At 43.1% G+C, this 57,671-nt stretch carries 58 protein-coding genes, 1 other RNA gene and 1 other annotated feature (2 of these 60 running past the window's edge); of the genes, 14 read left to right on the forward strand and 45 right to left on the reverse strand.

What is annotated here, in order from left to right; translation table 11 throughout:
* The 6 genes from HC660_RS16945 to secG all read right to left on the reverse strand — a co-directional run.
* Nucleotides 1-542, reverse strand: the 5' portion of a protein-coding gene (locus tag HC660_RS16945; RefSeq protein ID WP_168748754.1) for an SDR family NAD(P)-dependent oxidoreductase. Its footprint begins 253 nt before the window's first position; 542 of the gene's 795 nt are visible here — the first part of the coding sequence; it begins with the start codon at nucleotides 540-542; its stop codon lies off the left edge, out of view.
* Nucleotides 543-720: 178 nt separating this feature from the next.
* Nucleotides 721-1,083: a transfer-messenger RNA gene (gene ssrA, locus HC660_RS16950) on the reverse strand.
* A 174-nt stretch (nucleotides 1,084-1,257) separates the two neighbouring features.
* A complete protein-coding gene (gene smpB, locus HC660_RS16955; protein ID WP_010331890.1) occupies nucleotides 1,258-1,728 on the reverse strand; it encodes an SsrA-binding protein in 471 nt (156 codons plus the stop codon).
* A gap of 142 nt (nucleotides 1,729-1,870) precedes the next feature.
* On the reverse strand, nucleotides 1,871-4,207 hold the full coding sequence (gene rnr / locus HC660_RS16960) for a ribonuclease R (protein ID WP_168748755.1): 2,337 nt from the start codon (nucleotides 4,205-4,207) through the stop codon (nucleotides 1,871-1,873).
* Nucleotides 4,208-4,225: 18 nt separating this feature from the next.
* Nucleotides 4,226-4,966 carry an alpha/beta hydrolase gene (locus HC660_RS16965; RefSeq protein WP_010331892.1) on the reverse strand — a complete coding sequence of 247 codons (741 nt, stop codon included), beginning with the start codon at nucleotides 4,964-4,966 and terminating at the stop codon, nucleotides 4,226-4,228.
* A 130-nt stretch (nucleotides 4,967-5,096) separates the two neighbouring features.
* The gene (secG, locus tag HC660_RS16970) at nucleotides 5,097-5,327 is read right to left on the reverse strand and encodes a preprotein translocase subunit SecG (protein WP_003220028.1); all 231 of its coding nucleotides are present in this window, start codon (nucleotides 5,325-5,327) and stop codon (nucleotides 5,097-5,099) included.
* A gap of 152 nt (nucleotides 5,328-5,479) precedes the next feature.
* Here secG and HC660_RS16975 point away from each other — a divergent pair, with 152 nt between their 5' ends.
* Entirely contained in the window at nucleotides 5,480-6,244 is a 765-nt protein-coding gene (locus tag HC660_RS16975; protein ID WP_168748756.1) for an alpha/beta fold hydrolase, read from the forward strand.
* 42 nt (nucleotides 6,245-6,286) lie between these two features.
* Here HC660_RS16975 and HC660_RS16980 read toward each other — a convergent pair whose 3' ends face one another.
* Nucleotides 6,287-6,520 (reverse strand): helix-turn-helix domain-containing protein, encoded by a 234-nt coding sequence (locus HC660_RS16980; protein WP_010331894.1) that lies wholly within the window; start codon nucleotides 6,518-6,520, stop codon nucleotides 6,287-6,289.
* 119 nt (nucleotides 6,521-6,639) lie between these two features.
* Between HC660_RS16980 and rghR the strand changes: the two genes are divergently transcribed.
* The 3 genes from rghR (at nucleotide 6,640) to catR (ending at nucleotide 7,915) form a co-directional block, all read left to right on the forward strand.
* Complete coding sequence (gene rghR, locus HC660_RS16985) at nucleotides 6,640-7,047, forward strand: transcriptional repressor RghR (protein ID WP_010331895.1); 408 nt, start codon at nucleotides 6,640-6,642, stop codon at nucleotides 7,045-7,047.
* A gap of 28 nt (nucleotides 7,048-7,075) precedes the next feature.
* Complete coding sequence (locus HC660_RS16990) at nucleotides 7,076-7,495, forward strand: helix-turn-helix domain-containing protein (RefSeq protein ID WP_168748757.1); 420 nt, start codon at nucleotides 7,076-7,078, stop codon at nucleotides 7,493-7,495.
* Between the two features lie 93 nt (nucleotides 7,496-7,588).
* Nucleotides 7,589-7,915: a catDE operon transcriptional regulator CatR gene (catR, locus tag HC660_RS16995; RefSeq protein ID WP_168748758.1), complete on the forward strand. Its 327-nt coding sequence runs from the start codon at nucleotides 7,589-7,591 to the stop codon at nucleotides 7,913-7,915.
* 213 nt (nucleotides 7,916-8,128) lie between these two features.
* Here the strand turns inward: catR and HC660_RS17000 are convergent, their stop codons facing one another.
* The 14 genes from HC660_RS17000 to opuBA all read right to left on the reverse strand — a co-directional run bounded on the left by HC660_RS17000 (nucleotide 8,129) and on the right by opuBA (nucleotide 23,636).
* Nucleotides 8,129-9,508, reverse strand: a complete 1,380-nt coding sequence (locus HC660_RS17000; protein ID WP_168748759.1) for a HAMP domain-containing histidine kinase — start codon at nucleotides 9,506-9,508, stop codon at nucleotides 8,129-8,131.
* Nucleotides 9,499-10,161, reverse strand: coding sequence for a response regulator transcription factor (locus tag HC660_RS17005; RefSeq protein WP_168748760.1), 663 nt, complete (start codon nucleotides 10,159-10,161; stop codon nucleotides 9,499-9,501). Before HC660_RS17005 ends, HC660_RS17000 begins: the two co-directional genes overlap by 10 nt.
* Nucleotides 10,162-10,178: 17 nt before the next feature.
* Nucleotides 10,179-10,949 (reverse strand): lantibiotic immunity ABC transporter MutG family permease subunit, encoded by a 771-nt coding sequence (locus tag HC660_RS17010; RefSeq protein WP_168748761.1) that lies wholly within the window; start codon nucleotides 10,947-10,949, stop codon nucleotides 10,179-10,181.
* A 1-nt stretch (nucleotide 10,950) separates the two neighbouring features.
* Entirely contained in the window at nucleotides 10,951-11,706 is a 756-nt protein-coding gene (locus tag HC660_RS17015; protein ID WP_168748762.1) for a lantibiotic immunity ABC transporter MutE/EpiE family permease subunit, read from the reverse strand.
* Nucleotides 11,703-12,419: a lantibiotic protection ABC transporter ATP-binding protein gene (locus tag HC660_RS17020; protein ID WP_168748763.1), complete on the reverse strand. Its 717-nt coding sequence runs from the start codon at nucleotides 12,417-12,419 to the stop codon at nucleotides 11,703-11,705. Before HC660_RS17020 ends, HC660_RS17015 begins: the two co-directional genes overlap by 4 nt.
* A 13-nt stretch (nucleotides 12,420-12,432) precedes the next feature.
* Nucleotides 12,433-12,930 (reverse strand): NisI/SpaI family lantibiotic immunity lipoprotein, encoded by a 498-nt coding sequence (locus HC660_RS17025; protein WP_244956471.1) that lies wholly within the window; start codon nucleotides 12,928-12,930, stop codon nucleotides 12,433-12,435.
* A 586-nt stretch (nucleotides 12,931-13,516) separates the two neighbouring features.
* Nucleotides 13,517-13,687, reverse strand: coding sequence for a gallidermin/nisin family lantibiotic (locus HC660_RS17030; RefSeq protein WP_003220055.1), 171 nt, complete (start codon nucleotides 13,685-13,687; stop codon nucleotides 13,517-13,519).
* A gap of 73 nt (nucleotides 13,688-13,760) precedes the next feature.
* Nucleotides 13,761-15,086: a lanthionine synthetase C family protein gene (locus HC660_RS17035; RefSeq protein ID WP_168748764.1), complete on the reverse strand. Its 1,326-nt coding sequence runs from the start codon at nucleotides 15,084-15,086 to the stop codon at nucleotides 13,761-13,763.
* Entirely contained in the window at nucleotides 15,059-16,903 is a 1,845-nt protein-coding gene (locus HC660_RS17040; RefSeq protein ID WP_168748765.1) for an ABC transporter ATP-binding protein, read from the reverse strand. The genes HC660_RS17035 and HC660_RS17040 overlap by 28 nt, the downstream gene beginning before the upstream one ends.
* Nucleotides 16,894-19,986, reverse strand: a complete 3,093-nt coding sequence (locus HC660_RS17045; protein WP_168748766.1) for a lantibiotic dehydratase — start codon at nucleotides 19,984-19,986, stop codon at nucleotides 16,894-16,896. Before HC660_RS17045 ends, HC660_RS17040 begins: the two co-directional genes overlap by 10 nt.
* 217 nt (nucleotides 19,987-20,203) lie before the next feature.
* Entirely contained in the window at nucleotides 20,204-20,875 is a 672-nt protein-coding gene (locus HC660_RS17050) for an ABC transporter permease (RefSeq protein WP_168748767.1), read from the reverse strand.
* A gap of 15 nt (nucleotides 20,876-20,890) precedes the next feature.
* Nucleotides 20,891-21,811, reverse strand: a complete 921-nt coding sequence (opuBC, locus tag HC660_RS17055; RefSeq protein ID WP_168748768.1) for a choline ABC transporter substrate-binding lipoprotein OpuBC — start codon at nucleotides 21,809-21,811, stop codon at nucleotides 20,891-20,893.
* Nucleotides 21,812-21,822: 11 nt separating this feature from the next.
* Nucleotides 21,823-22,476, reverse strand: coding sequence for a choline ABC transporter permease OpuBB (gene opuBB / locus HC660_RS17060; protein ID WP_168748769.1), 654 nt, complete (start codon nucleotides 22,474-22,476; stop codon nucleotides 21,823-21,825).
* A 14-nt stretch (nucleotides 22,477-22,490) separates the two neighbouring features.
* The gene (gene opuBA, locus HC660_RS17065) at nucleotides 22,491-23,636 is read right to left on the reverse strand and encodes a choline ABC transporter ATP-binding protein OpuBA (protein ID WP_168748770.1); all 1,146 of its coding nucleotides are present in this window, start codon (nucleotides 23,634-23,636) and stop codon (nucleotides 22,491-22,493) included.
* A 284-nt stretch (nucleotides 23,637-23,920) separates the two neighbouring features.
* Between opuBA and HC660_RS17070 the strand changes: the two genes are divergently transcribed.
* Nucleotides 23,921-24,454: a GbsR/MarR family transcriptional regulator gene (locus HC660_RS17070; RefSeq protein ID WP_168748771.1), complete on the forward strand. Its 534-nt coding sequence runs from the start codon at nucleotides 23,921-23,923 to the stop codon at nucleotides 24,452-24,454.
* Nucleotides 24,455-24,486: 32 nt separating this feature from the next.
* On the opposite strand, the gene opuCD is transcribed toward HC660_RS17070, so the two are convergent.
* From opuCD to opuCA, 4 genes are all read right to left on the reverse strand, one after another.
* Nucleotides 24,487-25,155: a glycine betaine/carnitine/choline/choline sulfate ABC transporter permease OpuCD gene (opuCD, locus tag HC660_RS17075; protein ID WP_010331904.1), complete on the reverse strand. Its 669-nt coding sequence runs from the start codon at nucleotides 25,153-25,155 to the stop codon at nucleotides 24,487-24,489.
* 17 nt (nucleotides 25,156-25,172) lie between these two features.
* A complete protein-coding gene (gene opuCC / locus HC660_RS17080) occupies nucleotides 25,173-26,039 on the reverse strand; it encodes an osmoprotectant ABC transporter substrate-binding lipoprotein OpuCC (RefSeq protein WP_168749508.1) in 867 nt (288 codons plus the stop codon).
* Nucleotides 26,040-26,103: 64 nt separating this feature from the next.
* Complete coding sequence (gene opuCB, locus HC660_RS17085; protein WP_168748772.1) at nucleotides 26,104-26,757, reverse strand: glycine betaine/carnitine/choline/choline sulfate ABC transporter permease OpuCB; 654 nt, start codon at nucleotides 26,755-26,757, stop codon at nucleotides 26,104-26,106.
* Nucleotides 26,758-26,778: 21 nt separating this feature from the next.
* The gene (opuCA, locus tag HC660_RS17090) at nucleotides 26,779-27,918 is read right to left on the reverse strand and encodes an osmoprotectant ABC transporter ATP-binding protein OpuCA (RefSeq protein WP_168748773.1); all 1,140 of its coding nucleotides are present in this window, start codon (nucleotides 27,916-27,918) and stop codon (nucleotides 26,779-26,781) included.
* Between the two features lie 262 nt (nucleotides 27,919-28,180).
* Here opuCA and opcR point away from each other — a divergent pair, with 262 nt between their 5' ends.
* From opcR to HC660_RS17105, 3 genes are all read left to right on the forward strand, one after another.
* Entirely contained in the window at nucleotides 28,181-28,738 is a 558-nt protein-coding gene (gene opcR / locus HC660_RS17095; RefSeq protein ID WP_168748774.1) for an opuC operon transcriptional regulator OpcR, read from the forward strand.
* Nucleotides 28,739-28,907: 169 nt separating this feature from the next.
* On the forward strand, nucleotides 28,908-29,522 hold the full coding sequence (locus HC660_RS17100) for a PH domain-containing protein (RefSeq protein WP_024122878.1): 615 nt from the start codon (nucleotides 28,908-28,910) through the stop codon (nucleotides 29,520-29,522).
* 159 nt (nucleotides 29,523-29,681) lie between these two features.
* Entirely contained in the window at nucleotides 29,682-30,383 is a 702-nt protein-coding gene (locus HC660_RS17105) for a zinc ribbon domain-containing protein (RefSeq protein WP_168748775.1), read from the forward strand.
* 39 nt (nucleotides 30,384-30,422) lie between these two features.
* Here the strand turns inward: HC660_RS17105 and HC660_RS17110 are convergent, their stop codons facing one another.
* Nucleotides 30,423-32,240, reverse strand: a complete 1,818-nt coding sequence (locus HC660_RS17110; RefSeq protein WP_168748776.1) for a zinc ribbon domain-containing protein YvbJ — start codon at nucleotides 32,238-32,240, stop codon at nucleotides 30,423-30,425.
* Nucleotides 32,241-32,372: 132 nt separating this feature from the next.
* Here HC660_RS17110 and HC660_RS17115 point away from each other — a divergent pair, with 132 nt between their 5' ends.
* Nucleotides 32,373-32,834, forward strand: a complete 462-nt coding sequence (locus HC660_RS17115; protein ID WP_168748777.1) for a GNAT family N-acetyltransferase — start codon at nucleotides 32,373-32,375, stop codon at nucleotides 32,832-32,834.
* Between the two features lie 45 nt (nucleotides 32,835-32,879).
* Here HC660_RS17115 and eno read toward each other — a convergent pair whose 3' ends face one another.
* Genes eno through HC660_RS17135 form a run of 4 tightly spaced genes read right to left on the reverse strand, consistent with a single transcriptional unit; the run spans nucleotide 32,880 to nucleotide 37,704 of the window.
* Nucleotides 32,880-34,172, reverse strand: coding sequence for a phosphopyruvate hydratase (eno, locus tag HC660_RS17120; protein ID WP_003151625.1), 1,293 nt, complete (start codon nucleotides 34,170-34,172; stop codon nucleotides 32,880-32,882).
* Nucleotides 34,173-34,199: 27 nt separating this feature from the next.
* Nucleotides 34,200-35,735, reverse strand: coding sequence for a 2,3-bisphosphoglycerate-independent phosphoglycerate mutase (gpmI, locus tag HC660_RS17125; RefSeq protein ID WP_168748778.1), 1,536 nt, complete (start codon nucleotides 35,733-35,735; stop codon nucleotides 34,200-34,202).
* The gene (tpiA, locus tag HC660_RS17130; RefSeq protein WP_010331914.1) at nucleotides 35,728-36,489 is read right to left on the reverse strand and encodes a triose-phosphate isomerase; all 762 of its coding nucleotides are present in this window, start codon (nucleotides 36,487-36,489) and stop codon (nucleotides 35,728-35,730) included. The genes gpmI and tpiA overlap by 8 nt, the downstream gene beginning before the upstream one ends.
* A 30-nt stretch (nucleotides 36,490-36,519) precedes the next feature.
* Complete coding sequence (locus HC660_RS17135; protein ID WP_010331915.1) at nucleotides 36,520-37,704, reverse strand: phosphoglycerate kinase; 1,185 nt, start codon at nucleotides 37,702-37,704, stop codon at nucleotides 36,520-36,522.
* Between the two features lie 48 nt (nucleotides 37,705-37,752).
* On the opposite strand from HC660_RS17135, the gene HC660_RS17140 reads away from it, so the two are divergent.
* Complete coding sequence (locus HC660_RS17140) at nucleotides 37,753-37,905, forward strand: hypothetical protein (RefSeq protein WP_154648864.1); 153 nt, start codon at nucleotides 37,753-37,755, stop codon at nucleotides 37,903-37,905.
* A gap of 112 nt (nucleotides 37,906-38,017) precedes the next feature.
* On the opposite strand, the gene gap is transcribed toward HC660_RS17140, so the two are convergent.
* From gap to araE, 3 genes are all read right to left on the reverse strand, one after another.
* Entirely contained in the window at nucleotides 38,018-39,025 is a 1,008-nt protein-coding gene (gene gap, locus HC660_RS17145) for a type I glyceraldehyde-3-phosphate dehydrogenase (RefSeq protein ID WP_010331916.1), read from the reverse strand.
* Between the two features lie 46 nt (nucleotides 39,026-39,071).
* Nucleotides 39,072-40,094: a gapA transcriptional regulator CggR gene (cggR, locus tag HC660_RS17150; protein ID WP_010331917.1), complete on the reverse strand. Its 1,023-nt coding sequence runs from the start codon at nucleotides 40,092-40,094 to the stop codon at nucleotides 39,072-39,074.
* A 297-nt stretch (nucleotides 40,095-40,391) separates the two neighbouring features.
* Entirely contained in the window at nucleotides 40,392-41,786 is a 1,395-nt protein-coding gene (gene araE, locus HC660_RS17155; RefSeq protein ID WP_168748779.1) for an arabinose-proton symporter AraE, read from the reverse strand.
* A gap of 203 nt (nucleotides 41,787-41,989) precedes the next feature.
* Between araE and araR the strand changes: the two genes are divergently transcribed.
* Entirely contained in the window at nucleotides 41,990-43,078 is a 1,089-nt protein-coding gene (araR, locus tag HC660_RS17160; protein WP_010331919.1) for an arabinose utilization transcriptional regulator AraR, read from the forward strand.
* 46 nt (nucleotides 43,079-43,124) lie between these two features.
* On the opposite strand, the gene HC660_RS17165 is transcribed toward araR, so the two are convergent.
* Both HC660_RS17165 and HC660_RS17170 read right to left on the reverse strand, forming a co-directional pair.
* Complete coding sequence (locus tag HC660_RS17165; RefSeq protein ID WP_010331920.1) at nucleotides 43,125-44,135, reverse strand: LLM class flavin-dependent oxidoreductase; 1,011 nt, start codon at nucleotides 44,133-44,135, stop codon at nucleotides 43,125-43,127.
* A gap of 159 nt (nucleotides 44,136-44,294) precedes the next feature.
* On the reverse strand, nucleotides 44,295-45,167 hold the full coding sequence (locus HC660_RS17170) for a LysR family transcriptional regulator (protein ID WP_168748780.1): 873 nt from the start codon (nucleotides 45,165-45,167) through the stop codon (nucleotides 44,295-44,297).
* Between the two features lie 98 nt (nucleotides 45,168-45,265).
* Between HC660_RS17170 and HC660_RS17175 the strand changes: the two genes are divergently transcribed.
* Nucleotides 45,266-46,183: a DMT family transporter gene (locus tag HC660_RS17175; RefSeq protein WP_168748781.1), complete on the forward strand. Its 918-nt coding sequence runs from the start codon at nucleotides 45,266-45,268 to the stop codon at nucleotides 46,181-46,183.
* 39 nt (nucleotides 46,184-46,222) lie between these two features.
* Here the strand turns inward: HC660_RS17175 and HC660_RS17180 are convergent, their stop codons facing one another.
* The 10 genes from HC660_RS17180 to HC660_RS17225 form a co-directional block, all read right to left on the reverse strand.
* Nucleotides 46,223-47,566, reverse strand: coding sequence for an amino acid permease (locus tag HC660_RS17180; RefSeq protein ID WP_010331923.1), 1,344 nt, complete (start codon nucleotides 47,564-47,566; stop codon nucleotides 46,223-46,225).
* Between the two features lie 68 nt (nucleotides 47,567-47,634).
* Nucleotides 47,635-47,873: a binding site (T-box leader), on the reverse strand.
* Between the two features lie 97 nt (nucleotides 47,874-47,970).
* On the reverse strand, nucleotides 47,971-49,005 hold the full coding sequence (locus tag HC660_RS17185) for a glycosyl hydrolase family 18 protein (RefSeq protein WP_168748782.1): 1,035 nt from the start codon (nucleotides 49,003-49,005) through the stop codon (nucleotides 47,971-47,973).
* 105 nt (nucleotides 49,006-49,110) lie between these two features.
* Nucleotides 49,111-49,833 carry a lactate utilization protein LutC gene (lutC, locus tag HC660_RS17190; protein WP_168748783.1) on the reverse strand — a complete coding sequence of 241 codons (723 nt, stop codon included), beginning with the start codon at nucleotides 49,831-49,833 and terminating at the stop codon, nucleotides 49,111-49,113.
* Nucleotides 49,833-51,272: a lactate utilization iron-sulfur protein LutB gene (lutB, locus tag HC660_RS17195; protein WP_010331926.1), complete on the reverse strand. Its 1,440-nt coding sequence runs from the start codon at nucleotides 51,270-51,272 to the stop codon at nucleotides 49,833-49,835. The genes lutC and lutB overlap by 1 nt, the downstream gene beginning before the upstream one ends.
* 27 nt (nucleotides 51,273-51,299) lie before the next feature.
* On the reverse strand, nucleotides 51,300-52,016 hold the full coding sequence (locus HC660_RS17200) for a (Fe-S)-binding protein (RefSeq protein WP_010331927.1): 717 nt from the start codon (nucleotides 52,014-52,016) through the stop codon (nucleotides 51,300-51,302).
* A gap of 245 nt (nucleotides 52,017-52,261) precedes the next feature.
* A complete protein-coding gene (locus tag HC660_RS17205; protein WP_154648865.1) occupies nucleotides 52,262-52,420 on the reverse strand; it encodes a hypothetical protein in 159 nt (52 codons plus the stop codon).
* Between the two features lie 11 nt (nucleotides 52,421-52,431).
* Nucleotides 52,432-53,034 (reverse strand): two-component system response regulator YvfU, encoded by a 603-nt coding sequence (yvfU, locus tag HC660_RS17210; RefSeq protein ID WP_010331928.1) that lies wholly within the window; start codon nucleotides 53,032-53,034, stop codon nucleotides 52,432-52,434.
* A gap of 19 nt (nucleotides 53,035-53,053) precedes the next feature.
* Nucleotides 53,054-54,169, reverse strand: coding sequence for a sensor histidine kinase (locus tag HC660_RS17215; RefSeq protein ID WP_168748784.1), 1,116 nt, complete (start codon nucleotides 54,167-54,169; stop codon nucleotides 53,054-53,056).
* A 3-nt stretch (nucleotides 54,170-54,172) separates the two neighbouring features.
* Entirely contained in the window at nucleotides 54,173-54,910 is a 738-nt protein-coding gene (locus HC660_RS17220; protein ID WP_010331930.1) for an ABC transporter permease, read from the reverse strand.
* Between the two features lies 1 nt (nucleotide 54,911).
* Entirely contained in the window at nucleotides 54,912-55,817 is a 906-nt protein-coding gene (locus HC660_RS17225; protein WP_168748785.1) for an ABC transporter ATP-binding protein, read from the reverse strand.
* Between the two features lie 306 nt (nucleotides 55,818-56,123).
* Here HC660_RS17225 and HC660_RS17230 point away from each other — a divergent pair, with 306 nt between their 5' ends.
* A complete protein-coding gene (locus tag HC660_RS17230) occupies nucleotides 56,124-56,936 on the forward strand; it encodes a sigma factor SigB/phosphatase RsbP regulator RsbQ (RefSeq protein WP_168748786.1) in 813 nt (270 codons plus the stop codon).
* A 29-nt stretch (nucleotides 56,937-56,965) separates the two neighbouring features.
* Nucleotides 56,966-57,671 carry the 5' portion of a phosphoserine phosphatase RsbP gene (gene rsbP / locus HC660_RS17235; protein WP_168748787.1) on the forward strand. It continues 494 nt past the right edge of the window, so only the first 706 of its 1,200 coding nucleotides appear in the window; it begins with the start codon at nucleotides 56,966-56,968; its stop codon lies beyond the right edge, outside the window.

The following is a 57,671-nucleotide window of genomic DNA, read 5'->3' on the forward strand; positions in this document are numbered from 1 at the left end:
GTATTTACCGTTACATTTGTGCCGGTTGCCAGCTCCGCCAAGCTGCGGGAAATGGAAAGCTGCATCGTTTTCGTCGCGCTGTAATGGGCCATTTCCTGAGAAGGCATGATTGCCGCTTCACTGGCAATAAAAATCACCCGGCCTTCTTTTTTCTCTATCATTTTGTGTAAATACTTGCGTGTGAGCCTCACACCGCTCATAATATTCACTTCAAAAAATCGGAACCACTCCTCATCAGGAATATCAAAATACTCCGCCGGTTCAAAAATCCCTAAATTATTGACCAAAATATCAACCTGCGGATATGCCTGAAACAGGTCATTGCAGCCTTCATCGGTTCCAAGGTCAAATGCGGCCGGATGAAACACAGCCTCTGCATGCTGTGTTTTCAAATCGTCTATCGTCTGATTCACTTTTTCTTCCCGGCGTCCGTTAATGATAACTGCCGCGCCTTCTTCCGCTAACGAAGCGGCAATCGCTTTGCCGATCCCCGACGTTGAGCCAGTCACCAGTGCGGTTTTTCCATGTAAATTCAGCTTCATTCGTTTATCCCTCCGTTTTTGTTTCCTCTTATTTATTAACAGAAATGTAATTGGTGAAACATCTGCTGTAAAACCAGTATGAAACAGCTGGGATTGAAATGGAAGTACGCACTTTTTGGTGCCTGTTATACGAAAAAAAAGCAGAACCTGTAAAAGGTTCTGCTTTTTTTTGCATTATGTATGGAGACGGTGGGAGTCGAACCCACGTCCAGAAACATCGATTACTTAAGCGTCTACGAGCGTAGCCTGCATACTTATGTTTTCACTCATCTTCTTGCCTGCGGGCGGGCCTTCCGAGAGCTAGTCTGTTTGTCTCTTCTTACGTTCTCAGACAGGAACGCAAGCGTAGCCTACTTGGATGTGCTCTTCACAGACACATAGGCAATGTCAGGAAGAGCTCGCTGCGCTTATTAGGCAGCTAATGCTACGTTTTGGTTAAAACTGTTAGTTTTGCCAGTTATATTTATGTGCGTGTTTACGAGATCGCCTCTCGGCTCGCAGCTCAAGCTCGATCCATCCCTGTCGAATCCGTAACGTCCCCTTGTTATAAGGGAAATACGGGAGAAATATCAAGCTCTCACTCAAACTGGCTACATTCCTATTATAACATGATCACGGCTCATTTCAATTGACAAATCCTTCAAGAAAAGACCGTGTCATCTCATCGTGAAATCAGTATAGCACAGGCTGGATTTCAGTATCAAGCGTTATGCTTTTAGAACCCTTTTTGACTGTCTCTGAACGCTCTTTCAATTTCACGCTTCGCATCCTTGCGCTTCAGATCTTCACGTTTGTCATAGTTTTTCTTCCCTTTACCCAGACCGAGAAGAACTTTGGCAAAGCCGTTCTTCAAATATAGCTTGAGCGGAACGAGTGAATAACCTTTTTCCTTTGTTAAGCCGATCAGCTTATTAATTTCTTTACGGTGCATTAACAGCTTTCTCGTCCGGAGCGGATCGTGGTTATAGCGGTTTCCCTGCTCATACGGGCTGACGTGCATATTGTGGAGAAATACTTCTCCCCGTTCAATTTTGGCGAAGGAATCCTTAAGGTTCACGCGGCCGGCGCGAATTGCTTTGATTTCTGTTCCTTGCAATACAATGCCTGTTTCATATGTTTCTTCTATAAAATAATCGTGATTGGCTTTTTTGTTTTGAGATAATACTTTTCCTGACCCTTTCGGCATGCCAGAACCTCCTCTCACTAAGGAAAACTGTCCACCTTTGCGATACGCTCTATTTTACCAAATGTCACGCATGGCGACAATGAAAAGCTGTTTCCGAAAGAAAGCAAATAGAGCACTGCGGCCCTATTTGCTGGTTGAGCTGCTATTTCTTCTTTTTCCGTTTCTGCTTCGGTGCGTTTTGAAAGCCTCGTTTTTTCTTTTTCTTCTTCGGCTTTGTGAACCACTCTCCTTTTTCCTCGGAAGGAGCAGGAGATACAGGCGTATTTGTGCTTAACACGCGTTTTCTGGCAGGTTTTCCGCGTTTTCGGCTGCGGCTGTCCATTTCTCTCGGACGACGCGGGGTGCCTTTCATACCGACGATCTCGAAGTCAATATTGCGCTCGTCTTTATTGACGTCAACGACTTTGACTGTAATTTCATCCCCGATACGGAACACATTCCCCGTCCGTTCGCCGATCATCGCAAAATGCTGCTCATCAAAGCGATAATAGTCATCCGTCATAAAGCTGACGTGGACGAGTCCTTCAATTGTATTCGGCAGCTCGACAAACATCCCGAAGTTTGTCACAGAGCTGATCATGCCGTCAAATTCTTCACCAATTTTATCAAGCATATATTCCGCTTTTTTCAAATCATCTGTTTCACGCTCTGCGTCAACTGCACGGCGTTCCATTGATGAAGTATGTTCAGCGATATCCGGAAGTCGTTCAGCCCACTTCTCCTGTGTCGCTTCATCGACTTTGCCGTTGATTAAGTACGTTCTGATCAACCGGTGAACGATCAAATCCGGATAACGGCGGATCGGCGATGTGAAATGAGTATAGAATTCCGTTGACAGGCCAAAGTGCCCCAAGCTTTGCGGATCATATTTCGCCTGTTTCATGGAACGAAGCATGACAGTAGATATCACTGTTTCCTCCGGTCTGTCACGAACAGCGTCAAGAATGCTTTGCAGCGCGCGCGGATGAATATTTCCCGCCGTACCTTTTACAACATAGCCAAATGTCGTCACAAACTCTAAAAACTTTTGCAGTTTTTCAGCATTGGGCTCTTCATGTATCCGGTAAATAAACGGAACGTTCATCCAATGGAAATGCTCTGCAACAGTTTCGTTCGCAACAAGCATAAATTCTTCAATCAGTTTTTCGGCGACAGAGCGTTCTCTGATCACAACGTCCTTGACCGCGCCTTCTTCATCAACAAGCACCTTTGCTTCTTTGAAGTCAAAATCAACGGCGCCGCGGTTCATCCGCTTTTCGCGAAGAATTTCTGCCAGTCGCTCCATGTCTTTGAACATCGGCACAAGCGGTTCGTATTTTTGTTTTAATTCTTCATCATCATCAACAAGAATTTGATTCACATCGGAATATGTCATTCTTTCCGTTGTTTTGATGACGCTTTGGAAGATTTCGTGCTCTGTGACTTCACCCTGGCTGTTGATGGTCATTTCACAAGAAAGTGTCAGGCGGTCAACCTTCGGATTTAATGAACAAATACCATTTGACAGTCTGTGCGGAATCATCGGAATCACACGGTCAACCAAATACACACTCGTTCCTCTTTCCATGGCTTCTTTGTCAATCGGCGAATTTTCAGTCACGTAATGGCTGACGTCGGCAATGTGAACGCCAAGCTTATAGCTGCCGTCTTCCAGCTTTGTCACTGTAACCGCGTCATCCAGGTCCTTCGCGTCTGCTCCATCAATGGTAACAATGACCTGATCACGGAGATCACGGCGGTCTTTCAGATCTTTTTCATCAATCGTATCAGGCGTGCTTGTCGCTTGTTCCATTGCGTCGGCAGGGAATTCTCCCGGCAGGCCGTGCTTATGGATGACCGATAAAATATCAATGCCCGGATCATTTTTATGGCCGAGAATGGATTCAATCTCACCCTCTGCGTTCATGCGGCCTTCAGGGTAGCTGGTCAGCTTAACAACAACCTTATGTCCTTCAGCCGCTCCGTTTTTCCCGCTATTAGGAATAAATATATCGCTTGTGATTTTTTTGTCATCCGGAATCACAAAACCGAAGTTTTTTGTTTCTGTATACGTTCCGACAACACGCTGAATCGCCCTTTCTAAAATGCGTATGACGGTGCCCTCTTGTCTGGAGCCGCTTGACTGCGAATTCAGGCGTACCATTACGATATCGCCGTTCATAGCTGTATTTAGCTCATTAGGCGGAATAAACACATCGCTTAACGATGTATCCTCAGGCAGCAAAAAGGCAAATCCCTTCGGATGCGCTGAAAGCTTTCCTTTAATTAAATTCATTTTTTCCGGAATGCCATAACGGTCGCTTCTCGTCCGCACGATAAGCCCTTTTTCTTCCAGCGCAACCAGCGCTTTGACGAGCTCTTTAAATTCCTCGGCTTCCGTAATCTGTAACATCTCCTCAAGTTCCTGAACAGTCAGAGGCTTATATGCCTCTTCCTTCATAAACGAGAGAAGCTTATCCATAAATGCTTCTTTTTCCATCATCCGACCTCCTGTTAGTTACCAATCCAGCTTCTCTAAAAATTCATACACATCCTGATGTACGATGTCCCGTTCCTTGTCCAGCGTGATAACATGGCCTGATTCCTCATACCATTTCAGCTGTTTATCGTCAGTTTCCACTTCATTATAAATAATATTGGCACTTTCGGTATTAATCATGTGATCATGACGGGCTTGCACAACAAATGTCGGAGAATAAATCATATCGACATTCTTTCGCACATCGGCAATCAAGTCTTGCAGCGCCTTAAGGGTTTTCATCGGCGTTTTTTCAAATTCCTTCATTTCCTCTTCTATTTGTTCCGGGCTTTTCCCCTCGAATTTTTTGTAATTGCGCGCATAGGAAAGGACGCCCTGATACATGACCTCTTCGCTTTTAATATGCATTGGCGCGCACATTGGAACAATTCCCTTTATGGGTACAGTGTAACCCAATTTCAGCGAAAAAACCCCGCCAAGCGACAGTCCGCAGGCAGCAATGTTCTCATAGCCTTCAGATTTTAAATAATCATAGCCATCCATGACGTTTTTCCACCAGTCTTCCGGCCCCGTATGTACCAATTCTTCAGGAGGAACGCCGTGTCCTTCATATTGTGGCGCGTGGCACGTATAGCCTCGTTCATTCAAATAACGTCCCAGCATTCTCACATCCGCTGTATTCCCTGTAAAGCCGTGCAGCAGAAGCACCGCTTTGTCTCCGCCTTTAAATGTAAATGGTTTTGGTGTCACAACTTTCATGCTCATTTCTCCCTTTCTTTCTGCACGATCATTTTAGTTTTCCACAGTTTGATCAGAAAAAAACGCTCTGATATCAGCCAGAAACGTGAAAAAGGCCTGACTTTACATCAGACCTTATACAAACATTGCCCTATAGGATATAAGCAAGCGCAATCGTCAACACGAAAAACAAGACTGCCAGCACAACCGTAATGCGGTGCAGAATCAAATCAAGACCTCTTGCTTTTTGTTTCCCGAAGAGCTGCTCCGCTCCGCCTGAAATCGCACCAGATAATCCGGCGCTTTTACTGGATTGAAGCAAAACGACAATAATAAGTGCAATACTGACGATAACCAATAAGGTAATCAAAACCGCGTGCATCCCTTACACCTCCAGACTCACTGGCCTACATTACTTCTATTTTACATGAAAAGGTTTGGCATGTCACGCCGTATCAGACGCCAAAAGGCCGGATAAGACATTTTGTTTTGGTTAGCCTATTCATATGAATTGAGCGAAAAAGGAGAACAGCAATGCCGATCGTCAGCACAGTCAATAAGAAACAACTATATTATGAGGAATATGGACAGGGAATCCCTGTCATTTTTATTCACCCGCCAGGCATGGGACGCAAGGTTTTTTATTATCAGCGCCTTCTGGCGGATCATTTCAGGGTGATATTTCCCGATTTAAGCGGTCATGGCGACAGCGATCATGCAGACCAGCAAATCTCGATTTCCTATTACGCAAACGAGATCGTGCAATTTATGGATCGTTTGCACATTGATCAGGCTGCAGTATTCGGGTATTCCGCCGGCAGCTTAATTGCACAGCACATTGGCTTCACCCGGCCGGACAAAGTGTCTCATTTGGTGTTGGCCGGCGCTTACCCCGCTGTTCATACCATGGTCGGTCAGCAGCTTCACAAAATGGGAATGTATCTTCTTGAAAAAAATCCCGGCATGCTGATGAAAATCATCGCCAGCAGCCATACGAAAAACAGACAGCTCCGAAATCTATTAACGAGTCATATGAAGAAAGCTGATCTTGGCCATTGGTATCAATATTATCAGGATTCGCTCCGCTACAGCTGCCTTGGACAATTGCGCCGTTTTAACATGCCGATGCTGTTTATGTATGGCGGCCTGCGCGACTGGACCTTTACACATGCAGGCTATTACCGGAAAGCATGCAGCCACGCTGAATTTTTCAGGCTGGAATATCAGGGCCATCAGCTGCCGACAAAGCAATGGAAAACTTGTAATGAACTTGTGACGGGTTTTGTATTGACACATTAATCAAAGGCTTAGAAAACACTTGGTTCCCCAGGCGTTTTTGCATCATTGACTTTTGTCAATAAAATCATAGTAAAAAAGATCCTCAAATTTCAAGTCAAAATAGTGAAGCATTTTTCCGATCACAAGCTGTCCCGGCCGTCTTTCTCCATTCAGCACACGGCTCAGTGTGGCGGGTGAGACTCCGATTTCCAGCGCAAGCTGATTGAGGGAATAATCGTTATTGACCATATACTGCAATACATAATCACGTCTAATCTGTATCTTTTCTACTGGCACTTTCCTCACCTTCCGTTCATGAAAAAACTTTTTTCTATACATTTACATTACGGCGTTTGTTAACTTTTGTCAATAAACATACTAAAATATGAGTAACAGTGAGGGACGGGGTGAGACCTATGGAAAGCTTTGGCGAACAATTACGGGCATTGCGTGAGGAGAGAAAGTTAACCGTCAACCAACTGGCGACTTATTCCGGTGTAAGTGCGGCCGGCATCTCCAGAATTGAAAACGGCAAACGCGGCGTTCCTAAACCTGCCACCATCAAAAAACTGGCGGAAGCCTTAAAAATTCCTTATGAAGGGCTTATGTATAAAGCGGGATATATCGAAGAGGTTCATGAAGCCAGAGCGCCTTATGAAACGAAGTGCCAGCTGCTTGAAAAGGCGGAGGCTTATGACCTGAAAAATCTTGCCCTTCTTGAGAGTGAAAAATGGCAGTATCTCAATAAAGAGGATTTGCTCATGCTGGATCATTATTTCTCCTTTATTTCAGACGAAGCCAAAAAACGATCTGCTGATCAATAACTCTTAGTAGAAATGCGAGGCGATTATCATGTCAACATTCGGACAGGAATTAAGGGCGCTGCGCCGCGCCCGCAAACTAACAGTGAACCAGCTTGCAGTGTATTCGGGCATCAGCTCAGCGACCATCTCAAAAATAGAAAACGGCAAGCGCGGCACACCGAAGCCCGCGACCATAAAAAAGCTCGCAGCTGTGCTGAAAATACCGCACGAAAACCTGATGGCAGCTGCAGGGCACATCACCGCTTTTCCTGAAGAAATTCGAGAGGCTTCGGAAGGCTATCAGTCTATTTATGCGATTTATCAGACAGCAGTCACTCGCGGAGCGGGGAACCTGTCTCTTTTTAACAGCAAGGAATGGAAACACCTCTCAAAAAAGGATATTGAAAATCTCAGCAAATACTTCGATTTTTTAGCTTCCGAAGCGAAAAAACGCTCTTCTTCCACGTGATCCTCTGCATCTCTTTCCGCATTTTATCAATCACGCATGCATACGTTCCCTCGTTATTTGCGTTATAATAATGAACAGACGAGGTGAAAAAGTATGAACCAATCAGAAATGTGTCCTAGATTTGAAAAAGCAGTCGACATCTTGAGCAAACGCTGGGTTGCTTTAATCGTTTTTCAACTGTTGAACGGTCAGCAGCGATTTAGCGAAATAGAAGCAGCACTTCCAAATCTAAGCGGCAGAGTTCTGTCAGAAAGGCTGAAAGAACTTGAGCAAGAAGGAGTGGTTAAACGGGACGTCATCCCCGAAACTCCGGTTCGCATCGAATATTCATTAACCGACAAAGGAATGGCGTTAGCGCCCATTCTGGGTGAAATCTCCAAATGGGCGACTGAATGGATTGACCCTTCCTTTCATATGTAATTGCTAAAACGGTTCTGATCTCAAAGGAGAGAACAGAGCCGTTTTTTTATTTTTCATTTACCAGGTAAAAAAACGATTTCTCAGCCGATATATAGTAGAACCATACATTGCGTTTTTAGCCGAAAAGCTTGAGCAGCTAGCGAAAGAGCTTCATGAGAAGAAGGATCAGTTCACCATTCTAAAAATAACCCACGTCCAGATAGGACGTGGGCTTTATTCGTTTCTTAAAGGTATTTTTACTCGAACCTCTGCTCCACCGGCTATAGTGTTCCCAAGAGTAAGTTCTCCATTATGAAGATTCACTGCATTTTTTGCAAAAGTCAACCCCATTCCATAATGACCTTTAGAATGACGGCTCTTGTCATCCATATAAAAAAGTTCTGTGGCTTTTTTTAACCCCATTTCTGAAAATCCATTTCCCGTGTCTTTTACAAAAAAATAAAATATCTCAGAATCGCATTCTGCATGTACCGAGACGGTACCGCCTTCCGGTGTATAATCAACTGCATTTGTTAAAATATTCAATAATGCCCTATGTAACAATTGCCAGTCTATTTTCGCTTCTTTCATTAGATTTTCTTTTTTGAACGAAATGTTTATATTTTTATTTCCTTTATAGGCGGATATATCTTTCACTAGAGCTTCTGTCAACTCATCTACAGATGCTTTCTCCAAATGAATCGTTAAGGCATCCTCCGTTTTCGAAAGATGAATCAGCTGATAAATATATTGTTCAATTTGATTTCCTGCTCCAAGAATATACTTTGTATACTCAGCTTGTTCTTCGTTTTGCATTGACAAGCTGAGTAATTCAGCATTCCCCTTAATAATGGTGATCGGAATCTTGATATCATGTGCCAAAGCACCTATTTGTTCTTTCTTGTTTTTTTCTAAACGCCACTGTGCCTCAAGTGAGGACTGGAGAGCATCTCTCATTTCAATCAACGAGTCAATCACATCATCGAATTCCTTAATATGTGTAGGTTCGGGAGTGAAGTGCAAATTTTGCTCTTTTATATATCGAGTGATTACGTTCAATGTCTCAAAATGTTTTCTTAATCTATTCGCAAAGTAAGTTGTTATGAGAGAGATAACTATAATGAGCAAGATAATCAAAATACAAATACTCGTTAATTCATAATTAGGAAGGTATTTTCTTAGTAAAGGCGAACTGAAATCGGCACGCAATGAATATTGCAAAACACAATATTCATTGTTTCTTTCTATAACCAAATATCCTTTTTGCTTATAATTGACATACGGTTTTTTTTCAATCTTCTTTTTTACCAGCTGCAGATCTTTTTCTTTAATAGTTCCAGCTGTTTTTTGTTTTGTTTCTTTGTTAAGAATGGCATATGACATTGTATCAGGAATCATATCGGCAGTTACTTTGTCGATGGTTTCCAACTTCGGCGCAAGTTTTTCCGCTTCTCGTTCATTATAATTCGCTGGGTGTGAGAAACCTGTATTCATTGCTATCGTATTCATAAATATATATAGCAGGGCAAGTACGACCAAGCTAATACATAGGGTCACCATATACTTTACCAGTTCTCTAAGAAGCGTTTTCCGGCCCTTAAAACCTATTCCCATTTGTATCCAACGCCCCATACCGTTTTAATGGGATCTGCATTATGCTCTTTACATTTTTTTCGAATCGTTCGAATAAATTCAGTAATTGTTGAATACAAGGCATTCCCCTCTAATCCATATATCTCCTCGTAAATTTGTTCTCTCGAAAAAGTTCTCCCTTTATGTTGAGCTAAAAATTCACAGATTTTATATTCATTTTTTGTTAGGTTGAGTTTGTTGTTATTGATAAATACTTCTTTACTATCAAAATGAAATAAAAAACCGGAGATCACTCTCTTCGATTGATGTTTATCTCTCCGTTCTCTTCTTAAGTGAGCATTAACTCTGGCACTAAGCTCTCTAACGCCGAACGGCTTTGTAATATAATCATCTCCGCCGGTAATGAGGCCTTTTACTATCGCTTCCTCTTCCGTTTTAGCTGTGAGGAATAAAATCGGACAATCAACCAAAGGCCGTATCTGTACACATAACTCAAAACCGTCAATATCCGGCATCATCACATCTAACAAAATTAAATCATATCCTTGAAATACATCAGGCGGCTGTCCATGAACATGATCTAAAATGTCTACTTGATGCTGGTCACGGCGCAAAATATTTTGTATCAGTACAAGAATATCTTTTTCATCATCGACAGCAAGGATTTTTGCCATTTCCCGGCCCCCTCATACTATTCAAACGTTTTTCTGCCTTCCCATTTACTAAACCATATAAGACTGGCAATGATTGTACATATTATACCAAAAACCAGCATCAATACCCCTGAATTTATTTCATGCATTAATAAAGGATTATCCCCTTGATTTACTTCTTTAAAGTGAAGTACTCCATTTAAACTTGACAATCTAATACCCCAGGCCCATGGGTTAAATTTCCATATGGCATCCCCTAATCCAGTGTTCATTAGAGCTGTCATGAGCAGGCCTGCTCCTCCTATCAGGACAGAAGCCCCCATTCCAAACATACAACTGATAAAAAAGTAAATACAATACAGAACTACACTGCCTGCAACTAGCCAGGCACCACCCATTATAAAAATATCGTAAGACAAATCCGGCACTTTTAAAATAAATTTTAATCCAATGAAATAGATGAATAGTGCTAAACCAATAGAGCAAATCTCTAAGAAAAGCAGCATGAACACTTTACTCACATAAGCAACGATTTTCGGAGATGTGCTCCCTAGTAACACATGAAATTTCCCTGCCTGTTCTTCTAAGGATGCAGTCATTCCACATAGCACCCCGATGAGCAGCGGTAATGCAACTGCGGTAGCTTCCATAAAAGACTTATAAAGGTGAAATTCACCTTGATCTCTTCCGTAAAAATACAAAATCAATATAACTGAACAAACAATAGGAATGATAAGATGCAGCCACAAAAAAGAGGTGTGCTTGCTCTTCTGGAAATCAGCTTGTAAACACCTCAAAAGCAATTTCACCTTACATCGCCTCCCGCTTATTCATTTTGTAATCAGTTGAAGGGGCAAACGAACGGCTGGTCAGAAATGCCAGTATCAAAAAAAATAAAATTGAAATCACTATAGCAGGAGGCACAACCATCCAACTAAGCAAAGGATCATTGTTTTCGAGCAGCAAACCGTTAGGATGTATACCAATGGTTGGACACATCATTCGAATTGGCCAGCTCCAAGGAATGAACCACCAAAAGGAACGAGATGCCGGCATAACACCGAGAACTAACGTCCCTATGAAATTTAACATTACCGCCATTGTAAATCCCCACTTTTTTGCCACAAATAAACAGAGCGGAATTTGCCAAAGACTTGTCAACCAAAGCAATAAGCTCGCGGCAACTATAGAAAGCGAAATGATGGAAAAATCAGCTATAACGAATCCCATGAGTAACATAAAAACTAAAAATACAACCTGAGATAATAGTGAATATATTGCAATAATAATAATTTTAGCGTACCATAATTTCCCTAGATCTATAGGCAATGAATACGTACCGTTATAATGAGAGGCCTTTTTTTCTTTTTGATGAGATAAAGAACAAAATAAAGCAATCATCACTGGCATAAATATAATAGACCACCAGTTATAAGTTCCTGGTACAAAAAATTGAGTGTTCATTAAAAAAGAAAAACCTATATTAAGAAGAGGTACAAAGATAATCATTTTTCTGGAAAACGTCCTCTTAAACTTTAGGTTTTCGGCTTTTATATAATTTATCATCTTTTTACACCTTCTTTTTCACGAGTTGACTTTACAACTTCCATAAACAAGTGCTCCAAATCATCAGCCTTGTTTATTTCACCCTGGTACCCAAGATGACCGTCGATGATAATCCCAATATGATCTGCTATTTGCTCGACTTCTGAAAGTATGTGACTAGATAAAATCACCGTTATACCTTCCTGAGGAAATGAGCGAATGAGGTCCCTGAGCTCTTGTATACCTATTGGATCTAACCCGTTTGTAGGTTCATCAAGAATTAATAGTTTAGGATGATTTAATAAGGCGATTGCAATTCCAAGCCGCTGCCTCATCCCCATCGAAAATTGGCCTGCTCTTTTCTTTCCAGCATGCTGCATATCCACAGTCTTTAGCACACTGTGTATGCGATCTTCGGAAAGACCGAGCAGCGTGGCATGTACTTTCACATTTTCAAATGCAGTTAAATTATCGTAAAGAGGCGGAGCTTCTATTAACGATCCTATAGTTTGCAGATCAGATCGTTTCCATTTATGTCCATCGAAGAAAACTTCACCTGAAGTTTTCCGTAAAATTCCTGTTAAAATTTTAAGCGTTGTCGATTTTCCAGCTCCATTTGGTCCCAGCAGACCATAAATGCTGTTTTTTTGAACAGTTAATGAAACATCTGCCACAGCTGTCTCTTTGCCAAACTTTTTTGTAAGACTTTTGGTTTCTAATAAGACTGTACTCATGTCACACTCTCCCTTATTCCTTTTCATTCTTTATTAAAACCGCTCGATAATACTCACGATTAAACTCAACAATGATTTCATCTTTGGCATCAGAATCTTCGTTTGTACTATAAACCTTCCCATAGCGTAATGGTTTTTTCTCTCTAATTTCATCCGGGTTATTAGAGATATACGGTTCTTTCAATTCTTCTTCCGACCATCTCTTTCCACCACCATCTACAAAGAAAGTTTGGCCTATTGCCCCTATTACTTTTCCTTTTTTGTCTTCATCAACTTTATCTTTCAACTGATAAAGTTTATCGTCATAGACCACTTGATCAAGTTTTCCCTTATCAATCAGGCTCTCCATTGTTTCCGATGTATCGTTTTCGTTATCATCAGTAAAATGCATTGTTTTTTTTGTTTCTTCAACAACTTTATCTTTAAACTTTGTTAATGATTGACAAGCAGATAACATAAATAAAACAATAAAACAGCCTAAAATGTTAACACTTCTTTGCAAAAACAACATACATCACCTCAATCTTATGAATTTTCCTCAATAGATGTTAAGCAATAATGGATTCTTCACCGCCATGAATCCATGTATATGAATCCTTTTTTTTCGGATGCAGACCATTCTAGAATACTTTTATCAAAATTTAATCAAAAAAACATTTCCAACTGGAAACTTTAAGCATTTGGGCGGCCATTGCCATGATCAATGCCAAATAAAAAAAGTGCGATCAGGTCACACTCCTACTCTAGGTGAGTCAATCTCATTTATTAATTTCCTAATAAAAATATGATGTTCTTAGAAATATTCTTAACCATAAAACCTGGTAAGTACCCTTAAGTCCTTCATCCCTTGTCTGCATTTGAGGAAGAGACTGGAATTTTTATTGGAATGTTATTCAAAACGTATGATCGAAAATAACCGTTTTTCCGTTCTACAATTGTGTTCCTCCTTAAAGCCGAATATAAAAACGGGTGTGAATATAAACTCTTTCACACCCGTCGTTTTTTACTTCATTTTCTTGTCCCGACTCTATGAAAATAAGTATGTATAACACTCAGAAGTGCAAGGAGCCAGAGCAAGGTAATGCTAATGGTTTTACTTATTTAGAGATTTTGCAGTTACAAGTTAGTGTTTGAAGGAAGCAAGTTTGCAATGCACCAGTTACACATCCTGGTGTACAAAGTGATTCACTTTTCCATTGCGGAGTGATTTTTGAGTCTTGTTTAGAGACTTTCACAACATCCAAATCGAAATCATCGAACTTTGACATATTGGTCACCTCCTTTCAATACCTAAATAGTAACAGACAAATATCAAGATTTTATCATTTTTTCCTTTTTTTATTAAATCAATAATGCTTTTGTCCAATCTGTTTTTGAGCCTAATTCCATATTTAATACCCCTAAGCCTACACCTACAGCTCCATCCAACAAACCAACGTACTGCAAAGGTACTGCTTCGTTCCCTTCCATTGATTCATAGTTATGGAATCTAAAGATATAATCCTTGTCATAGTAGCTCATGATCTTTTGTTTAATCTCTTGAAGCTCTTCCTTAAAATACTCCTGTCCGGTGAGTTGATTTACAGCAAGCAGAATCTGACCGATACCGCTGTAACCATGACATATGGTAGGTGAAAAAATTCCCCGTATATCAGATATTGTGTATCTTAAATTCTGTACTCCGATATTTACAAGTTCAGTATTTTGAAGTGCTTTTCCGGCTTTAACAAGCGCTAGACATACACCAGGTCTTCCATAACACCAAGCATCTCTGCTAAAATTTACTGCGTTTGGCGGAGATCCGTATTGATACTCCTCAAAGCTTATGATTCCTTTCCAAAACAAGCTGTCTTGCTCTTTTTCAGAAAATTCCAGTAGGAAATTCGCCATTTTTTCAATCGCACGTTCTTGTCCCTTTACTTTAATTCCCTGCATGAGTGCTGAAGAGAGAACACAAATAGGACCAGGTATCCCATGTGCTAATCCCATATTAAAATTGCCGTAAGGATAAGCTTTTTTTTCAATATCAGTAAACTGATGTTGAGATGGAATATGCCATCCAGGAACTTTTTCTCCATCCACGATAATGTCTTCAGTTAACCTAACGAGATATTTCAGAATATCAATTAACAAATCTCCCATAGCTTTATCTTCTTGAAATAACAGCAGATAGTTTGCAATTCCGCTAACTCCTTCTATGACATCGTAGTCACTCATACACACTTGCCGCTGATCAAATTCAGTTAACAATTGAGGTACGGTTTCAGCCAAATATTCGTTAATACTAGAAATCAAACCATTGTAATAGGTGAAACGTTGCGATAAACAGACTGCTGCCAGTCCAATGCCAGCTGCTCCAGAAAACATTGAAGGAGTATGCAGCCCTTTTTCTTTTATTTCATTTACTAAAATCGATAAATATTGATGTCCTATGTCGTCCCATCCTTCCTCAGGAAAATGAGCGTGCAATTCGCCATACAGCATACAAATGCCTGGTATACCATGACTCAAAGCAGTTGATTTCCAAGGTATAAGCGGAACTTCGCCAATGCTGCGAAAGTTATCTTTTTGATTCACTATTTCAAGCACTTTATCGTAATTAGAAATTTGACGAGCCATTTCTTTCACAATTTCAACTTCTATCCTTGATACAGTGCCTCTTTCCATTTACTGCCTTCCTCCTCCAGTGGATTCATATAGTTCTCGGATTCATCCATTTTTTTATAAAGCGGACATGTTTTTAATAGCTCTTCATGTGTGCCTATTCCTACAATCTCTCCTTTATCCATAACAATGATCCGATCTGCAAGTTTAGCAGCAACCAATCGATGAGAAATAAATATTCCTATTTTATCTTTTGACAAACTGAAAAAAGTATCGAAGGTTTCTTTTTCTGCAATTGGATCCAGCGCAGAACTTGGCTCGTCCAAAATATACAAAGAAGCTTCCCTAAAATAAGCCCTTGCCAAAGCAATCTTTTGCCATTGTCCACCAGATAGCTGTCTTCCTTCATCAAACCATAGTCCGAGCTGTGTATCGAATTGATAGGAAGAGTGGCTTTTTAAGAAATCGGCCTTCACAGTATCGAGAACTTCATGCATTTTGTTTGTTTGATGTAGTTTGTCAATTTGGCCGAATCCTACATTTTCTTTTAATGTCATTTCGTATTTCATAAAGTCTTGAAATAGCGCTGCAATTTGATTCATATAACTGTCCATATCCAGTTCTTTAATATTTATTCCATTAATCAAAATGTCGCCATGCTGAACTTCATATAAGCCGGTAAGGAGCTTAATGAATGTACTTTTCCCTGATCCGTTTGGTCCAACAATGGCTACACGTTCTCCTTTATGCAATGAAACGTTAATATGTTTCAGTGTCTGTTCTCCTTGATTGGGATAGATAAAGCTGACATTTTGAAAAACAACAGAATGAATAGGCTCAACAATCGGCTTCTTGTGACCTTGACTTTTCTCTTCTTTTAATTCCAGAAATTCATACAATTGATTCATATAGAGATTGCTGTTATAGATCGAATAAATGCTTGTCATGATAGATTGTGAGTGATTTTGCACTAGCGAAACCGATCTGATATAACTCATTACATTACCGACCATTATTTTTCCCGCAAAAGCAGACATGATGGCAATAAATATAATGACAGCTCCAACTAATTGCACTGCAATCTCATATATTAGGTTCAATAAAGTTTTCTTTCTTAATATCTTTGTATCTTGTTCTATAAATGATTTTTTGATATCCCAGTACTTGTTTAATAAGTAATCCTTAAGGTTATACAATTTTAATTCTTTAAAAGAAAAATCATGTGTGAGTATATAGCTGATATACCAAGATTTTCTTTCTTTCCCTGCCCGTTTCCAGTGTATGAAGAATTCTTCTTGTCCAATTTTCAAGAAATAGAATAGAGAAATTACCGGAATAACTAACAACAGGAGTGAGACTTTAGGGTTCCATGACATTAAAAACGCAATTGATGAGAGTAGCGTCACAAATGATGTGGTCATTGTAATGATGGCTTGAATAATCTGATAGGGCTTATAACTGATCTCTTTCGTTACCCTCTCTAACTTGTCATATATTTCTGGATTTTCAAAATCCTTGAGAGCTAAATTACTGCTCTTTTTCATGACTTTATAGTTGAGTTTATAACCAATATTTAATTGAAATTTACCATTATAAAATTCGGAAATCTGAGAAATGAGCTCCGAAAAAAAAGATACCCCAAGATATGTCAAGAAAATTGTGATAACAATTGAAACATCTTTCCGGATAGTCACAAGGGAATTAATCAGTTCTTGTGAAATATATAGTGAAACAATTGGCAGAATACCGGTAATAATACTGAATGCAATCAACTTTAAAAACAGTGATCTTTCTAATGTGAAAATCAACTTGAACGTCTTAGGCATTTGTTTCATGATAAACAGCAGCTCTTTTAGCTTCAGTTGTTCCTTTACTTCCATGCTAAACTACCATTCATCTTTTGATATCGTTGCGCATATAAAGAATGTCTGCATAGGGTTAGAATTTTATTTTCTAGTTCTCTGTCGGTTCCGAATAAACGATTGCAATGCAGATGGATGACACTTCCTATGCGTGAATAAACCTCATCTTTGTTATAAAATGCCTTTTTGATTAAACATGCATAATGAGCTGCAGCCATTTTTCTTGCTTTCAAAGTTTCATATAACATACCGCCATCACTTGTTTTCTTGAGATTACCCCAATCTCTGTCAGAATTGCATATCTCAATATACATTTCTCTATCCTTTTTAAATTCAGTACGATACTCATTCTGTAAGGAATTTCTTTCTAAAAAAGTTAACTGTTCTTCAAACGTTAGCTCGAACTGTTCTAAAAACTGTATAACCGAAACCATGCCTGCAATTTCCTTGCTTATCGTAATATCTTTCATCCGGTGCATTCTAATCATCATTTCAACAACTTTGCTGTCTTCACAGAAAAGCTGTTCTGCAGCCTCCATAAGGCTTAGCCCGCCATATCGTTCTATCTCCCGCTCGTATTGAGTGATAACAGACTCTGAAACCAGTCCTTTTTCTCTTAAGCTTTTCAGCCAATTCAATAATTGGGGAAACAAGCTGTACAGCACTTCGGCTTTTCCATTAAATCTAAGTCTTATATGAGGCTTTGGATCCCGATACCTCATAAAGAAATGTCTGACTGGATATTGATCAGAAATCTGGTTATAAAAATCCGCTATTTCAAAAGCAATAAGCTCTTCTTCCCTTGTTTGTTTACAATAAAGCTTGATAAACAGCCAGTCTTCAAATGGCATTTTTATTCTGTCGGAACCACTTTCCTCTATTGCGTTAAGAACCGGTAAATACAATGGTTTTTCTGGTTGTTTTCTGAGCAGCGGAACGACGATTTCTCCTGAATAGACATTTTGGTTTCTATCCATTAACGCATCTGCATCATGCTCAGCAGCCACAAGTTGTAATGGCTGGTTATGGTTCGTTTTTTTCAGTTCCCAGAAAAAAACATCCAAAGTACGATCATTCTCTATATCAATCATTAATCGATTGTCTGCGTTAACGATATAAAATGTTTGCGGCAGTTCATAAGTACGATGAAATTCAAAAAAAGCAGATTTCATCTCTTCTAGTGATGAATTCGAGTGCATGCTTAAATCATTTTTGTATATCAGCCATTGTTCACAAGATAAGGTTATCTCTTTATATTTGATTTCAGGAATATACTTGAAATCACTATAGATGCCAAACCACGGGAAATCATTCCATTTTCTTTTACCATCTCTTGAAATCTCTAATAAAAATCGTACAGCGTTGGTCATTAATAAAGGATTAAACATATGATTTGACTCAAAAGATAGAATTTCGCCAGTTGTTTTATGTCTAGCATAAAAGATATGGTCTTTATTGATTCCAATTAGAACATCTTCAGCTTTGACGGAATCATTGAGATGCAGAGCACTGTTCGTAAAAAGAGACATCTCTTTTTCTCGATAGCTTACATTTCTTGTTACATTTCCAGACCTAGTTTGATTAGGCACAATACTCAGTTCGCAAACTTTCGTATTACTCTCTGTTAACTCTTTCTCCTTGTTATGTAAGGTCTTTATGATTTCACTGATTGAATCAGACATATGAGAAAATCTCCCAAATGTTTTCCCTGCGCGGGTAGATCCGACGTTGGGGCCTAAATAAAGCTTAACTCTCCCATTTCGTAATTTAACAAAGAAATTTAGTTCCAATGATAATGGAATTTCTTCATCAGCAATTTCAGAGTTGCAAATTCTATGGAATGTTTCGTCGTCTAATTGAATAGGAGCTTTCTTTCTAACTGATTCAAAATACTTTCTCATGAAAAATTGTTTCATTTCCGGTGAAAATTGCTCCCCAAATGATGTTTCTTCAAAGAATTCATTAGCAGGATTCGTGTACGTAGCAGGAGCACCAATGCCAGTGCTGGAACATAGCATTTCTAAGAGAGGAACTTCTCTTTCATATCCATAGCGTTCCAAAAATACATTTTTGTATTTTTCCAAGTGGTCTAATTTATTGGCAGAGGGAGAAGCCATATAAGTAAACATGCTTGCTAATTCACTTATGGCGAGAGATGTTTCATTATCTAATTGAATGGAAGAGTCTGCCAGACCAGCGTCTACTTGCAGAGGAGTTGATGCCTTTACGAGTTTATTCATAGTTTCAATCAGATTTAAATATTGATGCTCTCCCTCTCCGATAGTGATCCGATTATATGCATCTATCTGATATTGAATGTTCTTACAAGCCTGAATGAGTTCATTTGGAATATGGCTGCTTTCCGCTTGATCAATTAAATACTGAAATTGATCTGAAACAGTCATCGGCGGCCGTAAGTTTGATATAAGGAACTCTTTGTCAATAAGGTCTGCTACGTACTGATTAATTTTATTTATTGGAGTATTTGGATAGTTATCTATCAAACAACGGATTATATCTTGATATGAAGTAGATTCACCACACAGTTCATTTATCAAATAAAAAACAGATGTCGCTCGAACACTAACTTCTTCAGATTTTCCATCTGTGCTGTACAACAAGTAAGCCCGGTCACCCTTCATATAACAAGCGGAATTTAATGTAAAAGAAAGTCGGGCGGTGTATTCGTTTTCCAATTTTCTAATTAACTGGTAGAGCCACTCAAAATCAACACGAGCCTTTTTGTAAAATGAATGTTCATTAAAAGATAAGTGATTTTTATCAGAAAACGACCCTATACCTACTGAAGAAAAAAGGCCAAAAGGTGTGGTTCTTGTTGCTCTTCTTGTTGCATACTTCAAAATGGCCTGTTGAAAGTTGCGCTTTTTTTTCCCTTTTAATTTATCCGGCGCTTGCAGGAAAGTATGTATTGTTTCATATAGTGTCCTGCTAGATACCAGTATTTGTTCCCGAAATAATGAATCGTTGCAAAGGTCATGTAATAACTGATCGATATCCTGAGAATTCTCATTTTTTAAGTCTTGATGTACTAAAGGAACCCGAATCATATAATAATCTGTAGGTGTATATAAGGATTTCATATTAGTCTATAGCCCCCCATATTTATCCGCTTCATAATAAAAACAATTCTACATCCCTCTGCTCAGTCCTCCACATTATTCTATTTGAACCAAAATTTTTACAATACTCTATTTTTACTATACATTCTAAAAATCAAAAAATATCAAGATCCACCCAGTAAATACCATAAAAAAAGGACTCTTTTCCCTCTCAGAAAAGAATCCTTTTTGCTTAACTCTATACACTTATTACCTTTCTTCTGCTTTTTTGTTTCACCGGATTCAACAACCTTTCAATCCAGGCCATTATCAAATCTGCTCCTATGGCTATTACCGCAGTCGGAATCGCGCCTGCTAGAATAATCGCCGTTCCGTTTGTGGCGTTTGACCCTCGGACAATCATATCCCCAAGGCCGCCAGCGCCGACAAATGTGCCGATGGCTGTAATGCCGATGGCGATGACGAGAGCCGTTCGAAGGCCTGCCATAATGACAGAAAGCGCGAGCGGGAGCTCAACCATCCGAAGAATCTGGAATTTCGTCATCCCCATCGCTTTTCCTGATTCTAAGGTTGCGTGTTCAATGCTGACAATGCCTGTGTACGTGTTTCGGATAATCGGAAGCAGGGAATACAAAAATAATGATAAAATCACGGTGTTTGCACCGATCCCCATAACAAGCATCAAGACTGCCAGCATGGCGAGCGCCGGAATCGTCTGAATGACATTTGTAACGGCGAATACCCAACCTGACAAGCGGCGGAAATGCGCAATGAGGATCCCCACCGGAACACCGACGACAGCGGCAAACAAGACGCCGTAAGCCGACATGAGAAAATGGCGGCCGAATTCTTCTATGACGTAGCTGCCGTTCTGTGCATAATACGACATTAACTGTTCAAGCACATTCATTGGTCAATCCCCCTTTCACGATTCGAAGTAGTGATGCTTTTGCAAATATTCCTTGGCAACGACAGACGGTTCTTTTAGGTTACCGTCGACTTCATAGTTGAGCTCCTGCATCGTGGCTGTATCGATTTTTCCGATCATTTTTTGAATGATGCTTTCCAGTTCAGGATGTTCTTTCAGCACCTGTTCCGGAACAACCGGAGAGCAGTCGTACGGCGGGAAAAATTGTTTATCATCCTTTAGCATTTTGAGATCATAGGACTTAATTCTCCCGTCCGTGGAGTAAGCGAGGATAATGTCCATTTTTCCGCTTTTTACCGCGTCATACACAAGCCCGATCTGCATTGGATACGTGCCGCCGAATGTCATGCCGTAGGTTTTCGTAAAATCCTGATAGCCATTCCCCTTCAGCTTCATCCAATAGTTGTCGACGCCCAGCTTTAATTGCGGCGCCCATTTTTTGACGTCTGATACGTTTTCTAAATGATATTGGTCCGCAAGCTTCTTGCTGACGGTAAAGGCATACGTATTATCAAACCCGTAGGAGTCATACCATTTTAAATCATATCTTTTTTTAAACTCCCGCTGTGTCAGCGCCAGCGCTTTGTCCGGATCTTTTTCAGGTTTCATCCTCAGCGTGCCTGTCAGCGCGTCACCTGTATATCTTGTGGCCGCTATATCGATTTCTCCGTTCAATAAGGCCTGCTGCTGTACCGCGTTGGAGCCTAGATTTTTAATGGTCGTTGTTTTTAGATCCGTATGGTGTTCGATCAGCTGGCCAAGCATGCTGGCGATGATTTCTGATTCACTCATGCTTTGCGCGCCGATTTTAATGGTCTGGTCTGAAGCGGCGCTGAGACCTGGAAGCGAACAGCCGCTTAGCATCAGCATTACTGCGAGCGGTAAACCGATCATCCACTTGAGATATTTTCTTTTCATGAGCCGCCTCCTTATGAAACTTCCTTTAATCTCTGCATGCCGGCAGGTGTCAGTTTTCGTTCAGTTACTGACAGCACATAATCAATGACAATCGCCAATATCGTGACAGGAACCGCTCCTCCGATGATATATTCCGGCTGATATAAATTCAGGCCGATGAAAATATAATCACCCAATCCGCCGCCGCCGATAAAGGATGCAAGCGTCGCCCATCCAATTAAATAAATCGTAGATGTTCTGATCCCCGCCATGATGACGGGCGCGGCAAGCGGCAGTTCCACGAGGCGAATCTGTTCAGCAGCCGTCATCCCGATGCCTTTTCCTGATTCAAGCAGATTTTTGTTAACGCCGCGAATCCCGGTATACGTGTTGCGCAGGATCGGCAAAACGGAATAGAAAAACAAGGCCGCAATAGCCGGGACTTTTCCGACTCCCAAGAGCGGGATAAAGAAAGCGAGGATTGCCAGACTAGGCAGCGTCTGAATGATATTTACAATACCGATAATGGTGCCGGCTCCTTTTTTCATTCTGGTCAGCACAACCCCAAGGGGCACAGCGGCAGCAACGCCTAAAATGACGGCGATGAGAGAAATGGTGATATGCTCATATGTTTTGTAAAGCAGCTCGCCCCCGTTGGTTTGCAAAAATTCAATGATATGATTCACGTCTTACAACCTCCCTATGACAATATTGCGAGCTGTTTTTCTTCTCCCCAGATAGACTCATATACAATGTCAACCAGGCTCGCTCTCGTCACAATTCCTATTAAACGGCGGTCTTCATCTACAACCGGCACATACTTTACACCCCGTTTTAAAATTTTATGTACTGTATCCCGCAGCAGTGTGCCCCCCAATACGGTGTAGATGTCTTGATGCAGGACCTCGCCTACCAGATTGGCTTTCTTCCGGCATTGATCAATGATTTCCACATCCACATAGCCTAGAAGAACATGGCTGTCATCAACAACCAGCAGCGAGTCGACACGCTCCTGCCTCATCAGCTGGATCGCTTCAGAGAGCGTTTTATCTGGCGTAATGGTCACCGGGTGTGTACTCATCATTTGATCAACCCGCTCAACATCAGGACTTGATGACTGAATCAGGCGCTCCTTGCCGATAAATTCCTCAACAAATTCGTTTGCCGGATTTCTCAGAATATCATCAGGCGTTCCGATCTGCACAATCTCTCCGCCTTTTAAAATGACAATCCGGTCTGCAAGCTTAATCGCTTCATCCATATCATGGGTAACAAATACGATGGTTTTATGTAAGGTTTTTTGCAGTTTTTTAAATTCTTCCTGAAGGGAATCCCGCGTAATCGGGTCAAGCGCCCCAAACGGTTCATCCATTAAGATAAGCGGCGGTTCCGCGGCAAGTGCCCGTAATACACCTATTCGCTGCTGCTGTCCCCCGCTTAATTCATGAGGATAACGGTCTAAATAGTCAGGTCCCATATCGACCAATTTTAAAAGCTCACGCGCACGTTCTTTCCGCTGCTGCTCCGGCCATTTCAGCAGCTTAGGCACAAGTGAAATGTTCTGCTGAATGGTCATATGGGGGAACAGACCGATCTGCTGAATGACATAGCCGATCTTACGTCTGAGTTCTACCGGGTCTTGTTCCATAATGTTCTCGCCGTCAATAAAAATCTGGCCGGCTGACGGCTCAATTAATCGATTAATCATTTTCATCGTTGTCGTTTTTCCGCAGCCGCTTGGACCGATAAAACAGATAAATTCACCTTTTTCAATCTCCAGATTCACGCTGTTCACAGCTTTTTTGCCGCCCTTATATGTTTTCGAGACATTTTGTAATGTCAGCAAACATCGCACCTCCAAAATTAAATTCATTCAATTCGTTCAATTCATATTTAATTTTTCAGACAATTGAATGCTTCTCATTATAGAATAAAGTTTATAAAATAAAAAGTTTACAATTTGTTCATATTATTTATAAAGTATGTGTAAGCCCTGATTTACCCGTATTGACCGGTAATGATCTCCTTATTGCTCCAATTTCCTGCCAAATTCTATGGTTACAGCATTTCCGCCGCATCAAAAATGTGGTATATTGACATCGGAATTGTTAGCTGAAAGGATTGAAACTGTTGGAGAAAGATCCGTTAACGATAATTGAACAGACTGAAGACCACCTCATAGAAAGAATCGCGGAAAACATGCAAGCATTTGGAATGCCCTCTACCGTTGGCCGTGTGCTGGGCATTATTTATATGAATCGCAAGCCGATGACGCTGACGGAATTATCAGATGCGACTGGCATGAGCAAAACGCGAATGAGCCAGGTCGTGCGGGACATGCTCGATGCCAACATCGCCGAGAAGGTGTTCGAAAAGGGCGTGCGAAAAGACTTATACGATGTTGAAGAGGATTACTACCAAACCTTTATCACACTGTTTACAGCCACTTGGAGCAAAGTCGTCAGCAAAAATAAAATGATGCATAAAAAACTCAACCGGGAGCTGCTCAGTATCTTGGATGAAGAGCTTTCTCCTGAAGCGGAAGAAAAGGTGAATGAGCTGTTGAAGGAATTAAAGGAATGGCTCGACTATTACAATTGGCTCGGCCGTCTGATTGAATTTTTTGAGAGTGAAGAGATTTTTAAATATGTGCCGAAACCGTAAAAACGCCCTGTCATGAACAAGGCGTTTTTTTACTAAGCTGCACTGAGCAGTTTTTTCTTCTTTTTAATCGGGCTTAACACGCGTTCAAGCCAGCCCATGACCAAATCAGCTATCACCGCCATAAGGGCTGTCGGGATCGCACCAGCTAATATAATCGCGGTCCCGTTTGTTGCGTTAGATCCCCTGACGATGATGTCTCCGAGGCCTCCGGCGCCGACAAATGTCCCGATGGCTGTAATGCCGATGGCAATGACGAGCGCGGTGCGAAGGCCGGCCATAATGACAGAAAGCGCCAGCGGAAGCTCGACCATTCGCAGCACTTGAAACTTTGTCATGCCCATCGCTTTTCCGGATTCAAGATAGGCATGTTCAATGCTGACAATGCCTGTATACGTATTTCTAATGATCGGCAGCAGTGAATAAAGAAATAACGATAAAATGACCGTATTGGCGCCAAGCCCCATCACTAGCATCAGCACGGCCAACATGGCGAGCGCCGGCACCGTCTGAATCACGTTCGTGACGGCGAAAACCCAGCCGCTTAATGTTCGATACCTGGCAATCAGGATGCCAAGCGGAATACCGACGATGGCCGCAAACAAAACGCCGTACACCGACATCAGAAAATGGCGGTAAAACTCTTGCAGCACATAACCGCCGTTTTGCGAATAGTAAGTGCCAAGCTGCTGTAATACTTCCATTTAATCTGCCTCTTTTCTTAGTCAAAATAATGATGTTTCTCTAAAAATTCCTTTGCCACAACAGACGGCTCCTTCAGCTTGCCGTCTACTTCGTAGTTGAGCTCCTGCATGGTTTCCGTATCAATCTTCCCGATCAGTTTCTGAATAATGCCTTCAAGCTCAGGATGGTCTTTAAGCACCTTTTCCGGAATCACAGGTGAACAGTCATACGGCGGGAAAAACTGTTTGTCGTCTTTTAGGATTTTCAGATCATACGCCTTAATCCGGCCGTCTGTGGAATAAGCAAGAACGGCGTCCATTTTCCCGTTTTTGACTGCGTCATAGACAAGTCCGATCTGCATCGGATAGGTTGTTCCAAACTCAAATCCATACATGCTGACAAAGCCTTTATACCCGTCGCCCTTCCGTTTCAGCCAGGCATTGTCGACGCCCAGTTTATATTCAGTAGCGTTTTTCTTCAGGTCAGACACAGTGTTTACATGCTCCTTTTCCGCAAACTTTTTTGTTACGGTAAAGGCGTATGTGTTGTCAAACCCGTAAGAATCAAACCATTTATATTTAAAACGTTTGTCAAATTCTTTCTGCACGATATTTAACGCTTTTTCTGGATCCTTTTCAGCCTCCATTCCGAGGGTGCTCGTTAAATCGGTCCCTGAGTAGCGCGTGGCGGAGATGTCAATGTCACCGCCAAGCATCGCCTGGTGCTGAACATAGTTTGATCCGAGATTTTTGACTAACGCCGTATTTAAATCCGTATCATGTTCAATGAGCTGCGCAATCATATTCGCTAAGATTTCTGATTCTGTCATGCTTTGCGCTCCGACCTTGATCGTATCTTTGGAGGCGCCGCCAAGTCCCGGCAAAGAACAGCCGCTCAGCAGCATGACAAAGGCGAAAGCGAGCGCGCCGATCCATCTGATTTTTTTCGTTTTCAACACAGCCAACTCCTTAAGAAACTTCCTTCATCCCTTGCAATCCCTTCGGTGTCACTTTTCGTTCCGTCACGGCTAACAAGTAATCAATGATAATGGCTAAGATCGTAACCGGCACAGCACCGCCAATGATGTATTCAGGCTGATACAGGTTCAGTCCGATAAAAATGTAATCACCGAGACCGCCGCCGCCAATAAATGAGGCAAGGGTCGCCCAGCCGATTAAATAAATCGTTGATGTACGGATTCCCGCCATAATAATCGGGATCGCCAGCGGAATCTCGACGAGCCGAATCTGCTCCCAGACGGTCATTCCAATCCCTTTTCCTGACTCAAGCAGATTTTTGTTTACACCTTTAATGCCTGTATACGTATTGCGCAGAATCGGAAGCACCGAATAGAAAAATAAAGCGACGATCGCCGGCACTTTTCCCACACCGAGAACCGGGATAAAAAACGCCAGAATCGCCAGACTTGGCAAGGTTTGCACAATGTTGACGGCACCTATAACCGCGCCAGCGCCTTTTTTCATTCTGGTCAGCAGAACACCGAGCGGCACCGCTACGATAATGCCCAACACAACAGCAACGAGCGAAATGTATAAATGTTCACCTGTTTTATACAGCAGCTCTCCGCCGTTCGTCTGTAAAAAAGTCATCATTTGATTCATGTATAAGAGCTCCTCCCCTGATCAGATCGTCATTAGCTGGTTTTCCTCGCCCCATATGGAATCGTATACGATGTCCACAAGGCTTGCTCTTGTCACAATCCCTGCTAAATGGTGCTCTTCATCAACAACGGGAACATACTTTATTCCTTGCTTCAAGATTTTCCGGACGGTATCTCGGAGAAGGGCTCCTTTTTGCACGGTATACATATCCGATCGGTACACTTCACCAACAACGCTCGCTTTTTTGCGGTTTTGATCAATGATTTCAACATCTACGTATCCCTTCAGCACATTTTGCTCATCTACAACAAGCAGCGAGTCGACGCGTTTTTCTCTCATCAGCTGAATGGCCTGAGAAAGCGTTTTGTCCGCTGTGACCGTGACAGGCATCCTGTTCATCATCTGCTCAACCCGCTCAATTTCAGGTCTTGTCTGGATCAGGCGCTCTTTCCCGATAAATTCCTCTACAAATTCATTTGCCGGATTTCTGAGAATCTCATCAGGTGTGCCGACCTGAACGATTTCACCCGCTTTTAAAATCACAATCCGGTCAGCTAGCTTAATAGCTTCGTCCATGTCATGGGTCACAAACACAATGGTTTTGTTTAACGTTCTCTGCAGTTTTTTAAATTCTTCCTGAAGGGAATCCCGCGTGATCGGGTCAAGCGCTCCGAACGGTTCATCCATTAAAATGAGAGGGGGTTCCGCAGCCAGTGCGCGCAGCACGCCGATTCTCTGCTGCTGTCCGCCGCTGAGCTCGTGGGGATAACGGTCTAAATATTCAGGGCCCATATCAACAAGCTTTAACAGCTCGCTCGCCCGTTCTTTCCGTTTTTCTTCAGGCCATTTCAGAAGTTTCGGTACGAGTGAAATGTTCTGCTGAATGGTCATGTGGGGAAACAAACCAATCTGCTGAATCACATAGCCGATTTTTCTCCTCAGTTCAACCGGGTCCTGTTCCATTATGTTTTCTCCGTCGATAAAGATCTTTCCTGACGACGGTTCAATCAGTCGATTAATCATCTTCATCGTCGTCGTTTTTCCGCAGCCGCTCGGGCCGATAAAACAGATAAATTCACCCTTGGCAATATCTAAATCAATGCTGTTCACAGCTTTTTTGCCGCCTTTATATACTTTTGACACTTGTTCTAATTTCAGCAATCCGTGCACCTCCGCAGGTTTCCATTCATTTTTCTGAAAAGTATAATCTTTATTATAATTTGAACTTTATAAAATAAAAAGTTTACAATGTGTTGAAATTATATGTTATTTACAGATATTTATTGCTATGACTCAAGCAGAGAAGGTGTTCTTACAATTACGCCGGATACCTCTCGCTTCCTCCGCATACAGCTGTTTTCAACAACTGGCAGAAATATGATATATTGACACCATCAATTGCCATTTGAAGGGATGATCAGCTGTGGAAAAAACTGCTCTCGACATCATTGAACATGCTGAAGAGCATCTCATTGAGAAGATTGCCGAAAATATGCATACGTTTGGAATGCCTTCTACTGTCGGGCGTGTGCTCGGGATTATTTATATGAATCGAAAACCGATGACGTTAAGCGAGCTGTCGGAAGCAACAGGCATGAGCAAAACACGGATGAGCCAGGTCGTCCGTGAAATGATTGATGCCAACATTGCCGAAAAAGTGTTTGAAAAAGGCGTAAGAAAAGATCTTTACGACGTAGAGCAGGATTATTACCAAACCTTCATATCTTTATTTGCGGCGAATTGGACAAAGATCGTGAGCAAAAACAAAGTGCTGTATAAAAAATTAAACCGGGAACTGACAGATCTTTTACAAAGGGACGGGCTTACCCCCGAAGCGGAAGAGAAAGTCAATCAGCTGCTGAATGAATTAAGAGAATGGCTCTATTACTATGACTGGCTGAGCCGCTTAATTGAGTTTTTTGAGAGTGAGGAAGTATTTGAATACGTGCCGAAAACAGCTGAAAGCAGCTCCCTGAAGTAAGGGAGCTGCTTTTCTACATGATGAGATGAATAGTGGAAACATCATATATGAGATTCCTCCATGTACATTGGCCTTACCCAGAGGCTGATTCTTCGCAAACGTTTATAGCCGTTCGGAAACGCCACATGCTACAATGAAGTGACTATGTAAATAGGAAGGATGTATCTATATGTTCAAGAAAATTGCAGCAGATGCACTCGGATTATCAGATATCGGAAAAATTATCGAACCTCAGGATTATGACAAAACAGATGCTGATGATTATGTCATGCATGAAGACAACGAAAAAATTTATTTCCTGATTAAAACAAAAGCCGATGAATATTGCTTCACGAATCTGGCGCTGATCCATGTTGACGGCGAACGTGCCACTTCCTCTAAACGAACGCTGAAACGCTACCCTTATTCCCAATATAAAATCTCTGATGTTTTTCTGGAAACTGCCGGGAAAGTCGATTTGGATGTTGAAATCAAGTTCAAGCTGGGCTCTGAACAATTTGATATCGATGTGCATAAAGAGCAAATTGAAAAGCTAAAAGATTTGTATAAAGCCCTTCTCCGTATCTCTGAAACGATCTATGAAAATGACATTTTGATTAATCAGGCTGAACAAAGTCTGGAACGAGCAGTCACCATCCTTCAGCATACCCGCCCTGAGCACGTCAATATTGAAACACAATACAAAGAGCTGACCGAATTTGGATTTACATGGGTCACTTCCGTCCGCTCGCAGTACCATATTAAAGATTTCGGTGACGTATTTGAAAAATATATGAATAACTAGAAAAAAGACACGGGTTCGCATCTGGCAGCCCGTGTCTTTTTCTGATACATAATCTTGGAGAAAATTTTTGGATAGATATTGGTTACTTTTCTACTTTTTTCTTTTATAATGACCTTATTAGTCTATTTTCCCTATATTACATGTAAAAGGAGTCATCATATGTTTTGTCCTCAATGCGGCCATCAAGCAGATGGCGGAAAATTTTGTGAGAAATGCGGATCGCCTCTTCCACGCCAAGCGGGCGAAAATCAAGGAGCACAGGCGGGAGCTGAGGCTGCAAAACAAGCAGCAAAGCAGTTCGGTTCATTTGTCCTGGCTGTTCTGAAACGCCCTTATCAGGAGTGCAAAACAACAGGTGGAGAACAGCTGATCAGCGGAATCATTACAATGGTGCTTTTCAGTTTACTAACTCCGCTGATGTTTTATATTCTTTTTTCAAATGGTCCCGGCAGTGCGAGCTTTACAGAAATCTTTTTCAAGCCAACCATTTACTTTGCCCTTTATATTTTCGGGTTGCATGCATTGATCTTTTTTTCCTTAAAAATCGCGGGAAACCACGTGTCATTTAAAGATTCACTATCCAGATTTGGTGCGTTTCTTATTCCGTTTACAGCTATTTTGATTTTTGCACTTCTATTGTTTTTATTACATACAGATCTTTGTTTCACCGTGTTAGCAATTGGTTTAATCGGCACATTCTTCGCTATTCCCCCTGCGATGCTGAGCAGTTACCAGCATTCGTATAAAGGAAAGGCTGATATCATTTACTCAACCATTGTGATTTATCTGATCACGTGCGTTGCGTTTCGGTTCATCATCGAACATTATATCAAAGAGATTTTCCGTTATATCTTCTTTTAAAAAACAACCCCATCACCTGCTGGTGATGGGGGTTTGTTTTTATTGAATAGATGTTAAATAAATTCTTCCGTCTTTCACTACGCCGGTGTAGGTCCAGTTGTATGTTCTGCGCTTTGTACCGCCGCCTGATTTTGTAATATCAAATTCTTCATATGTTTTAATTGTGATAGTCGAGCCGCTTTGATTAAAGCTTTTTACCTCTACATCAATAAATACTTCAGTCGTCCCCTCGCTGTACAGCTTCTTAACCAATTTCTGCTGATCATTATATAATGAACTTCCTTTTTCCAGATTGCCTTCCATGACCGCAAACTCATTTAAATTCACTGCGGTTGATTGATTTGTCAGATAACTAACCATAAATGATGTCACTTGTTCATCCGTGACATCGCCGGTCGATGGGCTTACGCTTGCTTTCTTGCCTTTTGCGTCTGCCCAGGCTGACGTGTACGTCTCTGCATGATCATTTTTTATTTTCCTTATGTTTGTTCCGGCAGAATCAAAAGTTGATTCCGTATCTTCGAAAATCCACTTTTTCTGTTTTTTATCATATGAAAGCAGATATTCATAGCTCGGGCTTTCATCCGACATTTCAGGTTTCGTATAGTCATTATAATTAGCGGACTGGTGAAGTTCTTTTCCTTTTACCGTCGCCTGCCATGTACCGTCATTCTTCTGGGATAGAGCAAATGTATCCAAATCAAAGTCTGTTTCCAGGTATTTATCTTTCAAGTAAGAATCCGTGTTTTTCATCGAGTCCACGTTCTCTTTTACTTCGGCTTTCCAACTGGCACTTGCCTCTGTCATCTGAGCTGTATTTCCATCAGAAAGCGCTTTGGAATATTGCTTTGTCGTTTTGACAATCGTGTTCATGATTGTTTCTTGTGTGTCTTGGTCAGGAATTAACGTTAACTCCATTTCTTTGCTATCAATCGGCACGCCCGCTGTTTTTGTTTTTCCCCATGGGAACTCCGCTTCGACCGCAGCTGTCATTGATCCGTCTGTCAGAAGCGGGCCGTATGTGACAGATTTGAACGGATCCTTATGAATGGCTTTACCGTTAATGAGCAACTCTCCCTTTCCATCCTTGATGTCATCCGCTAAGCTGAATGTTACATTGTCTGCTTCTAATGAGAGATCAACATGGAAGCTGTTGTCACCAACCGCCTGAATGTCTTCCTTTTTCACAAGATCGACTACATCGTTTTTCAGTTTGGCTGAGACAGTATATTCGCCGGGAATGTACGGTCCGAGGGTTTGTGCTTGATCCGCTTTCTTTATAGATCCTGCATCCTCTTTATTCACATAGAGATCCGTATGTTTATAATTGCTGGTTACTTCAAAATAAACAGGTGCTATTTTTAAATCATAATGGTCAAACACTAGCAAGCTTTTCCCATCTTTCTCCGCGTATACAATATCCTTTTGGACTGTTTCAGCACGCAGCGATGCAAAAAGCTCATCTTTTTTGTCAGGATGATCCTTCAAATATGTAAGAAACGGCTTTACATTATTTTTAGTCAGCTTAAGCTTGTCATTTACCGGCGTAAGGAGAGACGCGATTTGGTCTTTATCTTCCTCATTTACAGCCTGTTCAAACTTGTCGACTAACCTATCCTTTGAAGTCAAGTACGCTCCGGTTTTATATGCGGCGAATAATATGACGCACGCTGCGGCAATGCTGCTCCATAACATGATGGTTTTCTTAGGGATTGGTTTTCGCGGTGCCTGCCTCGTTTCAGCAGTGCTTGCTGTTTCTTTATTTGCCTGTCTGCCGCTCCCTCCGATCGGGGTGCCGCACTCTTTACAAAACTTGGCCCCTTCATTATTTTTTTGACCGCATTCCTTACAAAACATGTGACTTTCCTCCTATTTGTTATCCACTATTTTGTACATATTTCCTATGTTACATATTTTATAATAGAATGGTATGAAATTGGAGGAAATCACGAAAATATCTCTATAAACATGTGAAAAGGTGGAATGATGATGCAACAGCTCACCATTCAAAAAGCGACAAACTATGATCAAGCGCTGTATGAGCTTCTGCTGCTCGCCGATCCGTCAAAAGAAATTGTTGATGAATACATTGCCAGAGGAGAATGCTACACAGCTTATATATCGGGCGAATTAGCTGGTGTATACGTGATCATCACAACTAGACCGCAAACCGTAGAAATCGTTAACATCGCAGTAAAACAAACCATGCAACAACAAGGCATCGGCAAGCTTCTTATCCGCGACGCCATCGAAAAAGCGAAACATATGGGAGCAAAGGTGATTGAGATTGGCACTGGGAATTCCAGCATCCATCAGCTTTCTCTTTATCAAAAATGCGGATTTCGCCTGCAAGCGATCGACCATGATTTTTTTATTAGACATTATGAGGAGGAGATCTTTGAAAACGGCATTCAATGCCGTGATATGGTGAGGCTTTATTTGGATCTGTAAAAAGCACCAAAAAAACCGCCGAGATTTCTCTCGGCGGTCATTTTATTACTTGTTTAAGTTGTAGAAAGAGTTAATACCGTGGTATTGAGCAGTTTCAGCCAACTGATCTTCGATGCGAAGAAGCTGGTTGTATTTCGCAACACGGTCCGTACGTGACGGAGCACCTGTTTTGATTTGTCCTGCGTTTGTTGCCACAGCGATGTCAGCGATTGTGCTGTCTTCTGTTTCACCAGAACGGTGAGAGATAACAGCAGTGTAGCCTGCGCGTTTCGCCATTTCGATCGCATCGAATGTTTCAGTCAATGTACCGATTTGGTTTACTTTGATCAGGATAGAGTTGCCTACGCCGTTTTTGATACCTTCAGCAAGTTTTTTCGTGTTTGTAACGAAGAGGTCATCACCAACAAGCTGAACTTTTTTGCCAAGACGCTCAGTAAGAAGCTTGTGGCCTTCCCAGTCGTTTTCGTCAAGTCCATCTTCGATAGAGATGATTGGGTATTTAGAAACCATTTCTTCGTACCAGTCAACCATTTCAGCAGACGTTTTCACAACGCCTTCGCCAGACAGATGGTATTTGCCGTCTTCTTTGTTGTAGAACTCAGAAGATGCAGCATCCATTGCAAGTTTTACTTCTTCGCCAGGTTTGAAGCCGGCTTTTTCGATTGCTTCAACGATTGTTTGAAGCGCTTCTTCGTTAGAACCAAGGTTTGGAGCGAATCCGCCTTCATCACCTACAGCTGTGTTCATTCCTTTAGCAGAAAGAACAGATTTCAGGCTGTGGAAGATTTGAGCGCCCATGCGAAGTGCTTCACGGAAGTTAGGAGCACCTACAGGCATGATCATGAATTCTTGAATATCTACGTTGTTGTCAGCATGCTCTCCACCGTTGACGATGTTCATCATCGGTACAGGAAGCGTTTTTGAGTTGAATCCTCCAAGGTATTGGTAAAGAGGAATCTGTAAGAAATCAGCAGCAGCACGCGCACAAGCCATAGATACGCCAAGAATTGCGTTCGCACCAAGTTTGCCTTTGTTTTCAGTACCGTCAAGCTCGATTAAAAGCTGATCGATTGCGTTTTGTTCAGTTACATCAAAGCCAAGAAGCTCTGGAGCAATGATTTCGTTTACGTTGTTAACAGCTGTTAACACGCCTTTTCCAAGGTAACGGTCTTTGTCGCCGTCACGAAGCTCAACTGCTTCGTATTCACCTGTAGAAGCTCCGCTTGGCACTAATGCGCGGCCGAATGCTCCTGTTTCTGTATATACTTCAACTTCAACTGTTGGGTTGCCGCGGGAGTCTAATACTTCGCGTGCATAAACATCAACAATGTATGGCATGAGTTTGTCTCTCCTTTGATTTTCAGCTTATTTTTGAATTAAAGATGTTCCAGTCATTTCTTTCGGTTTTTCAACACCGAGAAGGTCTAATAACGTTGGTGCAAGGTCGCCTAGGATTCCGCCTTCACGCAGCGTGATGCCTTCTTTCGTTACAATTACAGGGACTGGATTTGTTGTATGTGCAGTGTGCGGTTCGCCTGATTCTGTAATCAGAATATCAGCATTACCGTGATCAGCGGTAATGATGGCGTGTCCGCCTTTAACGAGAATCGCGTCAACGACTTCGCCTAAGCATTCGTCCACTGCTTCAATTGCTTTAATTGTAGGTTCAACCATTCCGGAGTGGCCGACCATGTCTGGGTTTGCGAAGTTAAGGATAATCGCGTCATGCTTGTCAGCTTCGATTTCTTTGACAAGCGCGTCCTTCACTTCATACGCACTCATTTCAGGCTTCAAGTCGTATGTTGCGACTTTCGGCGAGTTGATAAGAATACGCTCTTCACCCGGGAATTCAGCTTCACGGCCGCCGCTCATAAAGAACGTGACGTGCGGATACTTTTCAGTTTCTGCAATTCGAAGCTGTTTTAATCCTTGCTGAGATAATACTTCTCCGACTGTATTATCAAGATTTATCGGTTTAAACGCCACATAGCCGTCAACTGTTTCACTGAAGTGAGTCAAGCAGACGAAATGCAGGTTTTTCGGATAATTCTCGCCGCGGTCGAAATCGCGGAAGTCTTTGTTCGTGAACGTGTTAGAAATCTGGATGGCGCGGTCCGGTCTGAAATTATAGAAAATCACAGAATCGCCGTCTTGGATTTTCGCAACAGGCTCACCGTTTTCTTTTGTGATGACAGATGGAATAACGAATTCATCGTGAATTCCATTCGCATATGAATCATCAACAACATCCAATGCGCTGCGGTAAGTCGGGCCTTCGCCGTATGCCATTGCACGGTACGCTTTTTCTACACGGTCCCAGCGTTTATCGCGGTCCATTGAGTAGTAGCGTCCGGAAATGCTGGCGATTTCTCCGACACCGATTTCCTTGATTTGTTCGTTCAGCTGGTTGATGTACGTTTTCGCTGTTTGCGGACCTACATCACGGCCGTCAAGGAAGCCATGGATATATACCTTTGTCAGCCCTTCTTTTTTCGCAAGCTTTAACAGCGCGAATAAATGATTGATATGGCTGTGCACACCGCCGTCTGATAAAAGGCCGAACAGATGCAGGGCTTTGTTGTTTTCTTTCGCATTGCTGATCGCGTCAAGGAATGTTTGATTTTGTTCAAACTCTCCCTCGCGAATGGCAACATTTACGCGTGTTAAGCTTTGATACACAATACGGCCCGCACCGATATTTAAGTGCCCTACTTCGGAGTTCCCCATCTGTCCGTCAGGAAGACCTACAGCCTCGCCTGAAGCAGTCAGTGTCTGATGAGGATACTGATTCCAATAGCGGTCAAAGTTCGGTTTTTTCGCCAAAGCGACTGCGTTCCCTACTGTTTCGTTTCGTAATCCGAACCCATCAAGAATGATGAGTGCAGCTGGTTTTTTACTCATATTGACCTTCCTCCAATAATTGAACGAATGACTGTGGCTCAAGGCTCGCGCCGCCGACCAAAGCACCGTCAATATCGGACTCTGCCATATATTCTTTAATGTTTGCAGGCTTTACGCTTCCGCCATATTGAATGCGAAGCTTGTCTGCCGCTTCTTGGCCGAAGCTTTCAGCGACGGTTTTACGGATATGCGCACACACGTCGTTCGCATCTTTAGATGTAGAAGATTTGCCTGTTCCGATTGCCCAGATTGGCTCATAAGCAATAACAGAAGCTGCAACTTGTTCTTCAGAAAGACCCGCTAGGCCTTTTTTCACTTGGTCAGCCACAAGATCATTTGTTTTGCCGGCTTCACGCTCTTCAAGCGTTTCACCAACACAGATGATCGGCACAATACCGTGTTTGAAAGCAGCATGTGCTTTTTTGTTAACTGTTTCATCAGTTTCAGCGAACATTTCACGGCGCTCAGAGTGGCCGATGACGCAGTAGTCAACGCCAAGGTCTTTCAGAGCAACCGGGCTGATTTCGCCTGTGAACGCGCCGCTTTCTTCAAAGTGCATGTTTTGAGCGCCGACTTTAAGGTCAGTGCCTTTCACAGCAGAAGTCAGCTTTTCTAAGAAAAGCGCTGGCGCGCAAACAACAGCTTCCGCTTTGTCTGCTGCTGGAATGGAAGATTTCACTTCTTCAACGAAGCTGACAGCCTCGCCGAGTGTTTTGTTCATTTTCCAGTTACCGGCTATAATTGGTTTTCTCATCTGTTCCACTTCCTTATAGCAGTTTTAAAATTATTTATCGTTCAGTGCAGCTACCCCTGGAAGCTCTTTGCCTTCCATGAACTCAAGAGATGCGCCGCCTCCTGTTGAGATGTGGCTCATTTTGTCAGCTAGGCCGAATTTTTCAACCGCTGCTGCAGAGTCTCCTCCACCGATGACAGAGTATGTATCTTTCGCCTCTGCCAATGCTTCCGCAACCGCTTTTGTTCCTTGAGCGAACAAATCGATTTCGAATACACCCATCGGTCCATTCCACACGACAAGTTTGCTGTTTTTGATGACATCAGCATACGTTTCGCGTGTTTTCGTACCAATGTCGATTGCTTCTAAATCACTAGGGATTTCAGAGATCGGCACAATTTTTACGTTTGCATCGTTAGAGAAATCATCTGCAACGAGTACATCTTCAGGCATGTAGAAGTTAACGCCTTTTTCTTTCGCGCGATCCATAAATGTTTTCGCAAGCTCGATTTTATCTTCTTCAAGAAGAGATTTACCAACCTCATAACCAAGCGCTTTAACGAATGTGTAAGCAAGACCGCCGCCGATGATCAGGTTGTCTACTTTATCAAGAAGACTTTCGATGACGCCGATTTTATCTTTTACTTTCGCTCCGCCGATAATGGCAGTGAACGGACGATCAGGGTTGGAAATTGCTTTTCCGAGTACGTCAAGCTCTTTTTCCATTAAGAAACCTGCAACCGCTGGCAGATGCTCAGCAATTCCAGCTGTAGATGCATGGGCACGGTGGGCAGCACCGAATGCGTCATTCACATATACATCTGCAATCTCAGCAAATGCTTTTGCAAGCTCAGGATCATTTTTCTCTTCACCAGGGTAGAAACGTACGTTTTCCAATACAAGAACGTCTCCGTCCTTCATGTCGGAAATTTGCGATTTTACAGCATCACCGTATGCTTCATCCGCTTTTTTCACTTCTTTGCCAAGCAGTTCGCCGAGGCGTGCAGCAACAGGAGTTAAACGAAGCTCCTCAACGACTTCGCCTTTCGGGCGGCCTAAGTGGCTCGCAAGAAGGACTTTCGCGCCTTGGTCTGCAAGGTGTTTGATTGTCGGAAGTGCAGCACGGATACGTGTATCGTCTGTTACTTCCCCGTCTTTCATTGGAACGTTAAAGTCAACGCGGCAGAATACAACTTTGCCTTTTACGTCGATGTCTTTGAGAGTTTTCTTATTCATGCTTTAGGAGATCCTCCTTCAAAATGGTTTGCATGCAGCACGAAAAACGTGAAACCGTCTGATCAAGCGATGACTCCGCGAGGGCAGATCGCATACTTTTCGGCACAGGGCAGATCGTCTGAAGCCAGGGCAGTGGCCGCAGGCGAAGGCGCCGGAAAGCTGCAAAGCGCAGATGCTTCTCTTTCACAGAACGTTTTCTGAAAGCCGGTCTTCATGGAAAAAGGGAAAGGGAGTCCGTCCCCTTCCCTTGTCCGCTTTCATTATAGCGCTTCTATTCAAAAGAACCAAGTATGGTCCTTTTTTCAGCTATGAATTAAAGACCTTTTTTAGCGATGTAAGCTGCAAGGTCAACAACGCGGTTAGAGTAGCCGCTTTCGTTATCGTACCAAGAGATTACTTTTACCATGCTGCCTTCCATAACCATTGTAGAAAGAGCATCGATTGTAGAAGAATTTTTGTTTCCGTTGTAGTCGCCAGAAACTAATGGCTCTTCGCTGTAGCCAAGGATTCCTTTAAGATCTCCTTCAGCTGCTTCTTTAAGAGCTGCATTTACATCTTCAGCTGTTACTTCTTGGTTCAGTTCAGCAACCAAGTCAACTAAAGAAACGTTTGGAGTTGGAACACGCATTGCTCCGCCGTTCAGTTTGCCTTTTAGTTCAGGAAGAACTAGAGAAACTGCTTTAGCAGCACCAGTTGAAGTTGGGATGATGTTTTCAGCTGCTGCACGCGCACGACGGTAGTCTTTGTGCGGAAGATCAAGAATTTGCTGATCGTTTGTGTAAGAGTGAACTGTTGTCATCATACCGCGTTTGATGCCGAATTTGTCGTTAAGTACTTTTGCAAACGGCGCAAGGCAGTTTGTTGTGCAAGATGCGTTAGAAATAACGTCGTGGTTAGCCGCATCGTATTTATCTTCGTTAACACCCATAACGATTGTGATATCTTCTTCGTTAGCAGGAGCAGAGATGATTACTTTTTTCGCGCCAGCTTCTAAGTGTTTCGCAGCGTCTGCGCGTTTTGTGAAGAAACCAGTAGATTCAACAACGATTTCAACGCCTTGTTTACCCCAGCTAAGTTTAGCAGGATCGCGTTCTGCAGAAACTTCAATTGTTTTACCGTTAACAACAAGGTTGTTACCGTCAACTGAAACCTCAGCGTCTAATTTTCCGTGTACAGAATCATATTGTAAAAGGTGAGCGAGCATGTTAGCATCTGTTAAATCGTTAACCGCTACTACCTCAACTTCAGGATTGTTTAATGCTGCGCGGAATACGTTACGTCCAATACGACCAAAACCGTTAATACCGACTTTTACTGCCATGATTGTTTCCTCCTTTAAATAAGTGAGAGATATTTATATTGAGGGATTATTCATCCCTTAATAACTTCTTTGCGGCTCCTTCGTCAGTGACGAGAACCGTGTTGCGCGGCTTTTTAAAGTAAGCCTCGATCGCCCCGGCTTTTGATGATCCGCCGGCTACCGCTATAATATCGGGAATGGCGTCTATGTCATCCAGCTGCATTCCGACAGAATGCACTTTGTGGACCACTTCGCCGTCCGCGTTAAAGTAGTAGCCGAACGCTTCTGTCACCGCGTCTTTATCATCTATTTTCTTTAAGTCTTCTAAAGGTGTGTTTCTCCGCTCAGCCATAGTTTTAGCTTCGCCGATTCCGTGAACCAGCATACTCGCTGATTTAATCGTGTTCAGCACCTCTTTGACAGAAGGTTCTTCAATAATAGATGAATAGGCGCCTTGTGACAGCTGTCCCGGAACAAACAAAAGCCGGTAAGTGCCTGAAGCCTTTTCCGCCATATGCGCGCATATGGTGTTCGCCTGGTTTTTTACGTCTTCGCCTAAACCGCCTCTTGCAGGCACAAACAAAAGCTCGCGGTTTTTAGAATCCGGCGTCATCATCTCGGCGACAGCTTCAATTGTCGTACCGCCGGTCACAGCGACGATATTTTTGCCTGAAAATCTTTTTTTCATACATGCGACAGCCGCTCTTCCCATTTCTTTTTTGACCCATGGGGATTGGTCGCTGTCTCCGGATACGATAATGACATCCTTTAGATTTAATCGTTCTTTTAATGTCTTTTCCAAAAGCGTCAAACCTAAAACATCTTTCATCGTATCTTCTAAAACGGAAAGCAGTTCATAACCCTCTTCTGTCAGCGTCATGCCGTTTGTTTTAATATCGACCAGATTCTGTTCCTTTAAAAACTGAACCTCGCTTCTCAGCACACGCTCGCTGATTCCGAGACTGGCAGAGAGGCTTCTGCGGCCGATGGGTTCTGTCAGCCTGATATACTGCAAGATTTCGAACCTCTTTTGCATAACGAGCAGAAGATCAGGCAATAATTTTTTTTGAGCTTGTATTAACTGGTTCATGACTCAAACGTTCCTTCCTTTTTTTGCTGGACACCAAACGTCCCGCTATGACAAAAAACGTCCCATCATAGCCAAAAAAAATTATTTCTGCTTTCTTTAATTATTTTAACAGGGTGGAAATGTTTATTCAACTGTTAAGAGCCAATTCATCGACAATATTCGCGCAGTTTTATGCAGCTGCGTTTCTCTTTCATTATTTTTCCCTCTATATTTCTATCTTATACAGCAAACCTTTAATGGTGCGCACAAAATAAAAAGCCCTTCTCAATCGAAAGGGCTTCACTTTTTAAAGCGTTTTCATTTTATCCAAAGCTTTTCAATCTCTTCGAGCGATTTATTCTTCGTCTCCGGACAGATTGTGACGACAAACAGGAAGCAGAGAATGTTAATGACGGCAAAGATCCAGAACGTGTAGGCCAGCCCGAACGAGCTGATCATCATCGGCACAAACTGCCCGATCGCCCAGTTTGCTCCCCATAAAAAGATGGTGGCGATCCCAGCTGCTCTCGCCCGCAGATGGTTCGGGAAGATTTCAGAAATCATAATCCATGTGATCGGCCCGACCGATACACAGAACGCGGCGACAAAACCTAATATAAAGAAGATCAGCATAAATCCGCTTGTTAACTGAAAATAAAACGACGTTCCGATTAAGATCATGAAAATCGCCATAAAAGCTGAACCGATGGACATCAGTTTTTTGCGCCCAACTTTATCAATCAATAAAACCGCGATAACAGTAAAAATGACCTCCACGACACCGACAATACAGGTTGTCACAAATCCGGCATTTTGTCCGAATCCCATCATTTTAAAGATTTCCGGCCCGTAGTAGGTGATGGCGTTCATGCCGATCACTTGATTAAAGAGCGCCAGCAGGATTCCAATAATAAGCGCTTTTCTGAGGCCTGGTTTGAAGAGCTGTGATAGTGAGCCCATTTGTTCTATTTTTAAAGAGTTTTCAATGTTCTTCAATTCTTCTTTTGCGACAGTTTCTCCATTAATACGTGTCAGTATCGATAACGCTTCTTTTGTTCTGCCCGCTTTCGCCAGCCATCTAGGACTTTCCGGCACGACCAGCAGGACAAGGAAAAAGATAATGGATGGCACCATTCCGTAAGCGAGCATCCATCTCCAGCCGGTTTGCACGCCCCATTCATATGTTCCGGAGCGCTGGACAGCGAGATTAATAAAGTACGTTGCGGAAATACCCAGTATCGTAAAGAGCTGATATAAGGAAGATAAACTTCCGCGTATGGCGGGCGGCGCCGCTTCCGTAATATAAGTGACGGATAATGACGAACCCATTCCGATCCCCAAACCTCCGATAATCCTCGCAATGATTAAGGTCGACACGTCTTGTGAAACAGCAGAAACAACTGCTGATACCGCAAATAACAGGGCCGCTGTCATTAAGATTTTTCTGCGCCCGAACCAGTCGCTTAAAAACCCGGATATCCCGACTCCCACAACTCCTCCAATCATAATGCTTGAAATGACAAGCCCCTCCATGAACGGACTCAGGCTGTATAAATCCTTGAGAAAACCAATAGCACCAGAAATAACTGCAGTGTCATAGCCGTACAATAAACCGCCAAGCCCCGCCGCGCATGATATCAAAATCACAAATCCCATTGAATGGCTTCTTGTTACAGGAGCATTTGGTTCTAATTGAGTTGGAGTGTTCTTCATTTCTCTGCCCTCCCGAAAGTTGAGTAAAGCGTTTACATTTTCTATTACAATTGTACGTACTTATTTAAAATTTTAACGAAATTTGCTCTTCATTAGTACGTACAAATATAGAATAATCCTGTTTGTATTTTCTGTCAATGTTTTCTTGTATAGATCACTGTGATATACTAAAATTTGTCCGTATACATTTTGGAGGAATAGATATGTTACCAAAATATGCTCAAGTAAAAGAAGAAATCAGTTCATGGATTAATCAAGGTAAAATTCTGCCCGATCAAAAGATCCCTACCGAAAACGAGTTAATGCAGCAATTTGGCGTCAGCCGGCATACCATTCGTAAAGCCATTGGAGACCTCGTATCGCAAGGGCTGCTATACAGCGTGCAAGGAGGGGGCACCTTTGTCGCTTCACGCTCCGCTAAATCAGCGCTGCATTCCAATAAAACGATCGGCGTTCTGACGACCTACATATCAGACTATATTTTCCCGAGCATCATTAGGGGAATCGAGTCTTATTTAAGCGAGCAGGGATATTCTATGCTTTTGACAAGCACAAACAACAATCCGGACAATGAACGCAGAGGATTAGAAAACCTGCTGTCACAGCATATTGACGGGTTGATTGTAGAACCGACCAAAAGCGCTCTGCAAACGCCGAATATTGGCTACTATCTCAATTTAGAGAAAAACGGCATTCCTTTTGCGATGATTAATGCGTCATACGCCGAACTTGCCGCACCAAGTTTTACTCTCGATGATGTGAAAGGCGGCATGATGGCTGCGGAGCACCTGCTCTCTCTCGGCCATACGCACATGATGGGTATTTTTAAAGCTGATGATACACAAGGTGTCAAACGGATGAACGGATTTATACAGGCACATCGTGAGCATGAGTTATTCCCTTCCCCGGATATGATTGTGACGTTTACGACGGAGGAAAAGGAATCGAAGCTGCTGGAGAAAGTAAAAGAGACACTGGAGAAAAACAGCAAAAACATGCCGACTGCTATCCTTTGCTATAATGATGAAATTGCACTGAAGGTGATTGATATGCTTCGGGAGATGGATATCAAGGTGCCTGAGGATATGTCCATCGTCGGATATGATGACTCTCATTTCGCGCAAATTTCCGAGGTGAAATTAACCTCCGTGAAGCACCCGAAGTCTGTTCTGGGTAAAGCTGCCGCAAAATATGTTATTGACTGTTTGGAGCATAAAAAGCCTAAGCAGGAAGATGTCATTTTTGAACCTGAGCTGATCATCCGTCAGTCCGCAAGAAAGCTGAATGAATAAAAAAGCAATGTATGGGTTTCCCCTTTACATTGCTTTTTTATGGCCTTTATCTGTTTTTCCAAATGTCAGCCACGATTTCAAATGAACGCATTCTGTCAGCGTGATCAAAGGTTTCTGAGTTGACCATAATTTCATCGGCCTGAGTTGTTTTGACAAAGTCTTCAAGCTTTTCCTTCACCTCTTCAGGACCTCCGACGATGGTTGAACTGAGCTGTTGATGAACCATTGCTTTTTCATATGGGCTCCAGATTTGATCCATGTCTTCTACTGGCGGCTTCAGCTGGTTTGGCGTACCGCGGACAAGATCAAGGAATCGCTGGTAATGGGATGTAGCCAGGTGCTGTGCTTTCTCGTTTGTATCTGCGGCGATAATCGTTACGCCGACCATCGCATACGGTTCGTTGAGCACTTCTGACGGCGTAAAGGAATTGCGGTACAGCTCCAAAGCGGGAACCGTATTCGCCGGTGAGAAATGAGCAGCGAATGCAAACGGAAGGCCCAGTTCACCTGCCAGACGGGCACTAAAGTCGCTTGAGCCCAGCAGCCAAATCGGCACATCTATGCCCTCTCCGGGAATGGCGCGGACTTGATTGCGCACATTTCCTGACGGTTTAAAGTAATTGCGCAGTTCCTCTAATTGTTCTGGGAAATCTTCACCGCTGCTGATGTTTCTGCGGAGCGCCCTTGCAGTCAATTGGTCTGTTCCCGGCGCACGTCCGAGCCCCAGATCAATCCGTCCGGGATACAGCGTTTCCAGGGTGCCGAATTGTTCAGCGATTACAAGAGATGAGTGGTTCGGGAGCATAATGCCGCCGGAGCCGACGCGGATTTTCTTTGTGCCGCCGGCAATATGGCCGATCAGTACGGCGGTGGCAGAGCTTGCGACACCTTCGATATTATGATGCTCTGCAAGCCAATAACGGTGATAGCCCCACTCCTCTGCACGGCGCGCCAAGTCCATGCTGTTTCGGAATGACTCTGCTATCGTTCCCCCTTGAACAACAGGAGATAAATTCAAGACAGAAAGCAAGGTATCTTTGCGTTGGTTGTTAGACATATTGTTCTCCTTTGCAGTTGTGATATAAGTAAACAGCCTCATGCTGTTACGTCTCTATCGAAAGGACTTCTATCACACCTTAACACAACTGCGTTTAGGATGAAAAGAATTTGATTCGATGAAATTCGAACAATAAAAAAGGCGTTCATCATTTGATTTTTATACAAAAAGCTCCTGTGCCATCTCAATGAAAAGCTTAGCCGCCAAAGAAGCCTCATGTAATGAAGGAACGGCAAGCTGCACATCCCGATACACCTGCGGATCGAGATCCCTAGTCACCACATGCTCCGGCAGCGTCATCCCCGACATCGACATTTCTGATAAAATCGCCAGCCCCAAGCCTTCTTTGATCATGCTGATCGAGGTGTTAACGTTATAGACAGTGAAAGCAGTGTGCAGCGTTGAACCAGCTTGCTTGAACTTATCGATAAAAGGGGATTCATAGCCGCCGTCGCAGACAACCATCGGCTCACAATCGAGATCTTTCAGCGTAATGGCTGATCGGCTGCACAGCGGATGATCATCACGCAGCACGACGACCATTTTGTCTTTTTTCAGCCGAATGTACTCCATCTTGTCTGCCGGATACAGAAGAATGCCGGCATCAATCATCCGTGTATGGAGCCACTCCTTGACTTCGTCTACGGTTCCTTCATGCAAAACAAGCTCCAATTTCGGATACCTTTGTTTAAACTCGCTGATCAGCTTCGGCATAAAATAAGCGGAGGCGGTTGGAAATGTGCCGATATGAATCGTCCCCAGCTCAAGCCCTTTTTCTGCCGCTGCGACCTGCTCAACTTTTTCGATTCCTTTTAACACTTCTCTGATATGGACTAAGATCTTTTTTCCCGTGTCCGTCAGCATCAGGCCGTTTCGGCGGTCACGGATGATCAATTTCACATCAAGCTCGGCTTCAATCGCAGAAATAGCATGGCTGACAGCCGGCTGTGTCATGTTCAGCAACTGTCCCGCTTTTGTAAAACTCCCCGTTTCAGCTACTTTGACGAAAACTCTTAATTGTGTAATGGTCATAACTATTCACTTATGCTCCTCATAAAAAAGATTCATTTTATTTATCTTATGTTCTACCGTATCATATGATAGAAATGATCTACAAGGAGTGATCAAAAATGAAACAGCTATCAAAAACGCGGGCAGCGCTCCTTCTCGCCTTTCTCGTTATCATGTGGGGCATCAATTGGCCGCTGTCGAAAGCCGCGCTCGCCTTTTCGCCGCCTTTATTGTTTGCGGGCATCCGGACGCTGATCGGCGGGCTTTTATTAGTGATTGTTGCACTGCCGCGTATTCATAAACTGCGTTTTAAAGAGACGTGGCCGATTTATCTTGTTTCTGCTCTTTTAAATATTACGTTATTCTACGGACTGCAAACGATCGGGCTGAATTATCTTCCGGCTGGTCTGTTTTCAGCTATCGTATTCTTTCAGCCGGTGCTGATGGGTGTCTTTTCTTGGATGTGGCTCGGCGAATCCATGTTTACGTTGAAAGTGATCGGGCTTGTGCTCGGTTTTGCCGGGGTTGCTGTCATCAGTGCCGCGGGCTTTGGCGGGCATATTTCTGTCATAGGGGTTCTGCTGGCTCTAGGTTCCGCGCTCAGCTGGGCATTCGGAACAGTATTTATGAAAAGAACAGGCAGCCGCGTCGATTCCATCTGGATGGTCGCCTTGCAGCTGACGATTGGCAGTGTATTTTTGCTCGTATCCGGCTTCTGGACAGAGAGCTTTTCCGCGATCCAATGGACAGTCCCATTTGTCGCCAGTCTAATGTTCATCTCAGTGTTTGTCATCGCGCTTGGCTGGCTTGTTTTTTTTACGCTTGTCGGTTCAGGAGAAGCAAGCAAGGTCGCGTCCTACACCTTCTTGATTCCGCTCATTTCAATCGTAGCCAGCTCCATTTTTCTGCATGAACCGCTTACCTTAAGCCTCTTGGCGGGTCTGCTGCTGATTGTCACAAGCATCTGCCTCGTGAATTCAAAATCAAAAGCACAGAAAGCTGCGTTGATCTGTGTAAATGAGAAGGCTTCACAATAATAAAACCCTCTTGTCGGATGTGACAAGAGGGTTTCTTATTTACTGGTGCTTGCGGCCTTTGACCAAATATGCAACTGTAATCAAAAGGTAGATCGCCGCAGTAATGCTGGTAATGACAATTGACGTTGTCATGATGACCCCGATCAGAATGGCGAGTAACGCCAGAATCGCAAACCATGTGGTGTACGGGAACCATTTTACATAATAGGCTGGTGTTTCTGTTTGCCCTTTTCTCGATTTCAAATGAGCGAATCCGATGATCAGCCAAATAAATAAGACTGTATATCCCAGTGACCCCATTAAGTAATTAAACGTCTGGCTTCCGGCGAACAGAGAAATCAATACACCAATATATAAAGAAGAAGTGCACATCAGGATCGCAAACATCGGGACGTTTTTCGATGAAAGCTTAGAAAAGACCCGCGGCAATCTTCCGTCAGTTGCCTGTGTATACAAAATGCGGGACGATCCGTATAAACCTGAATTCATAGAGGAAATGATGGCAAGCAGGATGACTGCATTCATGATATGGTCTGCCCCCGGAATGCCTACCATTTTAAAGACCATCACAAAAGGACTTTCTGGAACTGAATTCACTTGATTCCACGGGATCAGACTGACAATGATGAAAAACGGCAGCAGGTAGAACGCGACAATCCGTGTCAGTGTGCTGCGGACAGCTTTCGGAACAACCTTTTCCGGGTTCTTTGTTTCAGCAAGCGTCACTCCGATAATTTCTGTACCGCCGTAAGAGTAGATCACGACAAGCATCGCCGTAATCAGCCCTGTGCCGCCGTGCGGGAAAAATCCGCCGTGCTCTGTCAGATTCGAAAACCCGGCCGCTGTATGATCACCGAATGATACAAATAAGAGCAGCAATCCTAATAAAATAAAAATAATAATAACGGTAATCTTGATCATAGCCAGCCAATATTCCGTTTCGGCGAAAATTTTTACAGAAAGCAAGTTCACAATTGTAACAACAAGAGAAATTGCTAATGCCAGCACCCAGATCGGGCAGCCCGGCAGCCAATATTGAATAAAAATTGCAGCGACAACAGCTTCAGCTGCAATGTTAAGCACCCACATTTTCCAGTAGATCCAGTCCAAGAAATATGCAGCGTAATTTCCTAGCACCTGCTGCACAAGATCACGGAAGGTTCTCGCGTTTCGGTTGCGCACAGCCATTTCTGCAAGCCCCTGCATAATAAACAGCAAAATAATGCCGCCGAGCAGGTATGCAATAATGACCGATGGCCCTGCCACATCGATTGCCGAGCTGCTTCCTTTAAATAAACCTGCACCGATTGCTCCGCCCAGCGCCATCATCATAATATGGCGGGATGTCATCGTGCGTTTTAACGTCTGATTGTCCTTTTCCATCCTTTTTTCCCTCTCCTTCTCGTCTTCAAAAACAAAAAAGCCCGCCGTCTCCTATCTATACGAATAGATAAAGAGACGACGAGCCTTCGGCTGACCGCGGTACCACTCTTGTTGATTCTTCCTAGAAGAATCCAGCTTTTTGACCCTGTAACGAAGGTTAGCCGTTAAAACATAAGGAATATTCAATCTATTCCGTTTCGTCCTACCACTCCCGGGCGAGTTCAAAGAAGAATCAGACTGCGTCGCACCACCCCGCAGCTCTCTGTTACTGATCCTTTCTTTTACTGCTCCCATTCTATGTGTTTTAGTTTTCTGAAAAACTCAAATTTTACGTTCTGAATATATTAACATAATATACGTGCTTCTGTTTTCTCTGTCAATAACTTGCGAGAAAAAACAAACTGTTATTTTGTCCCTTTTTGAACGGACTTCCAGAAGGATTCCGATTCGTGTCCTAAAGCGTAGACAGAGACACCGGCTATTTTATATTGTTTCGCCAGGCGGCTTTTTGTTTCGATTGTTTTTTCATTTTCATACCAAACGACATGTTTATGTTTCTTTTTGTCAATGTAAGAAAACGTCATAGAACCTGTTTTTTTATTGAATGCCGGCTTTGCTTTCTGCTTCTTAATGAGGGACTTGATGTCATTCCATTCCCTCGCTGAGCTGCCGCTCCCGTCTTTCAGATCCCAATCATAGCCGTACGCAGGGACCCCCATGATCACTTTATTTGCTTTGATTTTTTTGACAGAAAACTGCAGCGAGCGCTTGATCCAGCTTGTGCTTGCCACTGAGCCAGGTTCGCCCCAAATGCCGTGTTCGTCGTAAGTCATGACTTGTACATAGTCCGCATATTTTCCGATTTTCGCATAATCATACGGCCAGCTCCAGTCATCGTTTTTATTATCGGCGCTTTTGGCCGGAAGGGATACCATTGTTTTGATATGTTTCTTTTTCAGAGCTTGTGAGACATATTGAATGAAGCTTGAGTATGCAGAACGGTCTTTCGGATTAACTGCCTCAAAGTCAATATTGACTCCGTAATAGTGGTGTTTTTTTGCCAAAGAAATGAGCTGGTCAGTGAATCGTTTTCTCGCTGTTTTGTCAGTCATGACCCGATGCGCTAAGTTTCCGTCAAAATCATAAATAGCGTCATTATAATTGGAAATGACGGCCCACGTTTTGATTTTATTTTTCTTCGCGTATGTAAGCTGCTTGCTCGGGACATCGCCAATCACACGTCCGTTTTTATCAAACGCAAACGTATCAGTGGCGATAGAGTTGATATATTTATGATACTTCGTAAGAGAATTGTATGATGCCGTATCCCCAGTTGTATAGCCTAATGTCATACCGGCCGCCTTTGCTTCTGTTTTTGTATACATAAACAGAACGATTGCTATCGCTAGTGAAACAGCTATGATCAGCCATTTTTTCATTTCGTTTCCTCCTTTTTCACGTCATACTCTTCTCATCGGCCAAATTTTTGGAAAATGAAGTTTTTTCAAGCAGAAAGCCCGGCATAGGTAGCCGGGCTTTCTGGATCAGCGGTCAGATATGAGAATATAAGCTGCTTTTACCGGACCGTGAACACCGACCACCAAATCCATTTCGATGTCGGCGGAGTTGCTCGGTCCTGTAATGTAGTTAATGCATGAGGGAACCGTGATGCCGTCAGCAATATTTTGCCGGATGATATCACTGGCTTGTGTCATTCTCGGCACGATGCTTGATTTTGGCACAATGGCGATATAGGTTGTCGGCAGAAGGCTGACAGAGCGGCCGATGTCTTTTGAAGAATAAAGGACAACCGTACCCGACTCGGCCAGTGTGATTTCACTGAATGTAATCCCCACATTGGCTTGCTCCGCTTTTTTGATATTTTCTTCACCTTTGTCAGCATCCCATTCCCAGACTTGCGTTCCTTCACCAGGCCAGTCTTTGGTGAGCAGGCTTTTTAAACCGTAAGCCTCAAACCGGGGATCCTTGGGAATGATGACAGGCCCTCCGGAAAACCGGCTGACTTGTTCACGCAAGGCATCGTACAGACCGGTTGAATCCGTCTCAATCAGCTCAGTATGGATTTTGACACAATGGTTTTTGAGCACCGTGACTAAATCATCGGGCGAATACCCTTCAAATGTTTTATATTGCGGCTGATGCGCCCACTCAGGGACGGCCACGCCGCCTGTTCTTCTTTCACGGCCAAGGCGTGACGCGATCCGGTTTAAAAAGCTTTCTTGATTCTGAATGGTTCCCTTCGTCATCACTGCTCCTCCTTTGTGTGCTCAGCTGTCTCTCTGTCTGTAAACCAGTCTCTGAATCTTGATTTATGCGGTGCCGGGAAATCGCGGATTTGCGTCCAGCCTTTTAGCGGACCGGGTCCTTTCGAAATTTTGTCATCCTCTGTAAAAGGCGTCATGGCGGCAGGCGCCCATTTTGAGCCCATTTTATAAAGCGACAAAGAGGAAGACCCAAGACCGAACGCTTTCATCGCAAGCTTTTCACTGATCGGCGCTCTGCCTTCTTTTTCGACGATGTTCTGACGATGCTTGAGAAGCAGCTCATGAAGCGGAATTTTGACCGGGCAGGCTTCTGAACAAGCTGCGCACAGTGTAGACGCGTACGGCAGCTCCTTGTAATCGTCATAACCGCCGAGCAGCGGCGATAAAACGGCTCCAATCGGCCCCGAGTAAATCGAGCCGTATGAGTGTCCGCCGACATGGCGGTACACAGGGCAGACATTGATACAGGCCGCACAGCGGATACATTGCAGCACAGACTGAAATTCGGTGCCCAGAATGTTGGACCGGCCGTTATCCACGATGACAAGGTGGAATTCCTCCGGGCCGTCGATTTCGTCTTCCAATTTTGGGCCGGTTAAGGCCGTAATATAACTCGTCAGCCGCTGTCCGACAGCGCTTCTTGTCAGCATGCCGACAAGCACTTCAAATTCGGAAAATGACGGGACAATGCGTTCCATTCCCATGACAGTGATTTGTGTTTTCGGCAATGTCGTGACAAGCCGCCCGTTTCCTTCATTGGTTACAAGGCTGACTGAACCCGTGTCGGCAATGGCAAAGTTGCAGCCGGTAATGCCGATGTCGGCTTCCAGAAATTTTTGCCGCAGGATGCCGCGCGCATGCATGACGAGCTCTTCCGGTTTCTCTGTCTGTTTATAATCCAGTCTTTCTTTAAACACATCGCGAATCTGCTCTTTATTTTTATGAAGAGCCGGCGCCACAATATGTGACGGCGGGTCGTGATCATCAATCTGCAAGATATATTCGCCGAGGTCGGTTTCGACCACTTCGCAGCCTTCCTTCTCCAGCACTTCATTCAGATTGATTTCTTCCGTCACCATAGATTTAGACTTTACGATTTTTTTGCCGTTTTTCTTTTGAATCACGCTGCGGATATAAGAGGAAGCTTCTTCAGCTGTTTCAGCAAAATAAACGTGTCCTCCTCTGTTTGATACATTGGATGCTAGCTGTTCCAAATAAAAATCAAGATTTTCAAGGACATGCTGTCTGATCTCCTCAGATAACGAACGCCATTCTTCCCAGTTTCCCAGCTCTTCGGCCGCTTCCAGCCGTCTCGTCCGCAGACGCTCCTGCGCACCCGAGACAGCGCCTCTCATAAATTCATTATCGATCCCCTGTGATACCCGCTCTTTAAAAGCGTCAGTACCGATTTTCATCGCCATGATCCTTTTCCCCCTCTGTATCAAGTGTTATCTGCTGTTGAGCACTTCGGCGATGTGCATCACTTTGACATTCTTGTCCTTACGATCAAGCCGACCTCCGATATTCATCAAACAGCCGCAGTCAGCGCCGATGAGCACCTCTGCTCCCGTATCCTCCACACATGCGACTTTCTCATCAACCATCTGCTCAGAAATCTGCGCCATTTTGACAGAGAATGTTCCTCCGAATCCGCAGCAGTTGTGTTTCCCCGGAAGTGACGTGAATTCAAGCCCATTTACATGGCTCAGCAGTTTCATCGGCTCCTCCGATACGCCGAGCAGCCTTGTCATATGGCATGACGTATGTAAGGTCGCTCTTTTATGAAGGGTTGCGCCGACATCCTCTACCCCAAGGACATTGACGATAAAATCGGTTAATTCATACGTTTTATCGGCCAGCTTCTGCGCTTTATCCGCCCATTTCGGATCATCTTTAAACAGGTGCGGATACTCCCTGAACATTGTGGTGCAGGAACCGGATGGACTGACGACATAATCTGACTCCTGAAACGTTTCGATCATTCGTTTCATTGCTTTTTTGGCGTCATTTACGTAACCGCTGTTGTAAGCCGGCTGGCCGCAGCAGATCTGCCCCTCCGGAAAATCAACCTCACATCCGAGCCGCTCAAGCAGCTCTACCGTTGCTTTTCCTACGTTTGTTTGAAACATATCAACAAGACAAGTGACAAAAAGTGAGACTTTCATGATGAACCCCTCTCTCATCCCCAATATATGATCTGGTCATCTGATGACCTGAAGTTAAAGCATTTACCAATATCGTACACTATTTGGACACAAAATTGAAAGCATTTTCTAATGATTTCAGCAATAAAAAAACGCCTGTACATAGGACAGCGCGTTTAAAAAAGCGATACTGCTTTTTCATGTTCTTGCACACACTTTCTGTATTTCTTATATGTTTTCACAAAGAGATAAAGAAACGAAAGACCTCATGAGCGCAAAAGCATTTCAAACAAAAAAGCACCGACGACCGCTGAACCTGACATATCCATAACCCCGATGTATAGTACAAGCTTTGCGGACGGACAGATAAGAAAACCAGAAAATAACCATGTAAATAAAAAGGAACCTGGTTCTGTACGATTCACCAGGTTCCTCATTAAATCCATCCTTTCTCCTCAGCTATACTAGCCGCTTCTGTCCGATTTTTTGCATTCAGTTTTTGGATGATTTCTGAGATATAGTTTCGGACTGTGCCTTGAGATAAATAGAGTTCAAGTGTGATGTCTTTTGTTGTCTTGCCTAAAGCAGCCAGCCGCAGTATTTGTTGTTCTCTTACAGTCAGCGGATTTTCATCACGAATCATGTTGAAGGTTAATTCCGGGCTGAACATCCGTTTTCCCTTTACACACTTTCGTATGGCATCTGCCAGATCGTCGATTTCCCCATCCTTCAAAAGATACCCGTGTACGCCGGCTTTGACGGCGCGTTCAAAATATCCGGGGCGGGCAAAGGTTGTCAGAATAATGACCTTGCTTTTACAGCCTTTTTTCATTAGCTCCTCTGCAACCTCCAGCCCGCTGTAAACCGGCATTTCAATGTCCATGATGCAGACATCCGGCTCCAGCTTGAGAATGGCTTTCAGCGCCTCTTCTCCATTTAACGCTTGTCCGATGACCTTCATATCCTCTTCCAGGTCAAGCAAGGATCCCAGAGCGCCTAAAAGCATTCGCTGGTCCTCGGCAATAAATAGACGAATCATCTATTTCGTCCTCCTCCTATCATTCTGCTTTTCTAATGAGCGGAATCGTCAGTGTCAACACCGTTCCGTTTTGGGCTGAAAGAGTCAGTCCTCCGTCAATAAACATCAGCCGCTCTTCCATTCCCCGCAATCCATTCCCAAACATCTTCTCCTTCACCGCTCCTGTTCCGTCGTCCCGTATCACAACGGTCATTTTGTCGGCATATTGAGAAATGGTGACTGCACAATGGGTCGCTTTGCTGTGCTTGATGATATTTGTCACTGCCTCCCGCATACACATACTGACAATATTTTGAGTGACGGGAGAGATGTCTGAAAAATCTTCGGTCCCTTCGTATTGAAAGGTAATATTACCCGCTCTTAAAATGTGCCGAATGTTGGCTAGCTCTTCCGTCATGGTGACCGTTCTCATATCCGCAACAAGCTCACGAACTTGTTTGAGTGCCGCACGCGAGCTTGTTTCCATTTCTTTCGCTTCAAGCTTGGTCCGTTCTGCATCTGCTGCCGCCAGCCGCTGAATCAGCTGGCTTTTTAACGTGAGGAGCGAGAGGGTATGGCCGAGTGTATCATGAAGATCGCGTGCTATCCGAACACGTTCCTCCCTTTTGGTGAGTTCCTTTATATGTTCGTTGGCTTGGTCAAGCTTTTTTTCAAGCTCTATCCTTCGAAACATGGAACGAATTCCGAAGGGAGAAATCAGCATAATGACCAGAAACGGCAGAACAGAAAACAGCTCCCTGATCGAGGCCGAATCCGCCAGAAAATGATACACGCAAGGAAATACCAGCATGAAAACAAGACCAAAGAAAGCACGGTTGAACTTCGTTTTCTCGCGGTAATAGCCCACAAAGTTTGCCGGGAAAAAGCCTAAATAAATATAGCTGATATGATAAAACAAACTATAAATAAAAATAATGGCCATTTGCGCGCATAACCAATACGTAAATGAAGGTCTGTCCGCACTGACGAACAATTGACGATATGTCACAACAAATAGGAGCAGCATGCCATATCCCAGCACTTGTTTGCTGCCCGATTCTCTCAATAAAGAAAGAAACGGCATAATGGTATACACCAAAAAGATATAAGGGAAAAAACCGAATTGCTTGGGGAATATGGATTTTATAAGTTTCATGTATTACACCGCTTCTTGTTTTCTTCTTATATACTTAAATAGTAGCATGAAGATCACTAAATAAGCGATTAACATCAGAACATTTTTCCAGGTTGGAAGCTCGCCCTGAACAAGAGCCCACGCTCCGCTTCCAAAATGATAAGACGGGAGCCACTGCCCTATGTTTTTCAATATGTCCGGCATGACCTCGATCGGCATCCACATGCCCCCGCTTATCGCCAGCAGCATGTAAAGCACATTACTGACCCCGGCTGCCGTTTCTACTTTTCTCATGAGACCGATTAATGTTCCTAACGCTAAGAACGGAAATGCGCCAATTAAAATCCAAAGCCCGCTCATCACCCATTCAAACAGTGACAAGTCAATGCTGTTTATGATGGCGCCCGCAAGAAAAATGACAGTAATAGATAAAAGATGAATGACACTTTGCCCGATCATCTGAGCCGCCAAATAAATATGATCCGGAAGAGGCGTGATGCGTATAAAAACTGACCAGCCTTGTGCCCGTTCTTGTACCAAACGGATTCCAAGCGTCATCATAGACGAGCCCATTACGCTGAAGGTTGTCATAGACATTAGGTAATGGGCATTCCAGGCGCCTTTGTCAGCGACATTGGTATTCACTACGTTTGTAAAGAGATAGTAAAAGGCAATCGGCATAACAAGCGACCAAAACACAAAATATTTATTCCTGAGCACCCTTTTCATTTCAGCTATGCACTGTTTCCGCAACATGTTCATCTCACATCGCCTCCCTGTTCCCGTCAGCAAGCTGTCGAAATGCCTCATCAAGTGTTCCTTGTTCGATTCGAATATCACGTGCATTGATGTGTTCTTGAAAGATGAGCGCCAACACTTTATCAGTATTTGACGTTTGAATGCTGACTCGCTGATGTTTTTGCGTCACTCGTTCTACTTCCGGATGCCGATAAAGCTTTTCCAATGATTCATCCGATGAAACCTTAAAAGAAACAGACTGTTTCTGAATCCTTGCCCTGATTTGTTTCGGCGTTTCGTCTGCGGCAAGCCGTCCTTCAGCAAAAAACAAAATGCGCTGTGCGGCATCATCTGCTTCCTGTAAATAATGGGTTGAAAAAATAATGGTCTTTCCTTGATCCGCCAAGCTATTCACTGTCTTCCAAAACTGGTGTCTGGATGTCGTGTCCATTCCGACAGTTGGTTCATCAAATACTAGTAACTCCGGATTGCCGGCAAGTGCCAAAGCAAAGCTCAGACGGCGTTTTTGGCCGCCGGATAATTTCTCTGCCGGTGTTTTCAAATCTTCTTTTGTGAGTGCTGTCAGTGAAACAAGCTCTTTCATGGATAATGGATGGGGATAATAACTGCGGATAAGCTCGAGGGTTTCGCAGACCTTTAATCCCGGCATAACACTCACCTCCTGCAGCATGGTGCCGATTTTTTGACGCACCTGTTTTTCATCAGGCTGACGGTTAAATAATTTGATTTCACCCTCACTTGGCTTCAGCAATCCCAGCATCATAGAGATCGCTGTTGTCTTCCCTGCGCCATTCGGGCCGAGGATGGCGACAATCTCTCCTTTTCCTATGCTGAATTGAATGTTCTTCACTGCTGTTTTTTGCTGAAAATATTTTGTGACATTTCTTACTGACACAACCTCATTCATCACATGAGCACCTCCTGATTGCTTACATCAATTGTAAAATACCGGAACAGATGATTTTTAGTAAGGGGTGTCATGAATATGAGATGACAAATGTCATTTGTCTCATTCAGATGATATGACCGCCTTATACTTTTTCCGGCACCCAGGCAATCCTCCCGCTACATCTTCCCATCAATCCTGCTCTCCATGCCGCATGTCCTCTATCTGCAAGACTCCTATTTACTTTTATAGAATGCCCGCAATTCACACCCCGAAGTGGTATGATATACATAGTAATCTTCATGTCGTTTTGGCTGAAAGGAGCAGACTATGAATCAATCAATTTTGACTAGGAATCATGTGAAGGTGAGGGGGAACGGCACAACACCAATTGTATTTGCACCTGGATTCGGGTGTGATCAAAGTGTGTGGGATGCCGTAGTTCCTGCCTTTGAAGACGAATATCAGCTGATTTTATTTGATTACGTGGGTGCGGGGAATTCTGATTTGCGGGCATATGATATGAATCGTTACAGCACACTTGACGGCTATGCACAAGATGTTATCGATATTTGCGAAGCCTTAGATCTGTCAAAAATTGTGTTTGTGGGGCATTCTGTCGGGGCTGTCATTGGCATGCTTGCATCATTACGCCGTCCTGAGCTTTTTTCACAACTGATTATGGTGGGGCCTTCTCCTTGCTATTTAAATGATCCGCCTGAGTATTACGGAGGTTTTGAGGAAGATCAGCTCCTTGGGTTAATCGAGATGATGGAGAAAAATTACATTGGCTGGGCAACCGTTTTTGCGGCGACCGTAGTGAATCAGCCGGATCGTCCAGAAATTAAGGAAGAGCTGGAAAGCCGTTTTTGTTCTACTGATCCTATCATCGCACGGCAATTCGCAAAGGCGGCGTTTTTTTCAGATCACCGAAAAGATCTTCCAAAGGTGACCGTGCCTTCGCTTATCCTGCAATGTTCGAATGATGTCATTGCACCGTCAGCAGTAGGTGAGTATATGCAAAAGCATCTCCCTTACAGCACACTCATACAGATGAAAGCCAACGGGCACTGCCCGCATATGAGCCATCCCGAAGAGACAGTACAGCTGATCAGGGATTATTTGAATGCATACGTGATTTAGGAACGAAAGGGATAGAGGTGACCCTCTGAATGGATCAACAATTGAATTATGCACCATGCGGTTTCCTTACTTTATCTGAAGAGGGTACAATTTTAGCTGTCAATCACACCTTGCTTAAGATTCTTGATTATGAACCGGAACAGGTGATCGGCCAGCATATCAATGCTCTTTTAACCATTCCTGCAAAACTTTTTTATCAGCTTTATTTTGTTCCGCTTTTGCAGCTGGAGCAACACATTGAAGAAATGTACATCTCCCTGGAAACAAACAATGGGGAAGAAATCCCGGTCCTAGTAAACGCTGTTCAGAGAACGGATCAGGAAGCTGCTGTAACAGAATGCGTTGTCATTCCGATGCGGAAGCGAAATGAATATGAAAATGAACTGCTGATTGCCAGAAACGAGGTCGAGGAAGCACTGCTCGCCAAACAGAAAGCAAATGCGGAGTTAGAAAATGCTTTGCGGACGCTGAATGAGAAACAAGAAGAGCTTCTCGCGATCAATAAGGAAAATCAGCAATTCAGATCGAATACAAAAAGAGAGCTTGAACTCGCCAGAAAGATTCAAGAAAATTCATTGACCGAACCGATGATGACGGATCATATTCAAATTGAATCGTATTATAAAGCATCCAGTGACTTATCAGGCGACTTATATGGATTTTATCAAATCGATGAGCACCGCTATGGCTTGATCATCCTTGATGTAATGGGACACGGCATTTCTTCTGCATTAG

The sequence above is a fragment of the Bacillus mojavensis genome, from assembly GCF_012648005.1.
GTDB classification, from domain to species: domain Bacteria; phylum Bacillota; class Bacilli; order Bacillales; family Bacillaceae; genus Bacillus; species Bacillus mojavensis.

Bases quoted from the DNA above. Each gene is read 5' to 3' on its own strand.
- smpB (WP_010331890.1), bottom strand. From the start codon at position 1,728: ATGCCGAAAGGGTCAGGAAAAGTATTATCTCAAAACAAAAAAGCCAAT.
- rnr (WP_168748755.1), bottom strand. From the start codon at position 4,207: ATGGAAAAAGAAGCATTTATGGATAAGCTTCTCTCGTTTATGAAGGAA.
- HC660_RS16965 (WP_010331892.1), bottom strand. From the start codon at position 4,966: ATGAAAGTTGTGACACCAAAACCATTTACATTTAAAGGCGGAGACAAA.
- secG (WP_003220028.1), bottom strand. From the start codon at position 5,327: ATGCACGCGGTTTTGATTACCTTATTGGTTATCGTCAGTATTGCACTT.
- HC660_RS16975 (WP_168748756.1), top strand. From the start codon at position 5,480: ATGCCGATCGTCAGCACAGTCAATAAGAAACAACTATATTATGAGGAA.
- rghR (WP_010331895.1), top strand. From the start codon at position 6,640: ATGGAAAGCTTTGGCGAACAATTACGGGCATTGCGTGAGGAGAGAAAG.
- HC660_RS16990 (WP_168748757.1), top strand. From the start codon at position 7,076: ATGTCAACATTCGGACAGGAATTAAGGGCGCTGCGCCGCGCCCGCAAA.
- catR (WP_168748758.1), top strand. From the start codon at position 7,589: ATGAACCAATCAGAAATGTGTCCTAGATTTGAAAAAGCAGTCGACATC.
- HC660_RS17000 (WP_168748759.1), bottom strand. From the start codon at position 9,508: ATGGGAATAGGTTTTAAGGGCCGGAAAACGCTTCTTAGAGAACTGGTA.
- HC660_RS17005 (WP_168748760.1), bottom strand. From the start codon at position 10,161: ATGGCAAAAATCCTTGCTGTCGATGATGAAAAAGATATTCTTGTACTG.
- HC660_RS17015 (WP_168748762.1), bottom strand. From the start codon at position 11,706: ATGATAAATTATATAAAAGCCGAAAACCTAAAGTTTAAGAGGACGTTT.
- HC660_RS17020 (WP_168748763.1), bottom strand. From the start codon at position 12,419: ATGAGTACAGTCTTATTAGAAACCAAAAGTCTTACAAAAAAGTTTGGC.
- HC660_RS17025 (WP_244956471.1), bottom strand. From the start codon at position 12,930: ATGTTGTTTTTGCAAAGAAGTGTTAACATTTTAGGCTGTTTTATTGTT.
- HC660_RS17030 (WP_003220055.1), bottom strand. From the start codon at position 13,687: ATGTCAAAGTTCGATGATTTCGATTTGGATGTTGTGAAAGTCTCTAAA.
- HC660_RS17035 (WP_168748764.1), bottom strand. From the start codon at position 15,086: ATGGAAAGAGGCACTGTATCAAGGATAGAAGTTGAAATTGTGAAAGAA.
- HC660_RS17040 (WP_168748765.1), bottom strand. From the start codon at position 16,903: ATGGAAGTAAAGGAACAACTGAAGCTAAAAGAGCTGCTGTTTATCATG.
- HC660_RS17045 (WP_168748766.1), bottom strand. From the start codon at position 19,986: ATGAAATCCTTATATACACCTACAGATTATTATATGATTCGGGTTCCT.
- HC660_RS17050 (WP_168748767.1), bottom strand. From the start codon at position 20,875: ATGAATGTGCTTGAACAGTTAATGTCGTATTATGCACAGAACGGCAGC.
- opuBC (WP_168748768.1), bottom strand. From the start codon at position 21,811: ATGAAAAGAAAATATCTCAAGTGGATGATCGGTTTACCGCTCGCAGTA.
- opuCD (WP_010331904.1), bottom strand. From the start codon at position 25,155: ATGGAAGTATTACAGCAGCTTGGCACTTACTATTCGCAAAACGGCGGT.
- opuCC (WP_168749508.1), bottom strand. From the start codon at position 26,039: ATGCTGCTGAGCGGCTGTTCTTTGCCGGGACTTGGCGGCGCCTCCAAA.
- opuCB (WP_168748772.1), bottom strand. From the start codon at position 26,757: ATGAATCAAATGATGACTTTTTTACAGACGAACGGCGGAGAGCTGCTG.
- HC660_RS17100 (WP_024122878.1), top strand. From the start codon at position 28,908: ATGTTCAAGAAAATTGCAGCAGATGCACTCGGATTATCAGATATCGGA.
- HC660_RS17105 (WP_168748775.1), top strand. From the start codon at position 29,682: ATGTTTTGTCCTCAATGCGGCCATCAAGCAGATGGCGGAAAATTTTGT.
- HC660_RS17110 (WP_168748776.1), bottom strand. From the start codon at position 32,240: ATGTTTTGTAAGGAATGCGGTCAAAAAAATAATGAAGGGGCCAAGTTT.
- HC660_RS17115 (WP_168748777.1), top strand. From the start codon at position 32,373: ATGCAACAGCTCACCATTCAAAAAGCGACAAACTATGATCAAGCGCTG.
- eno (WP_003151625.1), bottom strand. From the start codon at position 34,172: ATGCCATACATTGTTGATGTTTATGCACGCGAAGTATTAGACTCCCGC.
- gpmI (WP_168748778.1), bottom strand. From the start codon at position 35,735: ATGAGTAAAAAACCAGCTGCACTCATCATTCTTGATGGGTTCGGATTA.
- tpiA (WP_010331914.1), bottom strand. From the start codon at position 36,489: ATGAGAAAACCAATTATAGCCGGTAACTGGAAAATGAACAAAACACTC.
- HC660_RS17135 (WP_010331915.1), bottom strand. From the start codon at position 37,704: ATGAATAAGAAAACTCTCAAAGACATCGACGTAAAAGGCAAAGTTGTA.
- gap (WP_010331916.1), bottom strand. From the start codon at position 39,025: ATGGCAGTAAAAGTCGGTATTAACGGTTTTGGTCGTATTGGACGTAAC.
- cggR (WP_010331917.1), bottom strand. From the start codon at position 40,094: ATGAACCAGTTAATACAAGCTCAAAAAAAATTATTGCCTGATCTTCTG.
- araE (WP_168748779.1), bottom strand. From the start codon at position 41,786: ATGAAGAACACTCCAACTCAATTAGAACCAAATGCTCCTGTAACAAGA.
- araR (WP_010331919.1), top strand. From the start codon at position 41,990: ATGTTACCAAAATATGCTCAAGTAAAAGAAGAAATCAGTTCATGGATT.
- HC660_RS17165 (WP_010331920.1), bottom strand. From the start codon at position 44,135: ATGTCTAACAACCAACGCAAAGATACCTTGCTTTCTGTCTTGAATTTA.
- HC660_RS17170 (WP_168748780.1), bottom strand. From the start codon at position 45,167: ATGACCATTACACAATTAAGAGTTTTCGTCAAAGTAGCTGAAACGGGG.
- HC660_RS17175 (WP_168748781.1), top strand. From the start codon at position 45,266: ATGAAACAGCTATCAAAAACGCGGGCAGCGCTCCTTCTCGCCTTTCTC.
- HC660_RS17180 (WP_010331923.1), bottom strand. From the start codon at position 47,566: ATGGAAAAGGACAATCAGACGTTAAAACGCACGATGACATCCCGCCAT.
- HC660_RS17185 (WP_168748782.1), bottom strand. From the start codon at position 49,005: ATGAAAAAATGGCTGATCATAGCTGTTTCACTAGCGATAGCAATCGTT.
- lutC (WP_168748783.1), bottom strand. From the start codon at position 49,833: ATGACGAAGGGAACCATTCAGAATCAAGAAAGCTTTTTAAACCGGATC.
- lutB (WP_010331926.1), bottom strand. From the start codon at position 51,272: ATGGCGATGAAAATCGGTACTGACGCTTTTAAAGAGCGGGTATCACAG.
- HC660_RS17200 (WP_010331927.1), bottom strand. From the start codon at position 52,016: ATGAAAGTCTCACTTTTTGTCACTTGTCTTGTTGATATGTTTCAAACA.
- yvfU (WP_010331928.1), bottom strand. From the start codon at position 53,034: ATGATTCGTCTATTTATTGCCGAGGACCAGCGAATGCTTTTAGGCGCT.
- HC660_RS17215 (WP_168748784.1), bottom strand. From the start codon at position 54,169: ATGAAACTTATAAAATCCATATTCCCCAAGCAATTCGGTTTTTTCCCT.
- HC660_RS17220 (WP_010331930.1), bottom strand. From the start codon at position 54,910: ATGAACATGTTGCGGAAACAGTGCATAGCTGAAATGAAAAGGGTGCTC.
- HC660_RS17230 (WP_168748786.1), top strand. From the start codon at position 56,124: ATGAATCAATCAATTTTGACTAGGAATCATGTGAAGGTGAGGGGGAAC.